The sequence below is a fragment of the Pseudomonas sp. yb_5 genome (assembly GCF_043103865.1).
GTDB lineage: Bacteria > Pseudomonadota > Gammaproteobacteria > Pseudomonadales > Pseudomonadaceae > Aquipseudomonas > Aquipseudomonas putida_Y.
Window position 1 is genome coordinate 57,672 of sequence record NZ_JBICKE010000056.1, and the last position, 57,671, is coordinate 115,342.

General features: G+C 61.0%; 46 protein-coding genes (2 of these 46 cut by a window edge). 6 read left to right on the forward strand and 40 right to left on the reverse strand.

Annotated features, from left to right (window positions below; all coding sequences use genetic code 11):
• On the reverse strand, nt 1–1,464 hold the 5' portion of the coding sequence (gene katG, locus ACF8GF_RS07935; protein WP_392487909.1) for a catalase/peroxidase HPI. It extends 792 nt beyond the left edge of the window; only the first 1,464 of its 2,256 coding nucleotides appear in the window; the start codon lies at nt 1,462–1,464; its stop codon lies beyond the left edge, outside the window.
• Nucleotides 1,465–1,850: 386 nt separating this feature from the next.
• Here katG and ACF8GF_RS07940 point away from each other — a divergent pair, with 386 nt between their 5' ends.
• The gene (locus ACF8GF_RS07940) at nt 1,851–2,756 is read left to right on the forward strand and encodes a LysR family transcriptional regulator (RefSeq protein WP_021782048.1); all 906 of its coding nucleotides are present in this window, start codon (nt 1,851–1,853) and stop codon (nt 2,754–2,756) included.
• Nucleotides 2,757–2,815: 59 nt separating this feature from the next.
• Here ACF8GF_RS07940 and ACF8GF_RS07945 read toward each other — a convergent pair whose 3' ends face one another.
• Nucleotides 2,816–3,694: a DMT family transporter gene (locus ACF8GF_RS07945; RefSeq protein WP_010954509.1), complete on the reverse strand. Its 879-nt coding sequence runs from the start codon at nt 3,692–3,694 to the stop codon at nt 2,816–2,818.
• Between the two features lie 243 nt (nt 3,695–3,937).
• On the opposite strand from ACF8GF_RS07945, the gene ACF8GF_RS07950 reads away from it, so the two are divergent.
• Complete coding sequence (locus ACF8GF_RS07950; RefSeq protein WP_339534927.1) at nt 3,938–4,762, forward strand: aldo/keto reductase; 825 nt, start codon at nt 3,938–3,940, stop codon at nt 4,760–4,762.
• Between the two features lie 14 nt (nt 4,763–4,776).
• Here the strand turns inward: ACF8GF_RS07950 and ACF8GF_RS07955 are convergent, their stop codons facing one another.
• From ACF8GF_RS07955 to ACF8GF_RS07975, 5 genes are all read right to left on the reverse strand, one after another.
• Nucleotides 4,777–6,876, reverse strand: a complete 2,100-nt coding sequence (locus ACF8GF_RS07955) for a putative bifunctional diguanylate cyclase/phosphodiesterase (RefSeq protein ID WP_392487910.1) — start codon at nt 6,874–6,876, stop codon at nt 4,777–4,779.
• A 162-nt stretch (nt 6,877–7,038) separates the two neighbouring features.
• Nucleotides 7,039–7,533 (reverse strand): GNAT family N-acetyltransferase, encoded by a 495-nt coding sequence (locus ACF8GF_RS07960; protein WP_392487911.1) that lies wholly within the window; start codon nt 7,531–7,533, stop codon nt 7,039–7,041.
• 115 nt (nt 7,534–7,648) lie between these two features.
• Nucleotides 7,649–8,584, reverse strand: a complete 936-nt coding sequence (catA, locus tag ACF8GF_RS07965) for a catechol 1,2-dioxygenase (protein ID WP_392487912.1) — start codon at nt 8,582–8,584, stop codon at nt 7,649–7,651.
• Between the two features lie 43 nt (nt 8,585–8,627).
• On the reverse strand, nt 8,628–8,918 hold the full coding sequence (gene catC, locus ACF8GF_RS07970; RefSeq protein ID WP_010954550.1) for a muconolactone Delta-isomerase: 291 nt from the start codon (nt 8,916–8,918) through the stop codon (nt 8,628–8,630).
• A 21-nt stretch (nt 8,919–8,939) separates the two neighbouring features.
• Complete coding sequence (locus tag ACF8GF_RS07975) at nt 8,940–10,061, reverse strand: muconate cycloisomerase family protein (protein WP_176682458.1); 1,122 nt, start codon at nt 10,059–10,061, stop codon at nt 8,940–8,942.
• A 135-nt stretch (nt 10,062–10,196) separates the two neighbouring features.
• On the opposite strand from ACF8GF_RS07975, the gene catR reads away from it, so the two are divergent.
• The 3 genes from catR to ACF8GF_RS07990 all read left to right on the forward strand — a co-directional run bounded on the left by catR (nt 10,197) and on the right by ACF8GF_RS07990 (nt 13,325).
• On the forward strand, nt 10,197–11,069 hold the full coding sequence (gene catR, locus ACF8GF_RS07980; RefSeq protein ID WP_274148270.1) for an HTH-type transcriptional regulator CatR: 873 nt from the start codon (nt 10,197–10,199) through the stop codon (nt 11,067–11,069).
• A 188-nt stretch (nt 11,070–11,257) separates the two neighbouring features.
• Nucleotides 11,258–12,025: an SDR family NAD(P)-dependent oxidoreductase gene (locus ACF8GF_RS07985; RefSeq protein ID WP_012051983.1), complete on the forward strand. Its 768-nt coding sequence runs from the start codon at nt 11,258–11,260 to the stop codon at nt 12,023–12,025.
• A 28-nt stretch (nt 12,026–12,053) separates the two neighbouring features.
• On the forward strand, nt 12,054–13,325 hold the full coding sequence (locus ACF8GF_RS07990) for a D-arabinono-1,4-lactone oxidase (RefSeq protein ID WP_392487913.1): 1,272 nt from the start codon (nt 12,054–12,056) through the stop codon (nt 13,323–13,325).
• A 46-nt stretch (nt 13,326–13,371) separates the two neighbouring features.
• Here ACF8GF_RS07990 and ACF8GF_RS07995 read toward each other — a convergent pair whose 3' ends face one another.
• The 18 genes from ACF8GF_RS07995 to ACF8GF_RS08080 all read right to left on the reverse strand — a co-directional run bounded on the left by ACF8GF_RS07995 (nt 13,372) and on the right by ACF8GF_RS08080 (nt 36,077).
• Nucleotides 13,372–14,169 carry a LuxR family transcriptional regulator gene (locus ACF8GF_RS07995; RefSeq protein ID WP_176682455.1) on the reverse strand — a complete coding sequence of 266 codons (798 nt, stop codon included), beginning with the start codon at nt 14,167–14,169 and terminating at the stop codon, nt 13,372–13,374.
• A 115-nt stretch (nt 14,170–14,284) separates the two neighbouring features.
• The gene (gene eutH / locus ACF8GF_RS08000) at nt 14,285–15,517 is read right to left on the reverse strand and encodes an ethanolamine utilization protein EutH (RefSeq protein ID WP_176682454.1); all 1,233 of its coding nucleotides are present in this window, start codon (nt 15,515–15,517) and stop codon (nt 14,285–14,287) included.
• A gap of 153 nt (nt 15,518–15,670) precedes the next feature.
• The gene (locus ACF8GF_RS08005) at nt 15,671–16,519 is read right to left on the reverse strand and encodes a LuxR C-terminal-related transcriptional regulator (protein ID WP_339443387.1); all 849 of its coding nucleotides are present in this window, start codon (nt 16,517–16,519) and stop codon (nt 15,671–15,673) included.
• A 53-nt stretch (nt 16,520–16,572) separates the two neighbouring features.
• On the reverse strand, nt 16,573–17,985 hold the full coding sequence (locus ACF8GF_RS08010; RefSeq protein WP_392487914.1) for an aminotransferase: 1,413 nt from the start codon (nt 17,983–17,985) through the stop codon (nt 16,573–16,575).
• A 34-nt stretch (nt 17,986–18,019) separates the two neighbouring features.
• Entirely contained in the window at nt 18,020–19,123 is a 1,104-nt protein-coding gene (locus ACF8GF_RS08015) for a polyamine ABC transporter substrate-binding protein (protein ID WP_392487915.1), read from the reverse strand.
• Between the two features lie 296 nt (nt 19,124–19,419).
• Nucleotides 19,420–20,121, reverse strand: a complete 702-nt coding sequence (locus ACF8GF_RS08020) for an NAD(P)H-dependent oxidoreductase (protein ID WP_176682450.1) — start codon at nt 20,119–20,121, stop codon at nt 19,420–19,422.
• A 43-nt stretch (nt 20,122–20,164) separates the two neighbouring features.
• A complete protein-coding gene (locus ACF8GF_RS08025; RefSeq protein WP_392461201.1) occupies nt 20,165–21,577 on the reverse strand; it encodes an aldehyde dehydrogenase family protein in 1,413 nt (470 codons plus the stop codon).
• The gene (locus tag ACF8GF_RS08030) at nt 21,570–22,760 is read right to left on the reverse strand and encodes a pyridoxal phosphate-dependent aminotransferase (RefSeq protein WP_392461200.1); all 1,191 of its coding nucleotides are present in this window, start codon (nt 22,758–22,760) and stop codon (nt 21,570–21,572) included. Before ACF8GF_RS08030 ends, ACF8GF_RS08025 begins: the two co-directional genes overlap by 8 nt.
• A 24-nt stretch (nt 22,761–22,784) precedes the next feature.
• Nucleotides 22,785–24,014: an alanine racemase gene (gene alr, locus ACF8GF_RS08035; RefSeq protein WP_176682447.1), complete on the reverse strand. Its 1,230-nt coding sequence runs from the start codon at nt 24,012–24,014 to the stop codon at nt 22,785–22,787.
• 34 nt (nt 24,015–24,048) lie between these two features.
• Nucleotides 24,049–25,656 carry a 5-guanidino-2-oxopentanoate decarboxylase gene (locus tag ACF8GF_RS08040; RefSeq protein WP_392461198.1) on the reverse strand — a complete coding sequence of 536 codons (1,608 nt, stop codon included), beginning with the start codon at nt 25,654–25,656 and terminating at the stop codon, nt 24,049–24,051.
• Nucleotides 25,649–27,766, reverse strand: coding sequence for an acetate--CoA ligase family protein (locus ACF8GF_RS08045; protein WP_392487916.1), 2,118 nt, complete (start codon nt 27,764–27,766; stop codon nt 25,649–25,651). Before ACF8GF_RS08045 ends, ACF8GF_RS08040 begins: the two co-directional genes overlap by 8 nt.
• Nucleotides 27,767–27,783: 17 nt before the next feature.
• Nucleotides 27,784–28,944 (reverse strand): acyl-CoA dehydrogenase family protein, encoded by a 1,161-nt coding sequence (locus ACF8GF_RS08050; protein ID WP_039613897.1) that lies wholly within the window; start codon nt 28,942–28,944, stop codon nt 27,784–27,786.
• A gap of 33 nt (nt 28,945–28,977) precedes the next feature.
• On the reverse strand, nt 28,978–29,772 hold the full coding sequence (locus ACF8GF_RS08055; RefSeq protein WP_176682444.1) for an enoyl-CoA hydratase/isomerase family protein: 795 nt from the start codon (nt 29,770–29,772) through the stop codon (nt 28,978–28,980).
• 239 nt (nt 29,773–30,011) lie between these two features.
• Nucleotides 30,012–31,418: an amino acid permease gene (locus ACF8GF_RS08060; RefSeq protein ID WP_176682443.1), complete on the reverse strand. Its 1,407-nt coding sequence runs from the start codon at nt 31,416–31,418 to the stop codon at nt 30,012–30,014.
• 196 nt (nt 31,419–31,614) lie between these two features.
• Nucleotides 31,615–33,867 (reverse strand): ATP-binding protein, encoded by a 2,253-nt coding sequence (locus tag ACF8GF_RS08065; protein ID WP_176682442.1) that lies wholly within the window; start codon nt 33,865–33,867, stop codon nt 31,615–31,617.
• Complete coding sequence (locus ACF8GF_RS08070) at nt 33,864–34,646, reverse strand: ABC transporter substrate-binding protein (protein ID WP_176682441.1); 783 nt, start codon at nt 34,644–34,646, stop codon at nt 33,864–33,866. Before ACF8GF_RS08070 ends, ACF8GF_RS08065 begins: the two co-directional genes overlap by 4 nt.
• Nucleotides 34,643–35,359 carry a response regulator gene (locus ACF8GF_RS08075; RefSeq protein ID WP_176682440.1) on the reverse strand — a complete coding sequence of 239 codons (717 nt, stop codon included), beginning with the start codon at nt 35,357–35,359 and terminating at the stop codon, nt 34,643–34,645. Before ACF8GF_RS08075 ends, ACF8GF_RS08070 begins: the two co-directional genes overlap by 4 nt.
• 73 nt (nt 35,360–35,432) lie before the next feature.
• A complete protein-coding gene (locus tag ACF8GF_RS08080) occupies nt 35,433–36,077 on the reverse strand; it encodes a TetR family transcriptional regulator C-terminal domain-containing protein (protein WP_392487917.1) in 645 nt (214 codons plus the stop codon).
• A 116-nt stretch (nt 36,078–36,193) separates the two neighbouring features.
• Here ACF8GF_RS08080 and ACF8GF_RS08085 point away from each other — a divergent pair, with 116 nt between their 5' ends.
• Nucleotides 36,194–36,940 carry an enoyl-CoA hydratase-related protein gene (locus ACF8GF_RS08085; protein ID WP_392487918.1) on the forward strand — a complete coding sequence of 249 codons (747 nt, stop codon included), beginning with the start codon at nt 36,194–36,196 and terminating at the stop codon, nt 36,938–36,940.
• 72 nt (nt 36,941–37,012) lie between these two features.
• On the opposite strand, the gene ACF8GF_RS08090 is transcribed toward ACF8GF_RS08085, so the two are convergent.
• The 15 genes from ACF8GF_RS08090 to ACF8GF_RS08160 form a co-directional block, all read right to left on the reverse strand.
• Nucleotides 37,013–38,179 (reverse strand): OmpA family protein, encoded by a 1,167-nt coding sequence (locus tag ACF8GF_RS08090; RefSeq protein ID WP_392487920.1) that lies wholly within the window; start codon nt 38,177–38,179, stop codon nt 37,013–37,015.
• A 21-nt stretch (nt 38,180–38,200) separates the two neighbouring features.
• Complete coding sequence (tssE, locus tag ACF8GF_RS08095) at nt 38,201–38,641, reverse strand: type VI secretion system baseplate subunit TssE (RefSeq protein ID WP_004576432.1); 441 nt, start codon at nt 38,639–38,641, stop codon at nt 38,201–38,203.
• A gap of 4 nt (nt 38,642–38,645) precedes the next feature.
• Nucleotides 38,646–39,182, reverse strand: a complete 537-nt coding sequence (gene tssJ, locus ACF8GF_RS08100) for a type VI secretion system lipoprotein TssJ (protein ID WP_004576431.1) — start codon at nt 39,180–39,182, stop codon at nt 38,646–38,648.
• Nucleotides 39,163–40,260: a type VI secretion system baseplate subunit TssG gene (gene tssG, locus ACF8GF_RS08105; protein WP_392487921.1), complete on the reverse strand. Its 1,098-nt coding sequence runs from the start codon at nt 40,258–40,260 to the stop codon at nt 39,163–39,165. The genes tssJ and tssG overlap by 20 nt, the downstream gene beginning before the upstream one ends.
• A complete protein-coding gene (tssF, locus tag ACF8GF_RS08110; RefSeq protein ID WP_392487922.1) occupies nt 40,224–41,993 on the reverse strand; it encodes a type VI secretion system baseplate subunit TssF in 1,770 nt (589 codons plus the stop codon). The genes tssG and tssF overlap by 37 nt, the downstream gene beginning before the upstream one ends.
• Before the next feature lie 23 nt (nt 41,994–42,016).
• Nucleotides 42,017–43,603 carry a type VI secretion system protein TssA gene (gene tssA / locus ACF8GF_RS08115; protein WP_392487923.1) on the reverse strand — a complete coding sequence of 529 codons (1,587 nt, stop codon included), beginning with the start codon at nt 43,601–43,603 and terminating at the stop codon, nt 42,017–42,019.
• Nucleotides 43,600–46,719, reverse strand: a complete 3,120-nt coding sequence (locus ACF8GF_RS08120; protein WP_392487933.1) for an ImcF-related family protein — start codon at nt 46,717–46,719, stop codon at nt 43,600–43,602. The genes tssA and ACF8GF_RS08120 overlap by 4 nt, the downstream gene beginning before the upstream one ends.
• A gap of 214 nt (nt 46,720–46,933) precedes the next feature.
• Nucleotides 46,934–48,067 (reverse strand): hypothetical protein, encoded by a 1,134-nt coding sequence (locus ACF8GF_RS08125; RefSeq protein ID WP_392487924.1) that lies wholly within the window; start codon nt 48,065–48,067, stop codon nt 46,934–46,936.
• Between the two features lie 73 nt (nt 48,068–48,140).
• Nucleotides 48,141–48,404, reverse strand: coding sequence for a PAAR domain-containing protein (locus ACF8GF_RS08130; RefSeq protein WP_082422857.1), 264 nt, complete (start codon nt 48,402–48,404; stop codon nt 48,141–48,143).
• Between the two features lie 81 nt (nt 48,405–48,485).
• Nucleotides 48,486–49,499 carry a formylglycine-generating enzyme family protein gene (locus ACF8GF_RS08135; protein WP_392487925.1) on the reverse strand — a complete coding sequence of 338 codons (1,014 nt, stop codon included), beginning with the start codon at nt 49,497–49,499 and terminating at the stop codon, nt 48,486–48,488.
• Nucleotides 49,500–49,523: 24 nt separating this feature from the next.
• Entirely contained in the window at nt 49,524–51,791 is a 2,268-nt protein-coding gene (locus ACF8GF_RS08140; RefSeq protein ID WP_392487926.1) for a hypothetical protein, read from the reverse strand.
• 17 nt (nt 51,792–51,808) lie between these two features.
• Complete coding sequence (locus ACF8GF_RS08145) at nt 51,809–54,316, reverse strand: type VI secretion system Vgr family protein (protein WP_392487927.1); 2,508 nt, start codon at nt 54,314–54,316, stop codon at nt 51,809–51,811.
• 2 nt (nt 54,317–54,318) lie between these two features.
• Entirely contained in the window at nt 54,319–56,973 is a 2,655-nt protein-coding gene (tssH, locus tag ACF8GF_RS08150) for a type VI secretion system ATPase TssH (RefSeq protein ID WP_392487928.1), read from the reverse strand.
• Nucleotides 56,974–57,121: 148 nt separating this feature from the next.
• Entirely contained in the window at nt 57,122–57,613 is a 492-nt protein-coding gene (locus ACF8GF_RS08155; RefSeq protein WP_265959412.1) for an Hcp family type VI secretion system effector, read from the reverse strand.
• On the reverse strand, nt 57,614–57,671 hold the end of the coding sequence (locus ACF8GF_RS08160; protein WP_392487929.1) for an OmpA family protein. The gene runs 1,688 nt beyond the window's last position; 58 of the gene's 1,746 nt are visible here — the last part of the coding sequence; the start codon falls outside the window, past its right edge; its stop codon occupies nt 57,614–57,616.

The window sequence follows — 57,671 nt, forward strand, 5'->3', positions numbered from 1 at the left end:
CAGTTCGCCCACGCTCAAACCCGAGGCCAGGATTCTGGCCTTGAGTGTCGCGATGTCTTGCTCGCTGATCGTGGATGGGTCAGCTTTGGGCAACGGGTCTTGCCACAGCAACTCTTCATTGGGCATTTCCGGGCCCAGATAGCGCGCCAGCGGGCCCATGTCGCGGTGGATCAGCTTGTACCATGCACGGGCGAACGCATCCGCCAACTGGTCAGGGTTGTCTTTGAAACGGCGGGCGATCGGCTCGTAGATGGGGTCGAAGCGCAATGCCAGGTCGGAGGTCAACATCGACGGTGCATGCCTTTTACCGGGATCGTGTGCATCTGGCACCGTGCCTGCGCCTTTGCCGTCTTTCGGCCGCCACTGGTGCGCGCCGGCCGGGCTTTTGGTCAGCTCCCACTCAAAGTCGAACAGGTTATTCAGGTACTCGTTGCTCCATTGGGTCGGGGTGGAGGTCCAGATCACTTCCAGGCCACTGGTGATGGTATCCCCGCCTTTGCCGGAGCCAAACGTGTTGTGCCAGCCCAGGCCCTGCATCTCCAGGCCTGCCGCTTCCGGCTCGGGGCCGACGTTGTCGGCGGGGCCGGCACCGTGGGTCTTGCCGAACGCGTGCCCACCGGCGATCAAGGCCACGGTTTCTTCATCGTTCATGGCCATGCGACCAAAGGTTTCACGGATGTCCTTGCCTGAGGCCACGGGGTCGGGGTTACCTTCCGGGCCTTCCGGGTTCACGTAGATCAGGCCCATCTGCACGGCGGCCAGCGGGTTTTCCAGGTTACGCTCGGCCGACAGGTTGCGATTCTGCTCTTCACCATGCTTGGCCGGCTCGGCCACCAGGTCACCCTGCCCTGGCGCCTGCGCCTTGGCCTGATCCTTGCCGTAACGGGTATCGCCGCCCAGCCACTCCTTTTCCGACCCCCAGTACACGTCTTCGTCCGGCTCCCACACGTCGGCACGCCCGCCGGAGAAGCCGAAGGTCTTGAAGCCCATGGATTCGAGGGCAACATTACCGGTGAGTACGATCAGGTCGGCCCAGGAAATCTTGTTGCCGTACTTCTGCTTGATCGGCCACAGCAGGCGCCGGGCCTTGTCCAGGCTGACGTTGTCCGGCCAGCTGTTGAGCGGGGCGAAGCGTTGCTGGCCGGAGCCCGCCCCCCCACGGCCGTCACCAATGCGGTAGGTGCCGGCGCTGTGCCAGGCCATGCGGATGAACAGCGGGCCGTAGTGGCCGAAATCGGCCGGCCACCAGTCCTGCGAGTCGGTCATCAGGGCGGTCAGGTCTTTCTTCAGGGCCTGGAAGTCGAGGCTCTTGAACGCCTTGGCATAGTCGAAGTCCGGGTCAGGGCTGGACTTGGAGGAATGCTGGTGAAGAATTCTCAGGTTGAGCTGGTCAGGCCACCAGTCACGGTTGGTGGTGCCGCCACCTGCGGTTTGATGGAACGGGCATTTCGATTCGTTCGACATCTGCGGGTACCTTTGGGTCGGTTATCCAGATTTCCGGTCTATGCCAGTGTTCTTTCAGCCGAGCGGGTGGGCTCGTACTACCCCTCATCAGGTGTACACGGGGCTTGCGAAGCTGTCACGCCGGGGGGCCACGGTCTTGCACACAGGTGCTGACGCGCTGCCCGGTCGCGGAATTCGCGGGGCCACGGGAAAGACTAGTCGAGCTTGGGCAGAGTTCTAATAGAGTGGCTGTTGGAGCCTGATAGGCTGGCTCTGTCAGGCACTGGCCTGTATCGACCGCTTCGCGATCAAGCCCGCGACGAGGCCGGCACATCCATACAAGGCACAAGGCCCGGCACCGTGCTTCAATACACAGCCATACCCTTTGCCCCGGACGCCGAGCCCTCATGAACCGCAACGACCTGCGCCGCGTCGACATGAACCTGCTGGTGCTGTTCGAAGCCCTGATGATCGAACGCAACCTGACCCGCGTCGGCGAAAAGCTGTTTATCACCCAATCCACCGTCAGCGCCGCCCTCGCCCGCCTGCGCGAACTGTTCGACGACCCGCTGCTGATACGCAACGGCCGGGCCATGGAACCCACGCCACGGGCCCTGCAGATCTTTGCCGAACTTGGCCCGGCCATGGACGTGATTTCCGCCGCCATCAGTCGCGCCCGCGAATTCGACCCGGCCAACAGCTGCAACGTGTTCCGCCTGGGGCTTTCCGATGATGCCGAGTTCGGCCTGTTTCCGGCTCTGCTGCAGGCCCTGCGTGAAGAGGCCCCGGAGATCAGCGTGGTAGTGCGGCGGGCCAACTTTCTGCTGATGCCCGGCTTGCTGGCCAGCGGCGAGATCTCGGTAGGCGTGAGCTATACCACCGACCTACCGGCCACCGCCAAACGCCGCAAGCTGCGCGACATCGGCGTACGGGTGCTGCGCGCCGACGACCGCCCGGGGCCGCTGACCCTCGACGAATACTGCGCCCGCCCGCATGTGATGGTGTCGTTCTCCGGTGACATGAGCGGCAACATCGACCTCGATCTGGCACGCATCGGTCGTTGCCGCAAGGTGGTGCTGGCGGTGCCGCAGTTCGGTAGCCTGCGCGCCCTGCTGCGCAACACCGAGCTGATCGCCACGGTGCCGGACTATGCCGCTTGCGCTCTCGCCGACGACGGCAGCCTGCGCGCCGACCCGGCGCCGTTCGACATCACCGAGGCCGAGCTGTCGATGGTCTGGAGCGGCGCCCAGGACAACGACCCCGCCGAGCGCTGGCTGCGCGACCGCATCCTGCAGTTCATGGCCACGCAGTGATGCCCTCTTCGCAGCGCAACGCTGCGCCTACCGCCCGTACAGCCTGAAGCACGCGGCTACTATTTGCCGCGCTGCATCCACGCTGCACCGAGCCCGCTGAGACAGATCACCAAAATCCCTACCAGGCTCAGGGTATCCGGCACCTGGCTGTAGACCACGAAGCCAAGCAACCCGGCAAACACGATCTGGCAATAGCTGAACGGTGCCAGCAACGCTGGCGCTGCATGGCGGAAGGCCTGGGTCAACAGCAGGTGCGCAGTCATGCCAAAGCCGCCCAGTGCCAGCATCAACAGGGCATGGTCCCAGCGCGGGACCTCCCAGAAGAACGGCACCAGCGCACTCATCGCCAAGGTGTTGCACAACCCCGCATAGAAGTTGCTGGTGGTCGGGCTGTCATGCGCCGCCAGAATGCGCGTCAGCAACTGATAGAAGCAGAAGCCCAACGCCGAACCGAACGGATACAGAATGGCCGGGGTAAACATCGCCCCGCCAGGGTGCACCACCACCAGCACGCCAATAAAGCCCATCACCACCGCCACCCACTGCCCGACTGTCACTCGCTCTTTCAGCAGCGGCGCCGACAGCGCGGTGACCAGTACCGGGGCAAGGAAGTTGACGGCCGTGGCCTCTGCCAGTGGCAGGTATTGCAAGCCGGTCGTGAACAGCAGGCTGGTGCTCAGCAGGCTCAGGGCCCGCAAGGTCTGCAATACCGGCCGGCGGGTGCGCAACACGTTGAGCCCAGACTTGGGCAGGAAGATGCCGGCCATCAGCAACGTGTGCACCACATAACGCGCCCACACCACCATGACTATCGGGTACAGGCCACCCAGAAATTTGGACAAGGCATCGTGGCTGGCGAACAGGAACGTCGCCACCACCACCAACGCGATGCCGCGCAGGGGTTGGTTGACGCCGGACAGCGGTGTGCTGGAACTCATGGCTCTCTCGATGACGGCGCGGCAGCAAGCCGCGCCCGGGGAAGGACGCGCAGGCATTGCCCGGCGGATGAAACAGCTGGGATTCTAGAAGAGATGCCGCAGAATAAGGAAGTTCATTTGCCGCTTGCCCCGGCCAAGTGCAATTTCTGTTCGCTGATCGACCACTTTCCACCTGGCATGCATGGCCCGTGCACGGTTGATCGCTGACCATCGACCGCCCCCTGCACCCTACAAGGAATTTACATGCAACGGCTCACCACCCGAACCGGCCTGGACCTGCCCGCCATCGGCCTGGGCACCTGGCCAATGACCGGCAGTGAATGCACCCAGGCCGTGCGCCAGGCACTGGACGTGGGTTACCGGCACATCGACACCGCCACCGCCTACGAAAACGAAGCGGCCGTTGGCCAGGCGCTGCGTGACAGCGCCGTGCCACGCGAGCAGATCCATCTGACCACCAAGGTCTGGTGGGACCGTCTGGCGCCCCAAGCCATGCGTCAGTCGCTGGAAGACAGCCTGCGCGCGCTGGGTACCGAACAGGTCGACCTGTTCCACATCCACTGGCCAGGCACAGACTGGGACCTGGCCCGCAGCATCGACACCCTGGTAGCCCTGCGTGACGAAGGCAAGGCGCGCCACATTGGCGTGGCCAACTTCCCATTGGGGTTACTGCGCCAGGTGGTGGAAACCCTGGGCGCGCCGTTGTCGGCGATTCAGGTGGAGTACCATGTTCTGCTCAACCAGCAGCCGCTACTCGACTTCGCCCGCAGCCATGATTTGTTGCTCACCGCCTATACCCCGCTGGCACGCGGCCAGGCAGCGGCGCAGCCGGTGATCCAGGCGATTGCCCGCAAGCATGGCGTGCTTCCCAGCCAGGTAGCGCTGAAATGGCTGCTGGACCAGGACGGCGTGGCGGCGATCCCCAAAGCCAGCAGCCGCGAAAACCAGCTGGCCAACCTGGCCGCGTTGACCGTGCAGTTGGATGACGAAGACCGCGCAGCCATCGCCGGGCTGCCGAAAGACCAGCGCGTGGTTAGCCCGCCGTTTGCCCCGGACTGGAACAGCTGAGGCCGCCGCGCAAGTCATTGTTCTTGCGTGATGACCTGCTTCAACCGCTCGCTCGCCGGTGCCGGCCGCCCGTAAAAGTAGCCCTGGAAGTGCGAACACCCTTCCGCCGCGAGCCGGCGCATCTGTTCCTCCGACTCCACGCCTTCGGCCGTGGTCTTGATCATCAGGCTGTTGGACAGCTCGGTAATGGCGCGAATGATCGACATGGCCTCGCGGCTGTCGCACATGTCATGCACAAACGACTTGTCGATCTTGATCCGGTCGAAGGGGAACGAGCGCAGGTAGCCCAGCGATGAGTAGCCCGTACCAAAGTCATCCAGTGAAATGGACACGCCCAGGTCTTTCAGGGCGCGCAAGGTGCGCACGTTTTCCTCGCTGTTGCCCAGCAGCACCGATTCGGTAATTTCCAGCTCCAGTCGCTGCGGCGGCAGGCCCGAGTCGGCCAGCGCGAGGGCGACGGTATGCACCAGATCGCCGTTCTTGAACTGCACCGCCGACAGGTTGACCGACACCGTCTGCTCACCGTCCCAACTGGCCGCCTCCTGGCAGGCCAGATTCAGCGCACGGTTGCCCAACTCGTGGATCAACCCGGTTTCTTCGGCAATGGGGATGAAATCCATCGGCATGACCATGCCCCGGGTCGGGTGTTCCCAGCGCAGCAACGCCTCATAACCGGTAACGCTGCTGGTTTGATGATCGACTACCGGCTGGTAGTGCAGCTGCAACTGCCCCAGGTGCAGCGCTGTGCGCAGGTCGGTTTCCACCAGGCGGCGCTGGCGGGCGGCAACGTCCAGTTCGACATCGAAGCATTCATAACGATTACGGCCGTTACGCTTGGCCTGGTACAGCGCCATGTCGGCGTAGCCCAACAGTTGCTCTGCCTGGTCATTGTCATCAGGCGCGATGGCGATGCCGATGCTCACCCCCACCGCGAACTGATGCCCTTCGATCTGGAACGGCGGGCTGATGGCCTTGATCAGGCGCTGCGCGGTATTACATGCGGCATCCCGCCCTTCCAGGCCCGTCAGCACCACGGCAAACTCATCGCCACCCAGGCGGGCCAAGGTGTCGTGCTCACGCAGTTCGCGGCGCAGACGCTTGCCCAACTCGCGTAGCAGCTTGTCGCCAAAGGCATGGCCAAGGGAGTCGTTGATGTTTTTGAAGTTGTCCAGGTCCAGGCACAGGGCAGCGGTCAGCTTGGCGTTTTCGCTGCCGCGCAACAAGGCCTGACGCAGCCGTTCGTGGAAAAGCGTCCGGTTGGGCAGCCCGGTGAGCGCGTCATGGTGCGCCATGTGGTGAATCTGCGCATGGGCGGCCAGCTCTTCGGTGGCGTCTTCAGCCACGAACAACACGTAATCGGCCTGCCCCTCGCGGCTCTGGCTGAGCAGGGTACGGCTGCGCAGGGTGCGGGGGCCACGGGCAGTGTCGACGCGGGTTTCGGCGGCGTGCCCCTTGGTACTGCGGGCACCACGCACGAATTGCTGCTCCAGGTAGTCACCGGCAGCCGGTGCCAGGCATTCCCGGGGCAACTGGCCGATCATGCTGCGCTGCGGCCCGCCGAACAGGCGTTCGGCCTGCTGGTTGGCCAACAGGATGCGCTGGCTTTCCAGGTCCTGGACGATGACGCTCGCGGGAATGTTGGCAATGACCGAATCGAGGAACTGCGACAGCTTGGCCATCTCCTGGCTGTACTGCTCGGCCAGCTCTTTGGCCTGCAGCAGTTCGAGTTCCTGGCGGTGGCGTTCGGAAATGTCGCGGGTGACCTTGGCGAAACCCACCAGGTGTCCGGCATCGTCGTATACCGCTTCGATGACCACATGGGCGTGGAAGGCCGTACCGTCCTTGCGCAGGCGTGCGCCCGTTTCTTCAAAGCGTCCGGTGCTGCGCGCCTGCTCCAGGTTAAATGTCGGCAACCCGGCTGCGCGCTCGGCATCGGTGTAGAACACAGAGTAGTGCTGGCCGACGATTTCTTCGGCATGGTACCCCTTGGCGCGCTGGGCGCCGGGGTTCCAGTTGGCGACGATACCTTCAGGGGTAAGCAGGTAGATGGCATAATCCACCACGCTCTGGATCAATAGCCGGTACATGATGTCGGGGTTTGCTGCGAGCGACATGAACTTTACCTGAACTTTCGAAACGCATGAAAAGGGACCCCGGCAAGCGGCGGCCGGGTCTTGGAAAGCGATAATGGCATTATGCTGCCAATGAAAATTTTGTGAAGCAACTCACAAAAATGACGCTTCCCGTTATCAGGCCGAACGAAAGCGCACGCCCCCTCAATGGCGGGTGCCAGTCACCAGAAAATTGAGCAAGCCCGGCTCATCCCCCAAAGCGATAGCCTGCGCCGGCCGCGGCAGGCTCGCCAGCACTGCATTGCAGAAAGCCACGGCGGCCAGATCCTGTGCGTAGCAGCGCAGCAGCCAGTCGCCCTTGCCCCCCAGCAACTGCAACGCAACCGCTTGGCCGATGCCCTGGCGACGGTACTTCTTCAAGATGAACAGGTCGGCAAGCTCCTGCGCATCGATGCCAGGCAGTTCGCTGCGCTCGACCAGCACGAAGCCGGCGATGAACCCGTCTGCCAGCACCAGATACGCGCCCCAGCCGTCGTCCTGCCAGTAACGTTGCAGGTGCTGCTCGTGGATGTAGAAGCGGCCATCCGCCTCGACGTCTTCCTGCTCCCAGTCGGAGGACTCGTAGCAATAGAACTGGTAGAGATTGCGGATCAGCGGAGCCTGGTCGATGGTGGTTGGCAGCAGCGCGAGGGGGAGCATGGTGTGGGGCCTGAGCAAAAGGACGATTCTAGATCACCAGGCCCTTGCAGCAAAAAGCCCGGGACCTCCCCGCACGGAAAGCCCCAGGCAAAATCACAGTGACAAAACCTCGGACTCAGCCCTCCTGCAACGCCCGCGGCCGATGGCTTCGCTCTTCGGCGTCAGGCGACTGGGCACCCTGCAAGCGGAAGTCGAACGACAGCTCGGCAAAGCGCTCGCCTTGCACGCCGCGGTCGCGCGCCGCCGCCGCATCCTCGACAAAACGCAGTTCGCCGATCAGCCCGTCACGGGTGGCATAGGCAAAGTCGTCCCACAGGTACTTGTCGCCCGCAAAGTTGATCTGCGTGGTCAGGTGGCGGTGCCCTGGTGCCGAAATGAAGAAGTGCACGTGCGCCGGGCGCTGGCCGTGGCGGCCGAGCAGGTCCAGGCATTCCTGGGTTGGGCCCTGCGGGTCGCAACCATACCCCGATGGCACGATCGAGCGCGCGCGGTAGCGGCCCTCGGCATCGGTGATGATACGCCGGCGCAGGTTGAACTCGGACTGTGTCGAATCGAAGTACGAATAGGTGCCCTGGGTGTTGGCGTGCCACAGGTCGACGGTGGCACCGGCCAACGGTTTGCCGTCGGCATCGAACACCTGGCCCTGAAGGAACATCACCACGCCTGGGTCAGTGCCGTCGTCCATGCGCACTTCGCCTTGGGCCAGCGGCGCCCCGGCAACGTACAACGGGCCTTCGATGGTGCGCGGGGTGCCGCCGCCAAGGCCGGCTTCAGCGTCCTTGGCATCCTGCAGCAGGTCGAGGAAGTGCTCGATGCCCAGGCCAGCAGCCAGCAGGCCCGCCTCATTACGGCCGCCCAGGCGGTTGAGGTAGTCGACGGCGTGCCAGAACTCGTCCTCGGTAATTTCCAGGTCTTCGATCAGCCGAGCGGTGTCCTGCAGCACGCGCAGAATGATTTGCTTGAAGCGCGGGTTTCCTTCGGCATGGTCCAGGCCAGCCACCTGGTTGAAGAAGGCTTGAATGTCGGCAGTGTGGGAAATTTTCACGGTCATCGTGCTTACCTCGTATTGTTCTTGTCAGGCATACAGGTGCGAATCAGCGATCGTCGCTGTGGATAGACGAGGGATGCCGACACAGGCCGTCGACCTCGATGTCCATGTACGGGAACAGCGGCAGCTGCATCAGCGTGTCATGCAACGCCTCGACGCTGGGCACATCGAACACGCTGTAGTTGGCGTAATGCCCGGCAATGCGCCACAGGTGACGCCAGATGCCTTCGCGCTGCAGGCGCTGAGCCAGTTCCTTTTCGTCGGCCTTGAGCTGGGCGGCCTTGGCCGGGTCCATGTCGACCGGCAGCTTCACGGTCATCTTCACGTGGAACAACATGGTTATCTCCTTGCTTGCTGATCAGCGACGGGCGAAGCGCGCCAGGCGCTGTTCGTCCAACGTCAGGCCCAGGCCTGGGGTATGGGGGATGTGCAGCTGGAAGTCGCGGTATTGCGGCGGCTCGTTGACGATCTCCTCGGTCAGCAGCAGCGGCCCGAACAGCTCCGTACCCCAGGTGAGCTGGCGCAGGGTGAGGAATGCATGGGCCGAAGCCAGGGTGCCGATCGAACCTTCGAGCATGGTGCCGCCGTACAAGGCGATGCCAGCGGCCTCGGCGATCTGTGCAGTGCGCAGCACCGCGCGCGGGCCACCATTCTTGGCGATTTTCAGGGCGAAGATGCTGGCGGCGCCGTCGGCGGCCAGGCTGAAGGCGTCCTCGACGCTTTCGATCGACTCATCGGCCATGATCGGTGCCGGGCTGCGCTGGTTCAGGCGCACCTGGCCACCGCGGTTGACGCGCGAAATCGGCTGCTCGATCAGGTCGATGCCGTTGTCGCCCAGTACCTGACAGGCGCGGATGGCCTGGGACTCGTCCCAGTACTGGTTGACGTCGACCCGCACGCTGGCGCTGTCACCCAGCTCGCGCTTGATCGCGACCACGTGCTTGAGGTCCTGGGCCACCGGGTTGGCGCCGATTTTCAGCTTGAACACCCGGTGCCGGCGAATGTCCAGCATGTGCTGGGCTTCGGCGATATCGCGAGCGGTGTCGCCGCTGGCCAGGGTCCAGGCCACTTCCAGGCTGTCACGCACGCGCCCCCCCAGCAGTTCGCTGACCGGCAGGCCCAGGCGTTTGCCCTGGGCGTCGAGCAAGGCGCTTTCGATGCCGGACTTGGCGAAGGTGTTGCCCTTGGCCAGCTTGTCCAGCTTGAGCATGGCGGCGTTGATGTTGTCTGCTGGCAGGCCGATCAGCGCCGGGGCGAGGTGCGCGTCGATATTGGCCTTGATGCCTTCGGGGCTTTCGTAGCCATAAGCCAGGCCACCGATGGTGGTGGCTTCGCCGATGCCTTCCACGCCATCGCTGCAGCGCAGGCGCAATACCACCAGGGTCTGCTGCTGCATGGTGTGCATCGCCAGCTTGTGCGGGCGAATGGTCGGGAGATCGACGATAATTGCATCTATGTGTTCAATCAGCGCGCTTGTCATTGTTGCCAGGTCCCGTCAGGTCGGGCTTTCAGTTGCAGGCCCGAGTGATGCGTTTACTTGATTGTTGAAGGATTGCGCGAGACCCTGACGACCGTCCAATATCAAATGAATCTCCCACCATACCCTGGAGGTCTGATGGAGCTGCGCCACCTGCGTTACTTCAAAGTCTTGGCCGAGACCCTGAACTTCACCCGCGCCGCCGAGCTGCTGCACATCGCCCAGCCACCACTGAGTCGGCAGATCAGCCAACTGGAGGACCAGCTCGGTACCCTGCTGGTGGTGCGCGAACGTCCGCTGCGGCTGACCGAAGCCGGCCGCTTCTTCTACGAGCAGACCTGCACTGTGCTGCAGCAGTTGCAGAACATCAGCGACAACACCCGCCGCATCGGCCAGGGCCAGCGCCAGTGGCTGGGCATCGGCTTTGCGCCCTCCACCCTGTACACCGTGCTGCCGGAGCTGATCCGCGAGCTGCGCCAGGACAGCGAGCTGGAACTGGGCTTGAACGAGATGACCACCTTGCAACAGGTGGAGGCGCTGAAAAGCGGGCGTATCGACATTGGCTTCGGGCGCATTCGCATCGACGACCCAGTGATTCACCAGCAGGTGCTGTGCGAGGACCCACTGGTGGCCGTGCTGCCCAAGGGCCACCCCCTGGCGGGCCGCCCGCTCAGCCTGGCCCAACTGGCTGGCGAAGCGTTCATCCTCTACCCGGCCAATCCCCGGCCCAGCTATGCCGACCACGTGCTGGCGCTGTTCGCCCACCACGGCATGAGCATTCGTGTCAGCCAGTGGGCCAACGAATTGCAGACCGCCATCGGCCTGGTAGCGGTTGGCGTCGGCGTGACTCTGGTGCCGGCATCGGTACAGCAGCAGCACCGTACCGATATCGAGTATGTCGACCTGCTTGATAGCGGCGCCGTCAGCCCGATCATCCTCAGCCGACGCAAGGGTGATGTAAGCCCGATCGTGCAGCGGTGCCTGGCGTTGATCGAGCAACAGGCCATATGAACACACCATGCACCTTGTGGGAGCGGGCGCGCCCCACAGGGACTGTATAGCCCTGCCCCATTGCCTATGCGTGCCCCGTATACCCATCGGTATATGGATGTTCCCGATGATCTGTTTCATGCTCCAGCACGCGAATCGCGAAACGCCCGGGCTCAAGACAGTCAATCAAAAATCATCGGGAGTCGAACATGGCTGGACGTCTTAACGGCAAGGTGGCGCTGATTACTGGCGGTGCGGGTGGCTGCGGGCTGGCCGCATCGGAGCTGTTCGCGGCAGAAGGGGCCAGGGTGGGCATTGTCGACCTGCCCGGCAGCAAGGGCGCCGAAGTTGCAAGGCGATTGCGTGATGCAGGTTACCAGGCCATCTTCGCTGCCGCCGATGTCTCGGACGCACAGCAAGTGAAGGCCGCGGTGGCGGCCGTAGAAGAGGCCTTCGGCCACATCACCGTGCTGATGAACCACGCGGGCATCCTGTCGGCCATGCCCTTCCTGGAAACCAGTGAAGAAGAATGGGACCGGATCATGGCCGTGAACGTGAAGAGCATGTTCCTGGTCACCGGCGCGGTGTTGCCGGGCATGCTTGCGGCCGGCGGCGGCAGTATCGTCTGCACCTCATCAATCTCGGCAGTGGTGGGCACGCCGATGGAGGTGCTGTATTGCACCAGCAAGGGTGCCACGCATATGTTCGCCCGGGCCATCGCTGTGGAGTTTCGCGACCGAGGCATTCGCGCCAATGCCATCTGCCCGGGCTTCATCGCCACCGCCCACGGCCTGCGCGAGATCGACATGTTGCGCAAGCATGGCGTAGACGTCAGCGAACAGGCCATCGCTGCCGCCCAGGGGCGCTTGTGCCAACCCTCGGAAGTCGCCAGCGCAGCCTTGTTCCTGGCCAGTGACGACGCCAGTTTCGTCAACGGCGCGCACCTGTTTGCCGACAATGGCTACACCGCCCTCTGATTACAAGAACAACCGGCAGGAGAACGATGTGAGTACCTCTTCCAACAACATGCATATCAACGAATTCGGCCTTGAACACGCGCACTGGCGCAACTGGGCCGGTAACCAGTCCTGCATCCGTGCAGCACGCGGGGCACCGGCCAGCGAGGACGAATTGTGCTCAATGGTCAGCCAGGCCAGCAGCAATGGCATGAACGTGCGCGTGGCCGGCTCGGGGCATTCCTTCACCCCGGTGGCACTGACCAATGGCCTGCACCTGACCCTGGCCAACATGAGCGGCGTACGCCATGTCGACCACGAGAAAAAGCGCGTCACCGCTGCCGCCGGCACCACCATCAATGCCTTGGGCAAGACATTGCGTGCCGCCGGGTTGTCAATGGTCAACCAGGGCGACATCGACAGCCAGTCTATTGCAGGCGCATTGACTACCGGTACCCACGGCACCGGTCTGACCCTCGGCAACCTGGCCTCGTCGATTGTCGGCATGAAGCTGGTGCAACCCGATGGCGAAATACTCGTGGTCGACGAAAGCACCCCCGACCTGCTACAGGCGGGCCGGGTGTCGCTGGGCGTACTGGGCATTGTTTCAGAACTGACCTTGCAGGTGACCGACAGCTTCAACCTGCACGAGCGCATCTGGCGCGAAGACTTCGAAAGCGTGATGGAAAAGCACGACGAACTGGCACGTAAACACCGCCACTTCAGCTTCTTCTGGTGCCCCTACGAGCAAAGCCGGCATTGCTATTGCCTACCCGATACCGCCGCCACCTCTACAAGCGGGCGCACCACCGATGTCTGCGAAGTGAAGGTCATGGACATCACCGACCACCCGATCTGGGAAAGCGAGTTCGAGAAAGTGGCCTACAGCTCGGATGTGTACCCGATCGAGTACCTGCCCAACTTTCACGAGCTGGAATACGCTGTGCCGTTGCGCCACAGCAAGGAAGCGTTGCGGGCCGTGCGCAAGCTGATGCTGGAGGACTTCCCCAAGGCCATCTACCCCATCGAGTACCGCTTTACTGCCGGAGACGGGGCGTGGATGAGCCCATTCTTCGAGCAGGACAGCGTGACCATTTCGGTGTCCGGCCAGCCGGGTACCGACTACTGGGACTATCTGCGGGCGGTGGATCAGATCCTGCGTTCCTATGGCGCCAGGCCGCACTGGGGCAAGCTGCATTTCCTGACGGGTGAAGATGTGAGTGCAATATACCCGCGTGCCGAGGACTTCCGTAAGCTGCGCCGCCAGCTCGATCCGCAAGGGATCTACCTCAGCGAGCACCTGAGTCCGCTGTTCAGGTGACCTGTACCTGATACAGCAAGGGGCTGCTTTGCAGCCCCTTGCTGTATCAGCCCTTGGCCAGATAATCGATAAACAGGCGAAACAGTTCGGCGTTGGATGAAATTTCCAGGCGCTGATAGATGTTGTGCTTGTGCACCTTTACCGTCCCATCGGAAATATTCAGCTGCCGCGCAATCGACGCATTGCTGTGCCCCTGTAACAACAACTTGGCGATAAGGCGCTGGGTTTCAGTCAGTTGCCCTTGCAAGATCTCTACGAAGGCGTCCTCCAGCACCACCCCCTCTGGTGCCGCGCGCAGGATATCAGCGTAACGCAATCGACAGTGCTGACCAAAAACCGAAGCCAGCAGCGGCGACATTGCCGCCAACAGCTCCATTTCCCCTGCATCGAAATCCCCACTGCCGTGGTTGCGCATCAGCGAATAGACGATCGCCAACTGGGGCCGCAGGGGAATGATGAAGCCCACCTCATCCACCGCCGTCCCATAGTCGGACGACACACAGGGGTGGATGTCCTTGGAAATGGCAAACCCTGAAGAGAAGAAGCAGTCAGGTGCCAGTTCGCTCATGCGCCATAGCCCGGATGGGTGCTCGTTGACGCAAGCAACGTAGAACGGGTCAAGCAGGTAGCCGCCGCGCACGTAGGCGTTCAACGTACGCTCCGTGACCGTACGGTTGTACCCGTTATGCACCAGCAGTGCTGGTTGATTGAACTGGAACAGGTAGGCGCAACTCATGTCGAACGTCAGCTTGCTGCGCAGCCACGCATCCAGCGCCGGTCCCAGCTGTTCGCTGCCGATCGCCTCGATCACCGCTGCCAACTCGTTTGCCTCATCTTTTGTCATTGCTCACCACACGCTCATGCACCGAAGGCCTGCATGACCTTACCGCCTTGATCGGTTAAAAACACAAAATCCGGAGCGCCCAGGACGCTCCGGATCATGTGCATGACGCTTTTGCTCAGGACGGCTCGGCCACCCCCTTGCAGACACCTGCGGCAGCGTCCTGACGTCCCAGCTCCTGCGCCTTGGGCACCGCCAGCCAACTGGCCAGCAGCATGGCGATCAGGCCGCCACTGAGTTTGCCTATCATCAACGGCAGTATCAGCGAGGGCTGGAAGTTGGCGGAGAAGGCCATGTGGTCGCCAAAGGTGAACGCGGCGCACACAGAGAAAGCGATCACCAATACCTTGTCCTTGGGCGGCATTTCGCTGACCAAGCGAAACATGGCCAGGATATTCGCCGAGGCCGCCAATACCCCGGCCGCACCGACACCAGACATGCCAAAGCGCGAGGCCACCCGTTCGATTGGCCGCGCCAGGAAGCGCTTGAGCAAGTGCACCATGGGGAACGCCCCGCACAGCATCAGGCCGATGTAGCCAGCAATTTCCAAGGCGCGAAACTGATCATCGGCATCGGCGATGATCGGCGCAAAACCCCAGCTGCCGAACAGGTGGCTGAACAGGCCGGTGAAGTACTGCACGATGGACGCTACCAGCACCAACACCACGGCGATGTACATGAACTGGCCGAGCTTGAGGAACAGGTACACCATCAGTGTGGGGAAGTAGCGCAATGCCGCTGCCAGGGCAATGCAAAACAGGATCAACGGCATCAGGTTGCGCAGCAGCATTGCCCAGGTGAAGTGCAGTGCCTGGGTAGCGGCGCCAGTGGTAGCGATGTCCGGACGCACGCTCAGGCCAAGCGCCTGCATGGTCATGGCAATGATCATGATGCTCAGCGGAATGGTCAGCAGCCCGGCCATGATCCCCAGTGCCATGTACTTATGGTCGGCCTTGTGCAGCATGGCCAGCCCGACCGGAATGACGAAGATGATGGTGGCGCCGCACTGAAAGCCGGTGATCAGGCCGAGGATCCAGCCTTCCTGGCTTTGCGCCAGCGCTTTGGCTAACTGGTAGCCGCCCATGTCCGAGGCGATGAAGATGGGACCGGCAATGCCAGGGTCGGCCCCGATGGCCTGGAACAGTGGCGCGATCACATGACTGATACCTGCTGAAATGTACGGGATCGCCGCCATGATGCCGGCTACCGGGATAAAGATGGGGCCGATGCTGTGCAGGCCGGCGATGAACTCCTGGCCCAGCTCGCCTTCAGGGTTGTAGATGGATGCCACGGCACCCAGTACCGCGCACACCATGATGACGTAGATGACATAGGTGCCGATGCTTTCCATTTGCCGCCTCATTTTTAGAGTTTTGGGTTGGCAGGACTGAAATGTAACGGGGCATCGTTGTTGTTATGGCTTGAGCATGGCGCGCCCCGTCGAGGGTTAAGCTATGCGGCAAGGTGCAGGGCTGTCCATATACCGGGAGGTATAGAAAATTGATCACCGCGTTACGCTAAGGATTTCCAGCTGATCACCGCGTAACCAGTCGATAAACCGTGCAAACAACTCCGATTGCGAGTTGATCTCAAGTTTCATGTACAGGTTCTTGCGGTGCATGCGCACGGTCTCCGGCGAGATACCCAGCTCCAGCGCGGTGGATTTCACCGAGTGCCCGCGCAAGATCATGTGCGCCACTTCCCGCTCGCGGTCGGTCAGCACCTGGCAGCCAAAGCTGTCGAACGCTGCCTGCAGGCTGCTGCGCTCGGTTGATGCAGCGCCCGGTTCCAGGTTGTGCCGGGCATAACGCCCCAGCAGTTCGCGCACCATCGGCTCCAGCGCACGCAACAGGTCGACCTGCCCGGCATTCAGGCGCGTGCCGCTGCAGCCCTGGAACAGGCTCAGCGACAGCTTGCGGCCTGGGCTGAGGTCGACGATGTAGTAGCTGTCTTCACTACAACCTGTACCCAGGTAATAGGCCTTGTAGTAGTCGCTTTCGAAGAAGTTGTCGGGGGCGATTTCCTGCAGGTGGTAGAAACCTTCGGCCAGGCCGCTTTGCACGGCAAGGCAGAAAGGGTCCAGCAGGTAGCCGGCACTGAAATAGCGCTCCAGCACGGCGGCCCGGTGCCGTTCGGGGATGCCTTGCTGGTACAGCAACTGCGGCGCCCGCCCCTGGCACTCAAGGCTGATCATCATCGACTCCACCTGCACCAACTGGCCGATGGCAGCGGCCACATACGCCAGCGCCTCGGGGGTTTCGCCATGGGCCAGGGCGCGTTGCAACGCCGCATGCCACTGCTGCAGCGCGCCCATTGTGAGGGTAAGCGGGGTGTCGGGAGAGGCCTGGGTCATGCCCGGCAGTCTAGCCTGCCAGGCACGCCCGCGCACAGCCCTTTGCGCCAGGTTCATCGGCCTTGGTACAGGCCAAGCGCAGTGAGTTCACGCGCGGTTTCGATGATGCACTGGCGCAGGGTCTCGACGATCTCGTCCACCTGTGCATGGGTGATGATCAACGGAGGCGACATCACGTTCAGGTGCATGATCGGACGCACCAGCAAGCCTTTTCCCTGCGCCTTGCTGTGGATGCGTTCGCCGATGTTCACCTCATCGGCGAACAGTGCCTTGCTGGCCTTGTTGGCGACGAACTCGACACAGGCCATCAGCTTCATGCAGCGCACATCCCCCACCAGCGGCAGCTCGCGCAGGCTCTGCAAACGTTGCTCAAGGTAACCCCCCACGTCCTTGACATGATCGAGCAGTTGCTCGCGCTCGATGATCTCGATGTTCTTAAGCGCCGCCGTGCAACACACCGGGTGGCCGCTGTAGGTGAAACCGTGGGTGAAGCAACGGCCCTTGCCCGGCTCGGCAATCACTTGCCAGATGCGCTCGGAAAAAATACACGCACCCAGCGGCAGGTACGCCGAGGTCAGGCCTTTGGCGGTGGTGATGATGTCAGGGATGACGCCAAACAGTTCCTCGCTGGCGAAGAAGGTGCCCAGGCGCCCGAACGAGGTCACCACTTCGTCGGCGACGAACAGGATGTCGTAGGTCTGGCACAGCTGCCACATGCGCTGGAAGTACCCCTCGGGCGGAATGATCACCCCGCCCGAGCCCATGATCGGCTCGGCGAAGAATGCCGCCACGTTGTCGGCACCCAGCGAGAGGATCTTGTCCTCGAACTCCGCTACCAGAAAGTCGAGGAACTCCGCCTCGTCCATGTCGTCTGGCGCGCGGTACGGGTTGGGGTTGGAGACGTGGTGGATCAGGTCGTGGTGGTAATCGAACTCCGCCACCCGGTCGGCGGCCTTGTTGCCAATCGACATGGTCAGGGTGGTGGAGCCGTGGTAGGCGTTGTCGCGGGCGATGATGTGCTTCTTGTGCGGTTTGCCTCGGCAGTTCTGGTAGTACTGGATCAGCCGGTAGGCCGTATCGACTGCGGTGGAGCCGCCCGTGGTGAGGAACACATGGTTCAAGTCACCCGGCGCCAGCTGCGCGAGCTTCTGGCACAGTTCGATGGCGACGTCGTTGGCCATGTCGGAGAACGGGTTGGAATAGGCCAGCTGGCGCACCTGGTCAGCGATGGCCACGGCCATTTCCTCACGGCCCAGGCCAATGTTGGTGCACCACATGCCGCCGACGGCATCGAGGAAACGGTTGCCATGGGTGTCGCGAATGTAGGCGCCTTCACCGGCGACGATGTTCAACGCACCTTGTTCGCGGTGCTCGTCGAACACATGGTAGCCGTGCATGTAGTGGGCCTTGTCGGCGTCCACCAGCGGGTCGTGGGCAATGGCGAATGCTTTGCTTGGGGTGGCCATGGGCAGCTCCTTGGCGGGAATCGTTGGGCGGTGTTCAGAAACCGGTCTTGACCGTGCTCCAGACCCGGGTGATGGCACGCATGTCCTTCGGGCTCTGGGTTTTCTGCGCGAACAGGCGTTCGCGGGTGGGTGCGTCGGGGTAGATGGCCGGGTCCTGGCGAATGTCATCACGCACCAGCGCGGTAGCGGCAGCGTTGCTGTTGGCGTAGTGGATGTAGTCGGTGACCTTGGCCATGGTCTGCGGCTGCAGCAGAAACTCGATGAAGCGGTGGGCGTTGGCCGCGTGCGGCGCATCCTTGGGGATGTACAGGTTGTCGAACCAGATCAGCGAGCCTTCCTGGGGGATGAAGAACGACAGTTTGATGTCCTTCTTCGCTTCCACTGCGCGGGCCTGGGCGGTGGCATAGTCACCGGACCAGGTCAGCGCCAGGCAGACATCACCATTGGGCAGGCTGGTGAGGTAATTCACCGAATCGAACTTGCGAATGTAGGGGCGGATACCCAGCAGCAGTTGCTCGGCCGCCTTGAGGTCGGCCGGCGACGCGCTGCGTGGGTCCTTGCCCAGGTACTGCAGGGCCAGTGGGATGACCTCGGTGGGCGCGTCCATCAGGGTGACGCCGCAGTCGGCGAAGCGCGAGACGATCCTGGGGTCGAACAACATGGCCAGCGAACCGATCGGCGCGTCGGGCATGCGCGCGGTGATCTTGTCGACGTTGTAGGTTACCCCCGAGCTGCCCCAGGTATAGGGCGCCGAGTACTTCAGGCCAGGGTCGTAGCCCTGCAGGTTGTTGACCACCTGCTGATCGAGGTTTTGCCAGCTAGGCAGTTGCTGCTTGTCCAGTGCCTGGAACACGCCGGCGCTGATCAGCGGGGGGACCAGCGAGGCGTTGAGCATGACCAGGTCGTAGCCGGAACGGCCGGTGAGCAGTTTGGTCTGCACGGTTTCGTAGCCATCGAAGGTGTCGTAGATGACTTTGATGCCGGTGGCCTTCTCGAAGTCGGCCAGGGTGGTTTCACCGATGTAGTCGGTCCAGTTGTACAACCGTAGCGTGTTGGGGCTGTCCACCTCTGCCGCCTGGGCCAGGCTGGCGCCAGACGCCAGCAGCAGACCGCCAATCACCTTCAGTACCTTGCGCATGGCAACTCCATCGTGTGAGTGCTCCGGATCGAGCCGATGGGTTCACTATCGGTGGATTTGCCCAGGGGTGACATACCCCGAATGTGTGGGTGGTCGCTTTTTGGCAGGTGGCGCTGGAAGGTTTGCAGAACATCGTATGCCGACAAAATGTTGGGGCTGCTTTGCAGCCCTTTCGCGACACAAGGCCGCTCCCACAAGGACGGTGCAGCCTTCGAAGCTGGCGGTAATCCTGTGGGAGCGGCCTTGTGTCGCGAAAGGGCCGCAACGCGGCCCCAGTGTTCAGTACAGGAGAAAGGTCACGTCAGCGGGTACAACGCTTCATCGAACTGCGCCAGGCGCGGGAACACCAGTGGCTGGTCGTCCGAAAGCTGCTCCAGACGCTGCCGGTATTGCTGCAGAAAGTCCTGCCGCGCATCAGCACTGATGTAAGGCACATGCCACGCCACGAACGGCGGCAACACCTCGAACCCGACATAGGCCAGCGTGCCCCGCAGGATCGGCCGCAGCATGTCTTCCAGCGGCCCGTGAATCGCGCCGTCGCCAAACATGTGCTCGCGCCCGCCCAGGGTCACGGTCACCAGCGCCCTCTTGCCGGCCAACCCGCCCTGGTCGTAGAAGCGCTTGCCGCCATAGCACACCCCCGACACCAGCACCCGGTCGATCCAGCCCTTGAGCATGGCCGGTGCCGAGAACCAGAAGATCGGGAAATTCAGCACCAGCAAGTCGGCCCACAACAACTTGTCCAGCTCCTGCTGGATGTCCGCGGCAATGGCGCCACGCTTGACCCCCTGGCGCTGCTCCAGCGCATACACGAGGTACTCGGGGTTCTCGCGCTGGGTAAAGTCATCGGCACTGGCCACCGGGTTCCAGCCCATGCCGTACAAGTCGCTGACCTGCACCTGATGGCCTTGGGCACGGAAGGTTTCCACCGCCTGGTCACGCAGGGCAGCCGTGAACGATTGCGGCTCGGGGTGAGCGTGGACGATCAGTACATTCACAAGCATTCTCCTCACACAAAACAGGTTATCTTGCCGCAGTGGCTCAGCACTGCACCGCCTTGACCTCGACGAACTCCGCCAGGCCCTCTTCGCCCCACTCGCGGCCGTTTCCCGATTGCTTGTAGCCCCCGAACGGCGCCTGGTAGTTGAACGCGGCACCGTTGATGTAGCACTGCCCGGCACGTATCTGCCGCGCCAGCGCCAGGCCCTGCTCGCGGCCGCCGGCCCACACTGCACTGGACAAGCCGAATGGCGAGTCATTGGCCAGGGCCACTGCCTGGGCTTCATCGGCATAAGGTATCAGGCACAGCACCGGGCCAAAGATTTCCTCCTGGGCGATGCGCATGCGGTTGTCGACGTCGGCGAACAACGTCGGCGCCACGTAGAACCCGCGCTCGAAGCCGCCGTGATCACCGCCGCACAACAAGCGCGCACCTTCTTCCTGGCCCAGGCGGATATAGTCGAGCACCGTGCGCCGCTGGCCTGCGGAACACATTGGCCCGAGGAAGCTGGTCGGGTCACGCGGGTCGCCCATGACCAGTGCACGGGTTTCGGCCTCGGCAATGTCCAGCGCCTCGGCATAGCGGCTGGTCGGCAGCAGCATGCGGGTCAGTGCCGTGCAGGTCTGCCCCGAGTTGATCATCACATCCTGCACGCCATGGCGCACCGCAGCGTGCAGGTCAGCGTCGGCGGTAATCAGCAGCGGCGACTTGCCGCCCAGTTCCAGGCATACCCGCTTTACCGTCGGTGCTGCTGCCTGCGACACCCTGACCCCGGCGCCGGTGGAGCCGGTAAACGACACCATGTCCACCTGCGGGTGCCGGGCCAGCGCTTCGCCGACCTTGGCCCCCGGGCCGCTGACCAGGTTGAACACCCCCGCCGGCAGGCCAATGGCCTCGATCATATCGGCCAGCAGGAACGCGTGCAGCGGTGTTTCCTGGCTGGGCTTGACCACCACCGTACAACCCGCGGCCAGGGCTGGCGCCAGCTTGCCGATCATCTGGTGCAGCGGGTAGTTCCACGGGTTGATGAATGCGCACACGCCAACGGCTTCGCGGTACACCAGCGAATTGCCGACGTCGCGCACCTCGTCCATCAGCCTGGCCAGTTCGGCGTATTGCTCCAACCCGGCAATCGGGCCTTCGACCTGCACCGCCTGGCACCACTGCACCGGCATGCCCAGCTCATCGGTGATGACCGCTGCCATTTCCGCTGCACGGTTTTTCAGCTGTGCGACCAATGCCCGGATGTACCCGGCGCGCACGCTGGACGGCGTGCGCGACCAGCCATCGAAGGCCCGCCGCGCCGCCATCACCGCCCGCTCGACATCGGCCTCGGTGCCCAAGGGTACCCGGCCAATGGCCTGTTCGGTGGCCGGGTCGATCACCTCAGCCATGCCCTGCCCGCTCGGCACCTGCCAGGCGCCATCGATGTACAGCCGCGCATACTCATGCATGGCCGTACTCCCGTTTCAGTTCGTCGGCACAGCGGGCAATGCGCTGGCAGGCATCGGCCAGCGCCTCATTGCCCAGCACCAGGCCCAGGCGGATATGCCCGGCAGCGCTAGGGCCGAATGCCTCGCCGGCGAGCACCGACACGCCCTGGCTGTCCAACAGGTAGTCGGCGAAGGCCTGGGCGCTGACGCCGGTTTCACGGATGTCGACCATCACGAACATGCCACCATCTGGCTTCAACGCCTTCAGGCCCGGGCAGCCGGCCAGTTGCTCGCACACCAGATCGCGCCGCTGGCGGTAGGCTTCGCGCATGGCGTCCAGTTCGGGCAACGGGTGCTCCAGCGCCACCACGGCGGCATCCTGGACGAAGTCCGGCAAGCCGTAGAGCATGCACAGGGCGAGGTTTTCCAGATGCGTGGCCAGTGCTGTCGAGCCGACCACCCACCCCATGCGCCAGCCGGTCATGGCATGCGATTTCGACAGGCTGTTCAGCGTTGCGGTGCGCTCGGCCATCCCCGGCAGGCTGCCGGGGCTGACATGCTCGCCTTCATACAGCAGCTCGCTGTAGACCTCGTCAGAGATCAGCCACAGGTTGTGGGCAACGCACAGTTCGGCCAGCGCTTCCCAGGTCGCGCGCGGCAGGCTCGCCCCTGAAGGGTTGTGCGGGCTGTTCAGGGCCAGCGCGCGGGTGCGCGGGGTAATGCGCTCGGCGACGTCACGCGGGCACACGCGAAAGCCATTCTCAGGCTTGACCGGTACCGGCACCACCTTGGCGCCGCAGGCACCGAACACGGCCTCGTAGGTGACATACATCGGTTCGGCAACGATCACCTCATCGCCTGGGTCGAGTATGCACTGGGCCACGCAGAACAACGCGCACTGAGCCCCCGCCAGCACTGTCACCTGGTCAGCGCTCACCGTCTGGCCGCTGCGTTGCCGGTGACGGTTGGCGATGGCCTGGCGCAGCGCCAGCTTGCCGCGTACATCGGCGTAATGAGTATGGCCAGCGCGCAGGCTGTCGATGGCCGCCTCGACGATAGGCGCGGGGGTGTCGAAGTCCGGGTCACCCACCGACAGCAACAGAATGTCCTTGCCCTCGGCCTGCAGCGCCAGGGCGCGGTAATGGATGTCCCAGGCCGCGGCCCCGTCGCCGGCGATGCGTTGGGTAAGCTTGGCGTAGCGCATGGCAATCTCCTTTCAATGGCAATTTCAGTCGACGAGCATCTTCGGGTTGGAACTGCCCCATACGGTGTACAAATCGGCGAGCAACGCGCCGTTGATTTCTTCCATCTCGGCCTGGGTGATTTCGCCCCCGGCCTGCTTGCCGAACAGCACCACTTCGTTACCCCCCTTCACATCAGGGAAGTCGGTGACATCGACCATCAGCGTGTTCATCGACACCTTTCCCACGACGGGCACGCGGTGGCCATTGATCAGCACATGGCCCTTGTTGGTGAATACCCGGCGGTAGCCGTCGGAGTACCCGACCGTAATGTTGGCCAGACGCGAATCACGGGCAAGGGTGAAGGTGCGGTCATAGCCTACGGTGTTGCCGGCCGGGTAGCTGTGCACCGCCGCCACGTGCGATTTGAACTGCATTGCACGTTTGTACTCGGTGCGCCCCGGCACGGTATCGCCGAACAGCGCGCCCCCCGTTCGTACCATGTCCAGGCGCGCTTCCGGCACTTCCAGCGTAGCGAACGAGTTGGCGGCGTGCAGGGTGAGCTTGCTGCGGTCTAGCCTGGCGTGCTTGATCAACCAGTCGGTCTGCTCGTTGAATGCCGCCAGGCCCTTGCGTACATCGTCCTTGTCTTCCACGGCGAAGTGGGTCATCAGCGCAACCAGTTCGAGGTGCTTCTGGTCGGTAATCTGCAGCGCTTCACCGCGGCCGGACCAGGTGGCCATCTCCACCCCGTTACGGCTCATGCCGCTGGAGTTGAACGCCAGATGGATGCGCAGGGTCTTGCCATGGCGCGCGGCGATGGCATCGGCCTGGCGGGCGAACTCAGCGCTGCCCACCAGCTCTTCCATGTCGTACTGCAAGGCATCTTCCAGCTCGCTCAGGCTGGCCGCACGGACCCGCACCAGTTGCCCGGTAAAACCGCTGGCGCGGACCACCCGGGCCTCCTCGTTGTTGGCCACCGCCACGCAGGGCACGCCCTGGGCGATGATCGACGGCATCACCAGACCGATACCATGGCCATAAGCATCGGCCTTGAGCACGGCGCACAGCCGGGACTTGCCGGCCAGCTCAGCCTGCAGGGTGCGGATATTGTGTTGCAGGGCACTGGCACTGACTTCGACCCAGGCGTTGCTGTTTTGCACGGTCAAGGCGTTGGTGCCGTTGTCCATCGACAACGGGGGGGCCGCATACAGGGGGGCCTGGCCGGTGATCAGTAGTGCCAGGGATGCAGCCAGAAGCGTACGGCGAAAGGGCATGATGGTTACTCGTGTTCTTGTCGTTGTGCGCGCCTTAACAGACGCAGGTGTGTTTGAGTTCGATGAACGTCACGCCGGGGGTGGCGAAGCCACTGGCCAGGTCGGCCTGCAGCGCGTCCAGGTCACGTGGCTGGTGCACGGTGCAACCGAAGGCGCGGGCCAGGCCGATGAAATCCGGGTTGCGCGGCAGCACGCCGACCGGCTCGATATCCAGGCCGAGCATATCGTCGCGGATCTGGCCGAGGGCGTCATTGTTCCAAAGCAACACCACCAGCGGCCGGTGCAGCTCCTCGACGGCAGTGGCCAGCTCCTGGGCGGTGTACAGGAAGCCGCCATCACCCACCAGTACCAGGCCGGGGCGGTGGTCGCTGGCGAACATGCCACCAATGCCGGCCGGCAGGCCGTAGCCGAGGGTGCCGTAACCGGTGGGGTGCAGCCAGCTACGTGGCGCTCGGCTGGCGAAGGCGTAGTTGCCGGTATAGGCCAGCTGGGTCATGTCGCTGCTGATGAAGGCATCGTCAGGCAGTACGGCGGCGATACGGTCCAGAATGGCCTGGTGCGTGGCCTGCAACGGGGCATGCCCATTGCGGATGGCCTGGCGCAGGGCGGCCACCGCCGCGCTGGCCTGGGCCGGGTCACGCTCAAGGGCAGGCAGGTGTTCGAGCAAACCGTCCAAGGTTTGCCGGGCATCGCCCTGCAGGGCAATGGCACAGGGGTAGAAATCGTTGAACTTGCGCGGGTCGATGTCGACGCGCAGCAGCTCGCCGCGGATCGGCAGGCGCTCACGCCAGAAGTCGGTGTCGGCCATTTCGGTGCCTACGGCAAGCACCACATCAGCCTGGCTGATCAACTGCCAGCCGGGTTCTACGCACAGGCTGGCGCCTGCATTGAGTGGCGCATCTGGCGACAACAAGCCCTTGCCGGCCACGCTGGTGAACAGAGGCGCCGCCAGCCGCGTACTGAGTTGCTGCAACTGTTCAGCCGCGTGCAACGCGCCCCCACCGGCGATGATCATCGGCCGCTTGGCGGCGGCGAGCTTCAGGGCAGCCTGCTCAAGGGTTTCGCGGCACGGCTGGCCACGCCCCGGCCGGCGTACCACCTCATCGCTCCAGTCCCGGCTGACCGATGCCGCCAGCACGTCCAGGGGCACCGAAATATGCACCGGGCGCGGTCGTTCGCTGTCGAACACTGCCCAGGCGCGCGCGATCAGCTCGGGCAAGTCGTCGCCCTGCAGGGCCACCGCAGAAAACGCGGTAATGGGCGCAGTCATGGCGCGCTGGTCCTGGGTTTCGTGCAGGCAGCCCCAGCCCTTGCCCAGGCTGGCGGTGTGGTTGACGCTGGAAATCACCAGCATCGGCACCGAGTCGGCATAGGCTTGGCCGATGGGGGTGGCGACGTTGGTCACGCCCGGGCCGGTAATGACGAAGCACACCCCCGGTTTGCCACTGACTCGCGCATAGCCGTCGGCCATGAAGCCGGCGCCCTGCTCATGGCGGGTCAGTACATGGCGAATGCCACTGCCCGGCAGGCCGCGGTAGAGCTCCAGGGTGTGCACGCCGGGAATGCCGAACACGGTCTCCACGCCGTAGTTGGCCAACAACCGCACCAGCGCCTGGCCGGCAGTCAGGGTAAGGTCATTCATGTCGTTCTCCTTGCGCCCGGCCGAGGCGGATCAGCGCGTCGACCGCGGTGGTGCCATTGGCACCGACCATCAATGGGTTCACATCCAGCTCCAGCAACTGCCCGGCGTTTTCGCAGGCGTAATCGGCCACCGCGCGGATGGCCGAGACCAAGGCATCGAGGTTGGCGGCCGGACGGCCACGGAAGCCTTGCAGCAGGCTGGCACTACGCAGGCTCAGCAGCGCCGCCCGGATGGCGCTGTCGGTGGTGGGTAGCAACAGGCTGACACTGTCCTTGAGCAGTTCGACCAGCACGCCGCCGGTACCGATCACCAGGGCCAGGGCAAAGTCGTGTTCACGCTTGATGCCCACTATGAGCTCGGCCAAGGGCGGCTCGGCCATGGGCTCGAGCAGCACCTGATCAAACGCAACCTGCGGGGCGTAGTCAGCGATGCACTGGCGCATCTGCACCAGTGCAGCTTCCAGGGCGCGGGCATCACGCAGGTTCAACGCCACGGCGCCAGCTTCGGTCTTGTGCGGCAGCTGTGCGCTGACCGCCTTCAGTACCAGCGGGTAACCCACGCGGGCAGCGTCTGCCACAGCGCGCTCGGGCGTACTCAGCACACCTGCCGGCACCGGCAGACCGAAGGCGCGCAGGGCCTGCTTGGATTGCCATTCGTCCAACAGTCGGCTTTCGCCCGTGAGGGCCTGCGGGCACAGCGGTACCCGCGCAGCCTCGCCCTGGTCCAGCAACCGCTGGCGGGTCCTTTGGTAAGCGACGATGCGCCCCCAGGCCGCCAGGCCGTCTTCCACGCCCTGCAGGGCAGCGATGCCCCGCGCATGCAGGCGCTCACGCGCACTGGCAGGCAACAGTTCCGGGAAAGCCGAGGTGACGAAGCCGATCTTGCCGTGGCGTTCAACGGCATCGCAGTACAGCCCCAACAGCAGGTCGCACTCCTTGCGCTCGCCGGTGAACGCCGCCGGGTAGTCCAGCACCAGCATCGCCGCGCCCGCGGCGCCGCTCAGGGTACTGTCGAGCATACGTTGCAGGGCGGCTGCATCGCCCCAGATGGCCGTAGTGAAGTCCAGTGGGTTGACCAGGTTGGCATAGCGCGGCAACACCTCCGCCAGCGCCGCCACCTGCCCTTGCTCGAGCTTCGGCAGTTGCAGATGGTTGCGTTCGGCATAGTCGGCAATCAGCCCGGCATCGCCGCCTGAACAGGCCAGCGCAATCAGCTCGCCATCTGCCGGCAAGCGTCCGCAGGCTGCGGCCTTGAGCGTTTCGACAAAGCTCACCGGGCCGCTGACGCGGATCACGCCCAGGCGCTGGAACAGGCTGTCGTACAACGCATCGGAGCCGGACAACGAGCTGGTGTGGCTGAGCGCCAGTTCAGCGCCGATCTGCGAAACGCCGGTCTTCAATGCAATGATCGGCGTGCCCTGCTGCAGTGCCTTGCACGCGGCGCGGGCGAAGCCCGGCACGTTCTTCAGGCCTTCCAGGTGCAGGCCAATGGCGGTTACCCGTGGGTCATCGAGCAGTACATCCATCAGCTCGGCCACACCCAGTTGCGCCTGGTTACCGACCGAGGCCATGTAGGCAACCGGCAGGGAACGGTCGCTCATGGACAGGTTGTAGGCGAAGTTGCCACTTTGCGTGAGGATCGCCACCCCCTTCTCCACCTGCTGGCCACCATGCGCCACCGGCCACAGGGCGGCACCGTGCAGGTAGTCGAGCAAGCCATAGCAGTTGGGGCCGAGCAAAGCCATGTTGCCGGCGACGTCGAGCAGGCGTTGCTGCAACTGACAGCCCTCCTCGCCGCTTTCGGCAAAGCCCGAGGCGTAGCAGATTGCGCCACCGGCCCCGCGTGCAGCCAGCTCGGCAACGCACTGCAGGGTCAGCTCACGGTTGGTGGCGATGAACACCGCGTCCGGGGCGTAGGGCAAGTCGGCCACCCGTGCCACGCAAGGGATGCCTTCGAGGCTTTCATGCTGCGGGTTGACCAGCCACAGTTCACCGGCAAAGCCACCTTCGGCGCATCGCTTGAGCGCCCGCGCCATGCTGCGCCCGCCGATAAAAGCCAGGTGCCGGGGCGCCAGCAGGCGCTTGAGGTTGTCACGAATCGATTGCGACATGGGTGTTCTCCTGGCGCTCAGCGCAGCAGCGGGCGCAGCAGTTCGCGGGCGATGATATGCCGCTGGATTTCCGAGGTGCCCTCCCAGATGCGCTCGATACGCGCGTTGCGCCAGATGCGCTCAACCGGCCCTTCATCCATCAGGCCCATGCCGCCGAAGATCTGCACCGCTTCGTCGGCGACCTTGCCCAGCACTTCGCTGGCAAACAGCTTGGCCATGCCGGCCTCACCGTCGGTCATGCTGCCCTGGTCCATCTTCCAGGCGGTGTGCAGGGTGAGCATCTCGGCCGCGCGGATCTGTGTGGCCATGTCGGCCAGCTTGAACGACACCCCTTGGTAGCTGCCGATGGCCTGGCCGAACTGTTTGCGGTCGGCGGCCCATTGCAGCGACAGGTCAAGGGCGCGCTGGGCCTGGCCTACGCAGTTGGCGGCGACCATCACCCGCCCAGCGGTAAGCCAGGCGTTGGCCACTTCCCAGCCCTTGCCGACTTCGCCCAGCACCTTGCTGGCCGGCACCCGGCAGTCGTCGAAGAACAGCTCGTAGGTGTGATAACCACGGTTGCTCACGCACTTGGGACCACGGCGGATGGTCATGCCCGGCGTACCCCGGTCGACCAGCAAGGCGGTGACCGCATTGCGCTTGCGCCCGTTGTGCTCGTAGGTGTCGGTGACAGCGAAGACAATGGCGAAATCGGCGTGGCCCGCGTGGCTGATGAAGTGCTTGCTACCGTTGATGACAAAGTCATCGCCCTGACGCACGGCGCGGGTCTTGATGGCGTTGGCATCAGAGCCAGCGCCCGGTTCGGTGAGGGCGAAGCAGTCGATCTTCTCGCCCTGCACGCACGGCAGCAGGTAGTCGTTGATCTGCTCGTCCTTGCAGGCCATGAGGATTTTTGACGGCCGCGCAACGAAGACATGCAGCGCCCAGGACACCTTGGACAGCTCACGTTCGATCAGCGCCTGGGACAGGTAGTCCAGGCCGCCTCCTCCCACTTCCTCGGGCATGTTGAAGGCATAGAACCCGGCAGCGATGGCCTTGCCACGGATCTGCGCAGCCAGCTCGGGTGACACGGCGTCGGCGCGGTCCACCGCTTCCTCATGGGGCAGCAGTTCTTTGGCAACAAAGCTGCGTACCGCTTCCACCAACATTTCTTGTTCTTGGGTCAGTTGGAAATTCATCTGCGAAGGTCCTGATGAGGGTCGGGTATCGGATTACTGGCCGGTAAAACGGGGAGCGCGACGTTCCACCGAGGCTTGCAGGGCCTCGGCACCATCCTGGCTGCGGCCGCACAACAGGCCGGCGTGGCGCTCGGCTTCCAGCTGTTCAGCCAGCGTGCGCCGGGCACCGTCGCGCATCAGCCGCTTGGTCTGCGAATAGGCGAAGGTCGGGCCGTTGGCCAGGCGCCCGGCCAGCTCGGCGACGACGGCAGGCAACTGCTCGTCGGCACAGACTTCGCTGACCAAACCGGCGGCCAGGGCGCGATCGGCGCCCCACAACTCGTCGAGGAACAGCAGGCGCTTGGCCTGCTCGCTACCGATCAGCCGTGGCAGGTGCCAGCTGGCGCCGGCATCGGGGCTGTAGCCCATGCTGGTGTAGCCGGCCTTGAAGCGCGCAGAGGCAGCGGCGATGCGCAGGTCACAGCACAGGCTAAGGTCCATGCCTCCGCCCACGGCGGTGCCGTTGATGGCGGCGATGGTGGGTTTGTCGAGGCTGTGCAGGCGCAACATCAGGGCATGGGCAGTTTCGGTCCAGCCGTAGCTTTCCAGAGTGCCCGCCGCTTCCGCGGCTGCCCATTCGGCCAGGTCGGCGCCAGCGCAGAAGCTGCGGCCGCTGCCGGTCAGCACCACCACGCGAACGGTTGGGTCGCTGGCATGGCTGTCGAGCAAGGCGTGCAGTTGCTTGAGGGTGGGAATGTCCAGCGCGTTGCGCTGCTCGGGGCGGTTGAGGGTGATCCAGGCAACGCCGGCTTCGACCTTGCTCAACAGTGACGACGACGGGGTGGTCATGGGGGGCCTCGGTGTTGTTGTGATGGTTTTGGAGGGCTTGACGAGAAAGATACTAAACGAGTGTTCAACAAGGCGGGATGGGCTGTTACAACTTCGCACAACTCGGTATTTGGCGTTACACAAGGGCGTTCGTCGTGACGGCTTTATGGCCTGTGAGATCGCGCCCCGCACGGGCGGCGCTTGACCTCACAGGTACTGAAAATGCAGCGACCAACACCTGCCGCCGACGAACTACGGCATCAAACCCTTGGTGCGCTGGGCTCGAAGGCCCCCTGCCGGCGGCGGTTGACGAAGAAGTACGCCGCATAGCACAGGGCAATGAAGCCAAAGCCCCAGTACAGTGACGGCCGCTGGGTTTCGTCCAGCGCCAGGAACACGAACAGCGAACTGCACAGGGTGATGCACAGCAGCGGCACCAGTGGGTACAGCGGCGCCTTGTACTTCAGGTCCTGCAGTTGCCCGCCGTCGCGCAGCCAGGCCTTGCGGAAGCGGTACTGCGCCAAAGCGATGACGATCCAGGTCACGGTGCCGGACATACCGCTCACCGCCATCAGCACCATGAACAGCGTGTCAGCCGCAACGAAGCTGGTCATCAGCGAAATCAGCGCAAAGCACAGTGTGATGCTCAGCGCCCGCAGCGGCACGCCACGCTTGCTCAGCGGCGACAGGCTTTTGGGTGCCATGCCAGTCTTGGACATGGCCCAGAGGATGCGCGTGGAGGCATACAACCCGGAGTTACCTACCGAGAGGATGGCCGTGAGGATGACGAAGTTCATCAAGTCGGCGGCGTAAGGGATTCCGACCATGTCGAACACCTGCACGAACGGGCTTTCCATCAGCCCGGCCTGCTCGTGCGGCACAATGGCCGACAGCACGGCAATGGCCAGCACATAGAAAATCAGCACGCGGAACACCACATTGCGCACCGCCCGCGGGATGCTCTTTTCCGGGTGCTCGGTCTCACCGGCAGCCACCCCCATGATTTCACAGCCCTGGAAGGCGTAGACCACGGTCATCATCACCGCGAACACTGCCGACAGGCCATGGGGGAACAGCGACTCGCCCACCAGGTTGTTCAGCATCGGTGCGGGTGCCCCGCTGCTCAGGGGGATGGCACCGAAAATCACCAGCAGGCCAATGACGATGAAGCCGAGGATGGTTGCCACCTTGATGCCCGAGAACCAGTACTCGGCCTCGCCAAAGGCACGCGTGGCCAGGGCGTTGAGGCCGAACAGCACCACCACGAACAGTGCCGACCAGTACCAGATCGGCACCTCCGGGAACCAGCGGGTCATCAACATGCCGGCAGCGGTGAACTCCAGGCCTACGGTGGTGGCCCAGCTCATCCAGTACACCCAGCCGATCATGAACCCGGTGGCCGGGCCAATGTATTTGGTGGCGTGGGCCTGGAACGAACCGGACACTGGCATCTGCACCGACAGCTCGCCCAGGCAGACCATCACCAGGTACATCAGCAAGCCCGCGACCAAATAAGCCAGGATCGCGCCCACCGGCCCGCCCTGATTGATGGTTACGCCAGACCCCATGAACAGGCCGGTGCCAATAACCCCACCCAGCGACAGCATGAAGATGTGCCGGCTTTTCAGGGCGCGGGTGAGCTGGATCTTCTCAACGTTGTCAGTCATGGCACACCTCGCCTTTGCGGCCGGTGCGTGGGAGGGTTCGAATGAGGGGCTGAGCGCTACGGCATGTCATTATTCTTGTCTCCAATAAGCCTCATGGACCGTGTGCAACACGGTTGCCATGGATTATTGGAAACGGATGTAAGGTGCCGTTGTACGAACGGATCGAAGATGTAAAAAGTCGTAAGCTTTTTGTACGTCAGCTCTGGATCAGCTGTTCCAGCGTGGCGTTGGCCTGACCTAGCTGGGTGGCCAGCGGCTCGCCGAGGGCTTGCATGGCCTGCAGGTCATGCTGCCGGGCCGCCTCCTCCAGGCGACGCAACAGCGTAGCCAGCCCGGTAAACCCCAGGGAATCGCAGCTGCCAGCCAGGCGGTGGGCCAGGTGCAGCACTTCGGTGAAGTCCTGGGCTGGCAGCGCCTCGGCCAGCGCCATGGCGTGCTGCTGCAGTGACTGGTGCAGGACCTTCAGCAGGCCCTGCAACTTCTGCTCCCCCAGCAGTGAACGGTGGGTGTCGAGCAATGACCAGTCCATGTCTGCGCCAGCGCTGGCCACTTCACCGGGCGCTACGTCAGCCAACGCCTTGCGCAGGTTGTCCAGCCGCAAAGGCTTGGCCAGTACGCCCTGCATACCAGCGTCCAGATAACCCGCTACCTGGCCCGGTTGCACGCCGGCCGTCAGCGCCAGGATCCGACTGTTGCGGTTCGGCCCCGGCGAGGTGCGCAGCTGTCGGCACAACGCCACCCCGCTCATGCCCGGCAAGTGCACGTCCAGCAGAACCAGGTCGAAGCGCCGCTGCGCGCATGCCTGCAGGGCTTGCCCGGCGTCTTCGGCAAAGCTTACCCGGTGACCGTCGCGCATCAGCAGGCCACCGGCAACCTCACGGTTCAGCGCAACGTCTTCGACCACCAGGATATCCAGGCTGGGCAAGGGCGAAGGGGTTGGTGAACCCGCTGAGACGGGCTGCCCGCGAGCCATGTCGAGCTCGAACCAAAAGCAGCTGCCCTGCCCTTGAGCGCTCTCGAGGCCGATGCTACCGCCCAGCTTTTCCACCAGGTGCTTGCAAATCGCCAGGCCCAGGCCAGTGCCGCCATAGCGCAGGGTCACCGCTTCGCTGGCCTGGACGAAACGGTCGAAGATCTTCGCCTGAACGGCGGGTTCGATGCCGATACCGTTGTCACGGACCGACAGCCGCAAGCGCTGCGAGCATTCGTTACTGGCAAGCACCTGCACCGTAAGCTGTACCTGGCCGTGCTCAGTGAACTTGATGGCATTGGCCAGCAGATTGCTCAGCACCTGTCGCAGGTACTGCTCTGCGCCGTGCTGGTACGCGGCCAATTGCTCATCGACCTGCAGTTGCAGGGTGTCGGCATTGTCCATGGCCATGGGTTCGAGCAACGCCAGCACTTCCTGGCACAACTGACGCAAGGAAAACACCACCCGCTCGGCGCGGCTCTCGCCTTCTTCGAGCCGGGCGAAATACAGCACTTCGTTGAGAATCGCCAACAGCCCTTCGCCGGCCTTGTACAAGGCCTCGACACGCTGGCGGTCGGCGACCTCCAGGCGCCCGCCGCGCAGCAGTTCGGCCATGCCCAGAATACCGTTGAGCGGCGTACGCAATTCATGGCTCATGGTCGCCAAAAAGCGCGACTTGGCCAGGTTGGCTGCCTCGGCCTCGTCCTTGGCCCGAGCCAGGCTGGCCGTACGCCGCTCGACCATGGCCTGCAATTCGTCGCGTTTGTCCTGCAGTGCCAGGCGGTCGCGCTCACGGCGCTCGATATCGCTGAGGATGGCGCGGCGCATATCGTCCAGGGCATTGGCCACAGTGTCGATTTCGTCGGGGCGCGATGAACGACGGCGGCCAAGGCGCAAGGGCTCCTGCCACTGGCCTGCGCCAATGCGGCGGGCGAACTCGGCCATCACTTGCAGGTGGCGGGTGACCAGGCGGTAGAACAGCCCTGACAACGCCACTGCCAGGCCGCACAGAAACACACCCATCCACAACAGGCTGGCAAGGCCCGTGGCGTAAAGCCGCCGGTGTACCGCGCCAAGGTCGATGCTGACTTCCAGCTCCCCCAGATGCCTGACTGGCCCTGAGGGCGGCTGGTAGTCGAGGGGGAAGCGCTCGATGCGCAGCGGCCCTTGGGGGTCGGCCTCACCCCGTAACAGCGGGAAATCATCACTGACCAGACGCACCCGCGCCACATCGGAAAAGTCCACCAGGCCGCGCAGCTGAACATCCAGCTGCGCCTCGTCGAGGTCCCACAGGCTGCGTTCCAGGCTGGCCAGGTAGCCGGCACGGATCAACGCCATGCGTGCCTCTATATCCCGCATTTCGCGACGGTACTCGAAGTAAAGCTGCACGCCACTGGCCAGCACCGTGAAGCACAAGCTGAACAGCAGAATGAACAGCAGCAGACGGCGCAGCAGGCCATCGGTGCGCAGGCGGATCATCGTGCATCCGCCGGCAGGTTGATCATGTCGCGGTAAGTGACTTCACTTTGCTCCAGCCAACGCGCGATCTCGCCCGCCTGGTTCATCCGCTGCAACTGCGCATCGATTTCAGCCATGCGCTGGCTCAAGGGTGACTGTCGCGATACCGCCACTCGCAGGTAGTCCACGCTCAGTGCCGTGGGCAATGCGCGAATATCCTGCGCACCGGGCAGGTGCTCGATGAACAGCAGCCCGGTGCGCCGCTCCTGAATCACATAGTCGATGCGCCCGCGGATCAGCTTGCCAAAGTTCTGCTGGCTGGACGATACCCGCTCGATGTTCTGGTGGCGGGCGACGAAGCGGTCGAACTCGGCGCCATAGCTTTCACCGTACAGCAGGCCGCCGCGGTAACCCGCCAGGTCCTCCAGCTGCTGGAACTGCACCGGCCGCTTGCGGTTGTAGAACACGGCCACTTCCTCGCGCACCACCGGCACCTTGGAGAAACGCATGCGCTGGTCACGCTGGTCGCTGTTGTAGGCCAGCACCACATCCACCCGCCCGGCGGCGGCGTCCATCAGGCAGCGCTTCCAGTTGCCCAGCACGACGGTTTGCACCTCGTAGCCCATGCGCGCGAACAGTTCGCGCACCACGGTCGGGGCCAGGCCACGCACCTGGTGGCCGTCGCTCCAGGAAATGGGCGGGTACACCGGGTAGTCACAGTAACGCACCGGCTCACTGGCACTGGCGTGCAGGGTGGGCCACGTCAAGGCCAGCGCCAACAACCAGGCGCGATGAATCATGCTGCCACGCTGGCGGTGAACAGGTAGCCGGTGCCGTGAATGGTGATGATCAACTGCGGTTCGGCCGGGTCGTCATGCAGCTTGCGCCGCAGGCGGCCGACCAGCACGTCGATGGAGCGGTCGTTGGGCACCCACTCGCGGTTGCGAATCTGGTCCATCAACTGGTCGCGGCTGAGGGTATGGCCGCTGTTGCGTAGAAATACGCTGAGCAACTGGAATTCGCCGTGGGTCAGCAGGGTTTGCCCGCCACGGGCGTCGATCAGGCGCCGGCGGTCGGTATCCAGTGCCCAGTCGGCGAACTGCTTCAGCGACTGCGCACAGGCCGGGGCGGGGTGCGCCTCGCGGGCATGGCGCACGCGGCGGATCAGGTTTTTCGCCCGGGACACCAGCTCGCGGGGGTTGAGCGGTTTGATCACGTAGTCATCTGCCCCGCATTCCAGGCCAACGATGCGGTCGATGTCGTCATTGCGCCCGGTGACGAGGATGATGCCAACCTCCGAGCGCACCCGCAGTTCGCGGGTCAGGGTAAGGCCGTCCTTGCCGGGCAGGCGGATGTCCAGCAGCACCAGGTCGACATCCTGGCTGGCAAGCAGGGCTTCGGCCCCTTCGGCTGTATCGGCGCAGTGAACGTCGTAGCCTTCCTGGGACAGGTAGGCCTGCAGCAAGTCACGAATAAGCGGATCGTCATCGACGATCAATACCCGAGGCGTCATTGCGTGTTGTCTCTTTTTATTGGTGTTGTTCTACACACTCGCAACAGCAGCGTACTCGTTACTGAACAGGTGATCAACAGCCCTCGGGCAGGCTGAAGCGCCTCCGGCCACCAGCCTGCAGGCCGTCGACCCAGGCCTCGCAGATGATCACGCCCTGCTCGGGGCTGAAGGTGCCGGGGTTCAGGCCCGACTCCAGCCACAGGCCGTCGAGCAAGGCGCTCAGGCTGATGGCCGCCAGGTCGGCATCGAAGCCCTGCCAGCCCTCCTCTTCGGCCAGTCTGGCCAGTAGCTGGCCAAGCTCGTTGCGGTACTCGCCGTAGGAGTGGTCGTGCACCTGGTTGATCGCATCGGCGGTCTTCACCGCGCCCCAGAAGGCCAGCCAGGCATCGAGCAATTGCGGGTCGAGCAGTTCGGCGCAGAACGAGGCACGGAAAAACGCCGACAATCGCTCGCGGGCATTGGGCGCGGCCTGGGCCATGGCCTCGCGCAGCAGGCCCATCACCCGACCGGTGACGGCCATGTAAGCCTCTGCCACCAATTCGTCCTTGCCGGCGTAGTGATGGCTGATAAGCCCGACCGAGACCCCGGCCTCGGCCGAAATCTTGCGGATCGAAGCCCCCTGAAAACCATGGCGTTTGAGGCACACCAGGGTCGCCTCGACCAGGTGGGCTTTGCGCAATTCCGGCAGCATGCGGTGGTAGCGGGCTTCCTGAGTCATCGGCGGGTCTCTGGTTAGGGGCTGGACTGAACGACTGTACAACAAGCCGGACTGCGTGATAAACCCTAAGCGCTACTGCCCGGCAGGGCCCCCTCACAACAACAAAAGCGGCTGCCATGAACAACCTGATCACACGCGAACTGGACCAAGGCCTGCTGACCCTGGCCTTCAACCGCCCCGACAAGCTCAATGCCCTGAACACTGCCATGTACCAGCTGCTGGGTGACCTATTGCTGGCGGCAAGTGAGGACCCCGCTGTCGATGCCATCATCATCACCGGTGGGCCGCATTGCTTCAGCGCTGGCAACGACCTTCGCGACTTCCTCGACAACCCGCCCAGCGACCTGGACAGCCCGGTGTTCCGCCTGATGCGGGTGATCATGGGCCTGGACAAGCCGCTGATCGCAGCGGTCAGTGGTGCCGCGATCGGCATCGGGGCCACCCTGTTGCTGCACTGCGACCAGGTGCTGGTCAGCCGCTCGACCAAGCTGCGCATGCCTTTCGCGCCGCTGGGTGTGTGCCCGGAGTTCGGTTCCAGCCTGCTGCTGCCGCGTGTGCTTGGCCAGGCCCGGGCGGCACGCTTGCTGCTGACCAATGCGCTGCTGGATGGTGAGCAGATGGTGGCCTGGGGACTGGCCAATGAGCTGCATGAAAACGGCGAACAGTGCCTGGACGCTGCCCGCACGCTGGCGCGGCAGATGCAAGGCTACCCGCAAGCGGCACTGCGGATCAGCAAGCGGCTGCTCAAGGACAGCCAGCGGGCAGAGCTGGAGGCCACGGTGGCGCGGGAAAGCCAGTTGTTCATCGAATGCTTGCGTACTGAAGAAGCGCGGGCAGTGCTGCGAGGGCTGATCAAGGATTGAAAGGGTGACTCGACCCTTTCGCGGCACAAGACCGCGCTGAAAGGGAGCGGCGGCATCGACGGGATATTGGGGTTAGATGCTATCGCTACGCGGCTCAACGCGAATGTCATCGCTCTCCCCCCCGCACGCACTGCTCTGCGGCAATAGCCGGATGTCCACACGACGATTCTCCGCCCGCCCATCGAATGTGTGGTTGCTGCTGACCGGCTGGCTGGCCGCGACACCTTGAACAGCAAAACAACTGTCCGGGATATCCCCCATCCGTTGCATCCAGTCGCGCACGGCTGAAGCACGGGCACGGGACAGGTCGAGATTCTTGGCCGCGTCACCCCGTGCATCCGCATGCCCGGAGATAACAATCAGCCAACCCGGTTGAGCCTTGATGCCAACCAGAGCGTTTATCAGCAGTTTGGTTGAACCGGGCTTCAGTTCGGCACTGCCCGGATCAAACAGATTCAGACTGTCGAGTTGGATCGGCTCAGGCGTGGGCGGCTCTTTGACTTGCCTGGATGCCCATACTTGCCAGCCCAGCCACCCCACAAAGACACTGGTGACCGTCAGTGTCAGCAACCACGGCAACACCGCGCGTTTCTGCGCCGCTGGCTCGACTACAAAGGTGTAAGTCGGTGGTGCTGAGACAACCGTAGCAATCGGAGGGCTTAGCGCTGGCTCGGCTGGTGATGCCCATGGTTGCAACGGAATCGGCATCGGCACGTCCCTGCTTCCCGACATCCGCTGCATCACGCTACTGATCTGCTGTCGAAACACCTTCAGCGAAGCCAAGGAAGCATGGCCAAGCCGCTCCAAACGGTGCTCAAGCCGCCCCAGCTCAACGATCAGTTCCCTCAGCGTCGCCAGACTCGATCCGCCCCATTCCAGCATTCGAACCAGGGGATGTAGCTGAGCAAACAACCAGGCGATGAGCTCAATCCGAGCTGAAGCCTGCACCGGCCACAAGCGCGGCCACTCGTCCGTGAGAGTGGCGAGCAATGCCACCCCCTCGGTCAAACCAGCGAGCCCCGTACGGTAGCTACGCGCCAGGATAAAGGACACTGCGGTCTGCAGCTCCACCCCGTTCCGTTCGAAGAGCCTCAAGCACAACGCTTCAACTTTTGCCCAGTCAACGTCAGGACACGCAGGATGATCAAGCTTGGCCAACTCGCCGCGCAACACGTTGAACTCATCAAAACTGCCTGGGTCGCCGCCCAAGCGAATCCGCATTTCAAAAAGCGCCGTCATCTGGCCTCCTTGTCCGTAGGTCTATAGCTTGGCGAGATAGCCTTCCTGTTTCAGGTGACGTACAACCACCCTCCCGTCAGGTGCAAGCGTGGTCCCAAAGGTGGCGCGGCCACCGCCCTTGATGCGTACATCGAGTGCGTATTCCAAATGGCCGGGCCGTCGCTGCGGCACCAGCTCGATGCGTACTTCTGCGAGCCGCGGCTCATACCTGCGCAACGTGCTCACGATGTCATTCATCAAACCATGGGCCGAGGCCGGCAACCCTTGAAGAACCGTGCCCATATCCGGCAAGCCATAGTCCGGCAGATGCGCGAGTGTGCCGGCCCGGCTGTTTAGAATGCGCTGAAGGTTGTCCAGAACCGAAAGCGTCAGTTGATCATCATCACTGACCCGATCCAGCTCCAACTCGCCGCTGAAATTCTGCAGCAGCGTTTCGTAAAGCGAAGGGCTTGGTTCGATCATGTGCTCAGTCCTCGCTGCGCGGCCGCAACTTCAAGCGGTTATCACCCAACTCGACAACCCTGGGCTGGTCCGGATCGAGGTCATCACGCTGCAAGGTCAAACGCCACGCGTCTTGCTCCATGTCCGGATTTCGGAACAACGCAATCACGGCAATGTACTGAGCCTCCCTATGCAAAGGCGTGCTGAGCTGAGCCGCCTCACCAGGTTTGACCACTACGGCTTTTTCGCTCAACAGGTCGCCCCCCAGCACGCGCTCGCCGTGGCTGACCAGATCGTCGTAAGTTGCCTTGTCCAGAGCCTTGTGATCCCGCAACTGGTAGACACGCACCAGCACCGAAACGGACAACCCACTCATCTCCATGCTGTCGGTATTCATCGCTGACCGGCCGGTGAAATCCAGATGCAATGTTTTTACTTGCTTGTAGAAAACCGCACGGGCCGTGGAAGCCGTACCCTCCACAACCTTCTGGGTGAGGCCGCAGCCGCCCAGCAGTGTCACCAGCGCCACGACCGTGAAGCGTTTAGAAGCGGTACGCCACATGCGATACCTCCCTGTCGCAAGGATTCAGTTGTAGGCCTTGATAGCGGCCCAGGTTGACTGTGATGGTGTCGGTGTTGGCTGTAGCCTCTTCACCGGTCGGCAACCCCAGTACTGCCGTCATTCCCAACCTGACTTGCGCACGGCCCAGTACCGGCACGGGCAGCAGACGCAGCGGAATCGACAGCTGTAGCTTGGCCGTACAGCGCCACCCCAGGTACACCTCCAGCAGCACCCGCAAGTCGAGCAGCAACTGCCCCCCAGGAAGCCACTCGCGCGCCTCTTCCGGGTCATTGGTGTGCAGCAACAGGCGCAACTGGCTGTTCGCATCCGTTCCGACAGCGCCTAGCGGCATGCCTTGGGAAAGACTTACCGGGCTTTTCGTATCCAGGCGGGCTGGTCGCTCAAGCACGACACGTTGCGGCCAATGCCCGGTGACATGTGCCTCCGTGCTCGGGGCCAGCAGCTTGACCAACGCGCCAATGCCCTCGGCGTTGCGGGTCGGCAAGCGCATCACGCTGAGCAATGCCAAAAAGCGAGACATGGGCGTGGCGATACGCTCGGCCGTACCGGGTACTCCAAGGCCGATCAAGCCCAACAGGCACTGTGAAGTCGCATCGCTACCGCCCGCCTCAAAGGTGGCGGGATACGAGTATTTGCGCCAGATCCGATAGAACTGGGTGAATACCCGATGGTTGAAGATGTCGAGAAACGCCTCTACTGCTTCGTGGCCCTCACGGCGCTGGGCGATGTCGTCCAGGTAGGCCGTTGGCAGCGGCGAATCGACACCATACAAACCAAGTAGCCGCGTTCGTATCGTTATAGGGCGTTCGGGACAGGCGTCGTCGAACTCTATGGCCTTCAGCTCACTGGCGGGAAAGCCCATGCCTGGGTCGGGCCGAAAGCGGACCCCGTCATCAACCGGGTGTGCGGTACTGCCCAGCGGAGGATGATCGGCCAGTACCTGCTCGAGCAACTGGCAGACGCGATACACGTTGGCCGAGGCAACCTGCCCCTCCAGTACCTGCAAAAACCCTTCAGCCTTCAGCCTGGAATACGCTGACTGTGATGTTCGCTCCATCGCAGGCACCTCCCCGTCGGTTGTAGGATCAACGTCAGTTGCGTGCACAAGTGAATGTCGGCATACAGTGCGAAGAACCGGCTGAGCATTTCACCAAACAGGCAGATGTCCCCCTCCCCCGAAAAACCATTGCTGTCGAGCGTCACCTGGATATCCACGCCGCGCAGCAAGAACCCTTTTTCGAACCGCTGGATAAGGTGATGCTTGACCTCAACGATGGCCTCCAAGCGACGGCGATTGGTTTCGCTACCCGTCCACTCGTACAACGCCAGCGTGCCACGCAGCACTTCAGCACTATTGAGCATGGGCAAGAAGTTCGAGCCCAGGTGGCTCAGTACCCGCCAGTGGAACCGGTCACGATTCGGCGGATAACATGGCAGCGTGGGTGAGGTCAGGTTGCGCACCTGCAGCCCCGCCTGGGTGGATTGCGCGGCCGCGTCGAGCAATGTACTGCGCAGGGCCTTGCGCGGCAGTTGGCCATTGGTCCCGGTAAGGCGCAGTGACAGGCTTTTGCGCTTGAGCAGCACATCCTTGTCAAAGCCTTCCCCGCCCAGGATCAGCCAGGTGTCATGAAGACCATTGGCGCCCTGCCTGAGGCGGGTATGAAAATACCGCTCGGGGGCTTCATCGCGGAGCATGCCACCCTTGTGGCGAAAGCTGCTGAAAGGCACGTAGTCCTGACGGACACTGTTCTTGGAACCGGACACCCTGTCCACGGAATAGATTTCCGTGTGCCCGTCCTGCAGCCGCATCGGGCGAAGCAGGTACTCGTTCTGCAGCGGGTCCAGGTTGAGCGGGTCCGCATCCAGCGGGAACAAATTGATCACGGGGACCGCGTGTAAACGGATGTGCTCCTCGCTGGGCGTGAAGGCATGCGACCATGCTTCACACAGCACGACATCAAGCTCGAACCAAGTAGCGCCCAGTGGCAATGACAACGACTCCAAACCGCACAGCGTCACGAACATGAATTTCTCGCGGAAGGTGAAGTACTCAAGCAGCAGCTGGTAGCCGCTGAACGCACTATCACCTTTGGGCCAAAGACGGTCATCATCGGCGAAGCCCTTGGGCTTGAAATGGCCTTCAAGTGTTTGGCGTTCTGCCTCGCCCGGCATACGCACATATAACGCCTGTACCTTCAAAGTCAGTGCTTGATGCAGTGCACTGGCCAATGCGGCATCGGCGTTCAGGTACAGCGGTATCTGAGCAAGATCCAGCCGGCTCCAATCTGCCATTTCCCCGCACAAGAAACGCAAACGCAGCACCGCGCGCCCATCAGGCTCGTGATCAAGACGCACGGTGTCGAGCGTGAGCGGCTGAAGCGGCAGGTCCTGTGTCGTGGAGTAGCGGCAGCGGGTACGTTGCGGACCCACTGGCTGAGACAACACCTGAAACCCCCTGGCAATGGATTCGGTGCCTTTCATCTGGCTGACATCAGGCATGAGCTCAACGATTGCCAGCGAGGGGATGGTGCGCAGGTAGTGCGGCCACAGCAGGCTGACCAGCCCTTCGGTCAGTTCGGGCAAATCGTCGTCCAGTTTTTCGCGCAGGCGCCCCATCAAGAACGCGAAGCCTTCGAACAGGCGCTCCACATAGGGGTCCTGCGCCCCAGGTTTATTCAGGTTCAGCTCCGCCGCGCGGTCCGGAAACGCCTGGGCAAATTCTTTACCAGCTTCACGCAGGTAGCGCATCTCGGCATCAAAGTACCGTAGGGTTGGGTTGTCCTTGCTCAAAACAGGATCCTGATCAATGTGAGTTAGCTGCACAGCACCGCAGCGCGTACCGGGTCAATGGCTACCAGCGCCGCCAGCTGTTGTTCCATCTGCCGCGCCAGGACTGGCCGGTCGGCATCGTTGCGCTGGGCTTTCAAACGCAGCAGCTTGAGCAAACGCGCCTTGACCTCGAAGATCAGCTCGGGCTCCCAGTCGGTCAGCGCGTGGTGGTGCGCGGTGGTATCCAGTTCAGTGAACAAATGAATGGCCAGTTCGGCCTTGCCGTACTGCTCGGCCACCCGGGCCATCAGCAGGCGCAGCAACCAGCGTTGCCGCCCGGCCTGCGTATCGGGCCGGTTTGCAAGCCACGCCAGCGCTTGCTCGACACCCTCAGCATCGGCTTGCGCCAGTGCCTCAGGTTCCAGCGCAAGGATTTCGCAGGTTGCCGTGGTGGTTGCCGAGGCTGCAGCAGGCAGCCATTGCGCGGAGCGGCTGTCGCTGACGTGCTGGTTGATCCACTCGCGTGTGGTTTCATCCGCGAAAGCCGAGCCATCGTTCCAATACAGCATGTCCAGCCCAGGCAAGCGCTGCAGCAGCATGTTCAGGTCATGTTTGACGATGGCTGCCCAGCTACTGTGCGGATGGGGTGATTTGCTCAAGGCCTGATGCAGATGCCATTGCAGGTCCAACCAGAAATGGTTGACGCCCTCGGCATACATCCGCTCGGCCTGGTCGATCAACTCACTCCAGCGTTGCTGCACGTGCAGGCGTTTTAACTGGGCACGGTATTCACCGCGCGGGGGCGCCAGCCGGGTAATGCCCTGTGCGTCTTGGGGCGGTACCTGATGCACGGTGTCCCAGCGCAGGCTCTTCATCAGCCTATGCGCTGCCAGCCAACCTTCTGGTTGTTCACGCAGGTAGCTGGCCAAGCCCCGGCCACTGTCCAGCAAATCGCGACCGGACTTGATGGGTGATGCGCTCGGGCCAGGGGCGCTACTTCTCGGCGGTGAGTCATTGCTGGTCTGCGGGACGATTGCATCAACACCTCCCGACATAGCGAGTCTATTGCTGAGGGCGCCGTACAAGGCGTCCAGCCGCGGTCGCTGGTCTGCGGGCCAGTTGCTGCAGCCGTGCTCCAACCACACCAGCGCAGCCACCGTTCGCTCAGTTTCAGCCTTGACCACCTGAGGGTACAGCGACAGGCTTGCCAGGACCCTGCTGCCGGCAAGCCACTCCAGGGCCATTTTGCGGCTATGGGGACGCGCCGGCAGGATGTCGCAGGCATAGCGCTCCATCAGCGCCGCCAGCAAACTCAGGCCATCTGCCAAGCCGGACTCACCGTCCCTATGCAAGCGTGCCCACAGGTAGTAGGTGGCAACACGAAGGTCTTTGCAGGACTGCTGGAGCAGCTTCTGCGCCAGTTGGGCCACAAGGTCGACATCCGCCCCGGAGAGTTTGTTGACCTCTTCGCGCATGCGCTGGAAATCGTCGTCGTAGCCCGGGTCCTCTCCCACCGGTGCATCACCGCTGATGGGCGTTAGCCAAGGCTCCCAGGATTCGCTGTGTTTGCGGGCAATGACCAGTGGCTCGCTGGTGGACAAACAGCTTTCGATCAGGCTTTTCAGGCTCATTCGAAGCCCCCATTGTGCGTGTACTGCGGGGTATCACGGCCCTCTACCAGAAAGATCTCTCGCGGCAGGCTGAACCCGCGTAACTTGAGCAGCGCCAGCGGCCCTTCGCCCAACTCCGTGCGCAAATGCCAAGTCAGGCCCAGGCCATCTGGCGCATCCAGCACGACCCGAAAGCGACTGTCGCCATCATCCAACGCCGTGACGTTGGCCTGCTCCAACAAACGAATCAGCCCCCAGGTGCCCTGGTAGTCCGCAAACAGACGTTCGCCGGTATGAACACTGCTCCACGTCAGGCTGATACCCGGATGATCACCCTGCCCGGGCCAGCGAAAGCGTTGCCAGCTTTCTCGCTGGTTGAAGTAGTGGTGCTTTTCACCGTTGAGTACGAAGGTGGTCTGCACCACATCACGCACAGGCTTGCCTTGCAGCTCGAAGCTCAAGCCCATACCGCCATCGGTGTACAGCACATCGGCCAACTGGCTCAGCTGGTTGATCGCGGTGAGAAAGTCCGGGTTGAAACGCAGCCCCTGGCTCTGCCCCGCGTCGGCCACCCAGCGGCTGCCTTCCTTGCGCAGAAGCCCCGTGAGTTGCTGTGCCAGAAACTGTTCGATCCGCCCGGAGTCGGCGCGGATCATCTGCCCCAGCATGGGCAATGAGGCGTCACTGCTGGTGACGGCGAAGGGATAGCGGCCGCTGAAAGCGCCCTGCCACTCATCGACGATCGCGCGCTGCCAGGTCCGGTTGAGGCCGGCCGACGACGGCTGCAGAATCTGTTGCCACGCCTGATCCAGCGGCTGCACGAACAGCGTATTGGCCGCTGGCCCCCAGTCAGCGCCGAGACTGGCGGCGATCAGGTTGCCATAGGCCTGGGTGTCGGTCAGGTCCGCGCCTTTGCCTTGGAATACCGTCTGTGCCACGGCCTGCATCATCGCCTCGGGATCGGGCGCATTGACCACCTGCTGCAGCTTCAAGCGCACACCGGTGACCCGCGTGAGGAAGGCTTGCAGGCTCAGGCGGCCATCGACTGATCGCCCTTCAGTGTCCTTGCCCAGCAACGCCATCAAAGGGCCAAAGGTACTATCGAGCGGGCCGCTGGGTGTTTGGGGAAGTTGATCGATGATCGGTGCTGCTTTTTGCCCTACCAGCTTCTGCGCTGATTCGATCAGGGAATCGGCCAGGGCCTGGCCACGAACGCCGGCCTGGCCCTGGTAGCTCAACGTGTTCATCAAGGCGATCAATGGTGACTGGCGCACGTCACTCACCAGCGTCAACTGTGCAATCACATCGCGCAGGCCATGGCCCTGCTGCCAGCGCAGGCTGTTGAGGAAGGTCAGCCAGGCACTGCTGTAATCCTGGAAGTAGCGGGTAGTCAACCGCTCCCTGAGCTGGTCGGGGCTCAGCGCCTTGGCGATGTCGTTGGGGTGGTCGCTGAGTACCCAGTCGATCTCTTCGCGCCGGGCTTGCGCCGAGTCTTCAATGGCTGCACGAACCTGCCCTTCCCAGGCTTGGCGGGTGAATACACCAGGGACCTGTTCAGCACTGGCGAACAGAGCGCTTGCATCGGTGTCGCCGACCAGCTGTTGCAAACCCAACGCCGGGTAGTGGTTCGCCGCGGTGTCGAGGACCTGCTGGTACAGGCTGCTTTCAGCGTTTCGCTGACCCAGTTCACGCAGCAGCACCTGGCGTGTTTGGGCGATCAACCTGAGATTGGCCTTGATCGCCCAGTCAGGGTGCTCGGGCAGATGCTGGCCGTAGAATGTCCACAATGCCGGTTCGGCAGCGCCCAAGGTCTCGGCCAGGAAAGCAGCATCGGCTTTTTCTGGGCGTGCCAGCATCAGATAGGCTTTGAGGTAGATGTAAGCCTGCTTTGTCCGCTGAGAGCTCGCCGGAGGCAAGTTGACCAACGCCTTGAGCCGTTTTTCCAGCTCAGCGACGGCTGGGTCACGGAGCAGCTGGTTATTGGCCTGCGTATAGAAGGGCCACACCGCTTCACGCAGCTCGTGCGACCGGCTCAGGCCAAAGCGCTGATACCACGGTGCGCCGTGTTCTGATCGGTAGTCCAGGCGGGAGAGTTCACGTACCAACTCGCCCAGTGCCTGTTTAGTGTCTGTACCTGCTACGGGCTGCTGCAAAGCGCTGTACGCCGCCGCTATCTGACCGACCTCGGCACGGTTGCTCGCAAACGACAACAGCAAGCCGATGCCCCAAATGAAAGCGAGGCCGAGCGCAGAAACGTAGGCGACTCTGGCGGGGTGCCAGCCCAGTCGCCGGGCTCGGGCGGAGCGATCGCTGAGGATCCCTGACCATGCTGGGTCTTCAGGCCAGTGGTGATCCACGCGAAGGTTGTTCTGGAGTCGCAGCGGTAAGCTGAACCACACTCCACGCAACCAGACGTCGCGTCTCCGGAACAGCGCGGACAATGCAGCGCACCATCCGGAGACACCCTCGGTCGCAACATCGCGTGACAATCGAAGCAAGAAATCATGATCAGAGTCTTTTTGAAGCTGCGATAGACCCTGCTCACGTAAGGGTTGTACGAGCATGCCTAAGTGGTCGGCGAGCCGCACTGGCGATAATGGTACCGGGAGCATGCAGCCTACCGCTCCGATTTCGCGCGAGTGCTGCGGCCACATACTGTCGCAGACCTGCCACACATGCAGCAGCAATTGGCAGCGTAGGGTTTTGGCCAGATTCTGCAAACGACGAACGCTATCGTTCATCGCGCTCACGTTATTGCTTTGGTCTTTGTTCAACACCCAGACCACCCCATTGAGCGCACGGTTGCGGCATAGGCCGCGCCACTGCAAAAGCAACGCGTCTTGCGGTTCACCTTGGATGCTGCCGGCCCACAGCAGCACGGTGTTTTGCCCTTCCAGCCAACGCTGCTCGCTCAACCCAGGGGCAATCGCCTCGATCTGCTCAGACTCACCGACCACCCACAACAGTCGAATTTTGCGCTGCCAGAAGAAGCCGTAGCGTCCCTTCAAATGCGCCCTCAACTCGGGTACGCCGAATGGATCCTCAGCATTAGAAACCACGTTACTGCCAGTCGAACGAGTCCAGTTGACTCCGAGCTTTTGTCCCATCAGAGCACTAAAATCTCTCGCGCCCAACATTCGGATAGCCAATTCGCCGACGCCATCGAGAAAGAGAAATATCAAACAGCCGATCAACAACACTGCTGACCATTGCAAGCGTGCAGTCTCACTCCTCACCTGCACTACGGGATTATCGACCCAGATCAATACCCCACCCGCAACGAGCAAACACAGGATCACTATCCAGACGCTGATTCTCTTCTTTTTCACGATCAATCCCTATTTCAAGATCTCATGCAGGCCGGACAATAAAAATTTGAGCAGAGGCATCGTGTAGCAGGACCACCTGCGGGCCGTCCTCCGCCTTGGCACACTCACTAGCAACGATTAATGCGACATTACCTACTGCACATCCAGGCAAACCAAACGAATCATCCAATCGATGACACCTGGCCACGTTAAAAGGGAAACGTGCTGCATTCATAGCGATACTTGTCTCACGTAAAACGTCACCAGGCACCTGAGCCTGCCAACTGAAGTACGTTTCTTCTCCGGCACGCAGCTGCCCCCAAAGAAATGCATCCGTAACTGCATCCTTGATAGAGCGACCAGCGCACTCAAGTTGGACAGGGCGATGCACCAGGGCGATCGAATCAATTTTTTGCGTGTTACACCACTGCGAAGAGCCCAACAACACAGCTGTCACGGTCTCGGCCTGCTCAGCAACGGGGTTTAGAAAAAGATTAATTTCGACGGACACTAACAACTGATGTCGTTCCGGCGCATCCAACCAAGTGTCCAGCCACATTACGCCATCATCGTCCTTTGCAAAGACCACGCTATCAGTTAAACGGGGGTTGGTGGTAACTGCAGACCAAATAGACAGAAGCTCTTCATTGCAAAGCACTTGGTTATGCCTGATACGAACATCCACAGCAAGACTGCGCGCCCCGATCTCTAAATCAGACTCCAACCCACGTACAACTTGTTGTAAAAATCCACGTAAACGCTTAGCGTATTCGGACTTTGAGTGATTTTGTACCGACGGTTTTAATTGGCTCAACCGCATTGTCAAGGCTTGTCCTTCCAGATAAATAGGCTGGAGAGGCTTACTACCCAAACGTAGGGCCTGAGCAAGTTTATTATTACCCGCCCCGGAACAATAGGATACGGCCAATACGGCAACCGTACGCTGGCCGCGCCGAATGAGTGACCGCTCCAACTCGTCGCGACTCTCATTCCAACTCTCTATATAATCTCGATGCTTCTCGTACGCCAACAAACGCAGTGCGTAGAACAATAACCCGGCAATCAAAACCCCTAATAATGCGCAGATCCAAAACCACAATGATGTATGCCAACTGTCCACCCGCCAAAGCAGGACCATCAACCCGCCAACGACGATCGAACAAAACAAGATGACCACACCCCATCGCCAGTGCCGAGGTTGCTGGGGTAGCAATCGCCTCTCGGGTAATGAGTTCAGGTCAACTGCCATCTCACAGCCTACCTGCTTGAGGAAGCGACGTGATTAACTCACAACCACAGGAACAGCAATGACCGTCTAAAGCAATGGGCCGACCTTTAACTTTCGAACCTGTATCCCCCTCTGCTATTTCATTCACGCCGTGCCCAGGTATTGGACAAAAAACAGCATCACCTACGCAAGCGACATCAAGCTGCATAAATTTCAACCCACGGGTGCCGGCAAGTACCTTGCCTCCCGAAGACAGTTTGTCGCCAACACGAATAACTCCGCGCATATCATTAAGCACCTAATAATAAAATCATTACCACCTTTCAGGCAGCCTATATTTAATGCCCCTGAAATAGAGAGCTCGCCGCTACTCAATCCGATTGTGACTATTAACAACACACCGAGCCGTTTTATCGCCCAACACAATCATTTTATCTTCGGATGCATAACCATGCGGATTCTCAGGGGTTCTGTGCACATTCACTCCTCCTCCCCAGCTTGGATTGGCATATGCCTGACCACGTGTAACTTTTGTATCCCGGCCATAGTAGTCCTTGGTCACTGGTGTTTCCGGCCCCTGAGGGTCAATTTCAGGGGAGTACTGATAATAATTTTCGTCATACCAATCCTTAACCCACTCCAGCCCATTATCCGACATGGCATAAAGGCCCAACGGATTGGGGGGAAACCTGTCCACCGGCAAGGGCGTAAGCCCCTCCGTGCTCCACCCCATTTGTCTAGCAAAATCCCGACGATCTCGAGAAGTAGAAATGTTAATTCCTTTTGGTCCTCCCCCATATTTAGTAAAACCATCATTGGTCTGCTTATAAGTACCGTCATCAGTGGCCACCATCAAAAACTGCCCGCGGCTGCGTGCCGCGTACTCCCACTGAGCCTCCGTGGGTAATGAGAAGGGAAGATTGGACACTTTAGCCAGCCAGTTGCAATAGCGGTCGGCTTCATACCAGTCCATATGCGCCGGCAAATCAGGTAAAGAATGAATGTTCTTCCACTTTTTCTGTATTCCCCCCACCTCAAAAGAACGTAACTTAAGACCATTGCTTTTAAGATACATCTCAAACTCTTTATTTGAGACCTTGAATCTTGCAATAGAAAAGGTGCTCAACTTGACTTTATGTACCGGCCGACTGTCTCCATCACTATCATAAGACATTTGCTCCGACCCGTACTCTAAGCCATAATCCCCCATCAAATATTCACCACCCTCAACAAACACCAAGTCCCTTTTTACTTCTTCGATAAAATGCTTCATCTCTATCGGCGTTATCTCGAGCTCCTTATAATCAACTCCACTCGCCAACTGGTCACAGCCTGACAAACTCAAAAAAACCAACAAAAATACAGACACCTTAAAAATCATCACGACCACTCCAATTGGACTTACTCAGACAATATCCGCACCACACGGACCAAACTTGCAGCGTCGCGGGTAATTCGGATTACGACCAACGCTTAGCTTATAATAGACCGTATCATTCATAGCGAGCGCATAACCAGAAGAACTAAACTCCTTCAACCGATCATAAATTATGGCCAATTCGCTTCGCTCATATTTTATTTTATAGAATTCTCTATCTCGATCCTTCCCTAACTTAAGAAAGTCTGCCAAGCTTCGCTCATGCCCCTCGACGGCGTCCAACTCAGCGTATCCTTCTGATGGGCCATTCCCTTCCGCATTGACACGAGACAATACTTTACGCCACTCCGGCTTGCTCTGAATACTTCTAAGCACACAAAGCACCGCCTCTTTTCGTTCGCCGTAGCGATCGAGAAACTCTATGTTTCCTGGATCTATATTATCCCACTTACCATGTCGCGTTAGAAGATAAAGCAATATACCCTTAGCTTCAGGTGTGTAGCGCAACAGATCCAACTGTCGGATGATAACATTTTTAGCTAACTGATTCCGTCGTCTCGAAGCATCAACCCTCCTCTTCGTCTCATCAGCCAATTCACCAACCTGTTTTGTGAAATCATTTACAATGTTTTCAATCGATTTTTTTGCGAATGAGTAATGCTCATACACATCGACTTCATGGAGCTCCATTTGCATAACACAATACTTCGTATACACACTAAATGCATCAACATCCATGACTCTAAAAAAACCATAATTCCTTTGATTCAGTTGATAAATCAACCAAGCACCAAACTCTAGAAAGGTATTGCCATTCACTTCACAAACAAAGCCACCTTTAGCACCCGCCCCTTTGCATAGAGAGGCTGCAAAATGAAAACAAAACTTCCCATTAATAAAAGTACAATGAAAACTTAAGCCGGCACCCACCCCCGCCAACCCTGCAATACTGGGTCCTATTTTACAAAAATCGACGTACTCTCCAGTAGTCTCCAATATACCGCCATTTGTTTCCCCTGCCGCTGTCGGCTTTAACCATTGCAGTGATCCCGTCAGTGTTCCTTCCGCCCTCGCACCCGCAAAAGCTTCTGCCGAAAGTTTTATCCCTTCATCTTCACTGCTCATCTGCTTATGAAAATCATAAGCTTTGCTTTTTCTTTCACTGAAAGGTCTCAAACGACCAGGTTGGCCCATGACGGTTTGCTGGTCACCACTCCTGACCACCTGGAATAGAGCCTCCACCTGAAGCGTCGCTCCAATAAATGCGGCCAAGCGAACGCTCAAACTTAAGCGCATCATCCCTAAATCAAACGGGACCTCGTTCTCATCAGAGGGATTAACTGTAAGCGCCCATCCGATGCGATCCGGAGCGTAAATTGAAAAGGACGCTATGCCGGCAGCCGCAGTCAAGCTGCCGCCACCCTCTCCTTTGATGGAGAATTGTTGCTTACGTGGATCAATTTCAACATTTGCGCCGAAATTGGAAACAAAGCGCATAAACTGTGCTCCGCCCTCAAAGTCAATATGATCCCCCCACGTTGCCTCACCTTGTGCGGCAGCATTCCAGCTATCTGCCCAGTCAAAGAGTGAACAATCCATACTCAGCGCCTCCGGATCAAAACCAAGGCCTGCCCATTTGACAACATCCTTCAGATCAATTTTTATTTTTGGCCAATTCAATCCGGCAAGTTGCCGCTTAAGCTTCTTGTCGTCTATGCGTCGAATTTTTCCATCACTGCGTCGCTCAAAGATACTTTCAGCGCCGCCTTTTTTGTCACTACTTTTCAACGAAACAGTATGGAGTTTTCTGCCATCCTTGCCTTTACTGTAGTAACCTTTCTTTACATAAACTACAGGCGCTCGTTTTTCACCAGCTTTTCTTTTAGCAGACTGACCACTAACAGGAATAAGCTCCACAACATCATTATATTTCATGTCTTGGGTAGAAAACTCACCAATTTTTTCTTTTAACTTTTCTCGCTTCAACTCCAAATTTTTCTCAGCTCGCACTACAGCGTCATGAAATGATGCCTCAGGCGCTGCCGTGGTTTCTGCAGCAATTCCATATTTTTCAATTGCAACAGAGTAATTAATTTTTTCCTGATGAAAATCATTTACGCACTGTTGCATTTCCTTCCAATGCGCCTCAAACTCTGCAGCCTCACTGTCAGCAATAAAAACCAACTCTTCGGTTTCCGGACAAAAATAACACTGCACCGATTGATGATGAGCCACTACAACGGGTTTACTTTTGCAAACCGTGCACTCTGCTACTGAAATATCCGCACCGCTCATTTCCTATCACTCCGAAGTTACTCAAAGAATAACTTTATGCTTTGAAGATCAACTCCATAGTGGGATTGTGTATAACCATTCCCATCTGTCATGCCTCTCAGCACGCTGCCATCGGCAGCTTCAATTCGATACCGTACGTAAGGTTTTGGCTTATCACTGACTTTATCTCTAACTTGAAAGCCACCTTGCATGGGATTGCTGTAAACAGGATCTTCCAGAATCATCGGTGCCAGGGCCTTCTCCAATGAGGCAGTGCCTCCCCAAGCGATATTGTCATTCTTGATATGCAGTTCACCCGGGGCACCGATCTCAACAGATCCGTCTTTTATTTTGATATAGGCACCTCTGCTAACCAGAGTGATGCCGTGTTGGGCATTGAGAACGATCTCGCCATTACTGCTATTTAAAGAAAGTTCCTTGTCTGCTTGTAACGTCATCGCATCGCTTTGTGCCTGAATATCCACAGGGCCACGAGCCGCAATTAATCTGAGCCCTAACTTTTGGGCGAACAGACTGATTGCCTCACCTGCGGCCACGCTGAAACGTTTGAATAGGCTGAAGTCAGCACTATCACCAGCCGTAGCTGTAATAGAGTTTTCTGCCGATAGTTGGATGTTTGCAGGTGTAACCATAGCTATCCCGGCAGGTGCCGAGGCAAGGAGTCCCGCATCTTTGAGCCGCGCCAATGCCTCCCGCAGGCTCTGTTGGGCCTGATTATCAGCTGGTAATGCTCCCGACACAGCTGCGCTTTGCGCCAGTGCGTTCACCAATGCCAGAGCGTTATTGAGCTGAGCCAACGCTGCTCCCATCTCCAGCATTGTCCCTTGGGCTTGAGGCTGAGCATCAGCACTGATGAAGATGCCACTGCCGCCACGGATCGCGGCATGCCCATCGGTGCGCAGTTCCGCGCCCTCCCCGCGAGGCCGGCGATCGGCATCGACCAGATGCCCCAGATTGAGCTGGCTCTTCCCACTGTGCTCGGTACTGAGCTTGACGTGCTCCTGCCCACGCGTATCGTCCATGCGCAACTTGTTGTTCGCAGGCGTGCGCAGCACATTGCGTTTGTAGTTGCGCAGCGTTACATGGTCGGGGTGCTGACTATCGTGCAGAGCATGCGCAATATAGGGCCGGTCCGGGTCGCCTTGCTCAAACGCCACCGCCACTTCGGTGCCGCAGATCAGCGGCAGGTGCAGGCCATGGGTGTCGCCCGCGTAGGGTCGCGCCAGTCGTAGCCAGACACTCTCCTCGCCCGCTTTCCAACTGTCCCGATCGAACAGGAAGTTCACTCTGTAGCGACCTTCCAGGTCGATATGGCCATAAGGATCGTTCTGCTGGGTACTGGTGACCCGCGCCGGCACCGTGCCCGCGATCTGTGGCTTGTTCGGCAGTGCCGGCCGAAAGCATATCGACTCTGAGTAGGGAATAGCCTCGAAGGTGACTTCCAGACTACGGTCCCGTGCAGCCTCGACGGTCAGATGCGTCATGACGACCCCAGGCTCAAAGACCTGCGGTGCCCCTTCAGTTACTGTAACCACTTGCCCTGGGGCGAGTGTCACGCTGCTGCTAATGCCACTGCAGCGAGTTTGGCCGTTGAGGAAGCGTTCATGGTTCAGGCGCGCGTAGAAGTAGCCACTTTCACTCTCCAGTTCCTCATCCTGGGCAATTGCGTCACCCAGCGCGGTGTAGGGTTCGCCGTAGTGGTAACCCTCACCATAGGTTGTCGTCGCATGCCGGCTGTGATCTACGTCCCCCTCCAGGAAAGCCGTAGCATCGCGGTGGTGATAGGCGCGAACGTTGATGTGCTGCTCCACCACCGCATGGCTGACCTGCAGCGCCCAGACGCCATCCTGGCCGTTGCTGGTCAGGCCAGACAGGGGGCGGAGCGGCAGACTGACATCGAACTGATAATGTTGCTGGTGATCGTGAAACTCGACAACGTCGATAAACAGCTTGTCGTTGTGCGTGAAGCGGTACCAAATGCCCACCTCTGCCAACATGCGACTGATGAAGGCAAGGTCACTTTCACCGTACTGCATGACCTGTTCACGCTTGGGGTATTCGCGTAGCAGGTCGAACAGAAAGTGCTGCCCCTCAAACTGGTGGCGGCTGCGCAAGATGCTTTCGACGATCTCCGGAACCGACTGATGTTGGTAAATCCGGTACTGTTTGCCACGGCTGAGCAGCGCCAAGCGAGCCTGCAGGGTCACCTCATAACGGGCTTCATCTTTGGAGCTGGAGAGGCGCTTGAAACCCGTAATCACGCCATGCAACGTGCGTGACGCCGCCCCAGAGATCGCATTGGCCGGTGTCTGCTCTGACGACCCCATCTGAAAACTGGCGTCCTTCCCGAGGACTTTGGCGACATCAATGTCCTGCGTGGAAGAGGTAAACGCCACCGTGTACTTGAACGGTTGACTCAGCCATTCCTCACCTATGAACGACAGTACATCGAGCTCAACCGCATCCAGTTCATCGATTTCGAGCGTGTAATGGTTATGGGTGGAACCTAGTAAAGGCTTCGCCATGATCAAGCCCTCTCGCCAGCCAGCAGCGCTGCGTCGTGTTCATCGGAAAAGCTCAAACTGATGCCGGTGTCTTCGCAGAACCCAAGCGTTACCGTTTGAGCTGGCTGGCCATGGGCTTGGCGCTGCAGTAGCTGTTGGCTAAGTACCGGCAAAATCTGCTGGTTCAGCAGGCTGTCAATGTTGCGGGCGCCGGTATCGGGCAGCAGGCAGGCGGCGACCAAGGCTTCGCAAAGTGAGCCGTCCACTTCGCACTGCAAGCCGTAATGACGCTGCAAACGCCTGGCAACCTGGTCGAGCTTGATCGCGACAATGCGCCTGAGCGCATCAGCCCCCAGCGGGCGGAAAATCAATGTCTGGAAACGTGCCAGCAGTGCAGGCTGGAAGTGCTCGCGTAGCACGGGGCGCAACAGCTCTTGGAGGGCGGCGTCTTCCGTGGCAGGCTGCAATTCGATGCAGCTTTGCAGCAGGTCGCTGCCCAGGTTGGAGGTCATCAGGATGACGGTATTGCGGAAATCGATCTCTCGGCCTTCACCATCGCGCATGAAGCCACGATCGAAAACCTGGTAGAACAGGTTGAGTACATCTCGGTGGGCTTTCTCGACCTCGTCCAGCAAAACGACGCTGTAGGGGCGCTGGCGAACGGCCTCGGTAAGTACGCCGCCCTGGCCGTAGCCAACATAGCCAGGCGGAGACCCTTTCAATTGGCTGACGGTGTGCGCCTCTTGGTACTCGGACATGTTGAGCGTGATGAGCGACTTCTCACCGCCGAACAGGCTACTGGCCAGGGCATGTGCTGTTTCCGTCTTGCCGATGCCACTGGTGCCGACCAGCAGGAAAACGCCCATCGGCGCGTTGTCGTTCGTCAACCCTGTTCGCGCGGCACGTAGCCGTTGAGCGAGTGCAAGCAGGGCCGAGTCCTGCCCAACAATGCGTTCGGCCAACTGATCTTCCAGGTTCAACAAGCTGGCATGTTCGTCCTTGAGCAAGCTACCAAGGGGCACCCCCGTCCAGTCGGCGATCACTTCAGCCACACTGCGGGCACACACGTCCAGCGATAGGAGCGGCCGACTCCCCTGTACGTAGCTCAGTTCCTGTTGCAGCTTCGCGCAGGCCGCTGTATCGACCTGCTCGGCCTGACGAACATTGAGCAACTGACGGGTAAGCTCAAGCTCTTGTTGATACTGCAGCTCCAGCGCAGCCTGCTGGCTCTCGAGATGAACCAGCTGGGCGTTGATCTTCGCCAAACGAGGCTCCATCAGCCTGCCAGTAAGCTGTGCATCCTCTTCCAACGCAGTTCGCTCTGCAGTCAGGGCCGTCTTTTGCGACTTCAGCTGGACCAGCGCCTGCGGCTCGCAATCGAGGCTCATGCGAACGCGTGCGCACGCGGTGTCTATCAGGTCAACCGCTTTGTCCGGCAGGCGGCGCCCCGTCAGAAAACGCCGGGACAAACTAACCGCCGCCTGCACTGCAGCGTCTTGAACGTGCACGCCGTGATAGGTGGCGTAACGCGCTTTGAGCCCGCGCAGCATCAAGCAAGCATTGGCATCATCCGGCTCATCCACCTTGATCATCTGAAAGCGCCGCTCCAGCGCAGCATCGCGCTCGAAGTACTGCTTATATTCGCTCCAGGTCGTGGCAGCGATGGTTCGCAACTCGCCACGCGCCAAGGCAGGTTTCAGCAGGTTTGCGGCATCAGCGCCCCCCGGCTGGTTGCCAGCACCGATCAGGGTGTGCGCTTCATCGATAAATAACAGGATGGGTGTTTCCGATTGCTGGACGGCATCGATCACGTTCTTGAGCCGCTGCTCGAACTCACCTTTGACCCCGGCTCCAGCCTGAAGCAGCCCCAGGTCCAGCGTACGGATACTCACCGGTTTCAGGCTATCCGGGACTTCGCCGCTGGCAATGCGCAAAGCAAGTCCTTCGACCAGGGCGGTTTTCCCGACACCGGGATCTCCTACCAGGATGGGGTTGTTCTTGCGGCGACGGCTCAGTACGTCAATCACCTGACGAATTTCATCGTCACGTCCGAAGACTGGATCGATCTGCCCCGCTGCGGCCTTGGCGGTTACATCATGGCTGAACTGATCGAGGATCGCTGGCTGCGCCACATCGCTATCCGCAGCGCTTGTAAGCTTGGCCTTCCGTCCCGTCGCGGGGTTGAACGACACAGTCTGCACCAGCTGCCTTTCTTCCGAATCCGATTCAAGCAGGGCTACCACCTGTTGCAGTTGTGTTGAACCTATACCCAATAGAGGCCAAGCGGCTGAGCACTTGAGTAAGTCCGGTGTCTCAATCAGGGCCGCCAACACATGCACGGAGCGCAATTGCTCACAGTCGCGATCCATCGATGCCAGTAGCCAGGCGCTGCTGATCAGTTGCTGCACTTCGAGACTTAGTTGGGGCTTGCTGAGCACGCTGCGCGGCAAGGTATTGAAGTACTCAAGCAGTCCTTGCCACAGGGCATCCACATCCACCCCATAACGGCGGGCGATGACCACAAGATCACCTTCTCCTTGCTCAAACAACTTCAACAACCAGTGTTCAATGCTGATATGACTGTGCCCACGTGCCTGACACAACGACGCTGCCGCCGTCAGTGCCTGGGTGCAATAAGCGTTGAGACGGCGGAGCAAGCGGGTAGGATCATGTGCCATACAGGGCATCCTTGTCGTCAATGGTCAACGTAACGTCATCAGTGGACGTATCTGAAACCATGGTGTACTTGGCTGAGCGCCCGCACGCGGACGCTCAACCCAATACACTGGGGACCATCAGCAATTACAGACCGACGGCCAAGTTCCATCAGGCGGTAGTACGTTCATTCCATGAATCCGAGTGGATGATATTTCCATCCTTGTAGGTCCAGATAATTTTCTCGTAGCGAAGCTCGACCAACTCCAGATGGTTATGCTTCTCTTTTGCCGGGTCTTTTACGTCGTGCATCTTGGGTGCAACTTTCACGACCTTGACGTTCTCCAGCTTGGTGTTAAAGTATTCAACTTCCTGGCCAGCATCATTGATTTTGTACCATTTGAACTCGGCTTCTTTGAGCGTCTGGCCAGTTGTCACGGCCTTATAGAGATAAGGGGAGGAAGCATCGATTTCTTTTGAGAAAACAAACGGTGTATGAATGCGCGTACCGGTCAATTTTCCAGTATTATTATCGGTGGGAATATAAAGATCATGATCTTGGCCGACCACTTCAATACTGCCCTCCCGGTCTTTGACATCGACCGAACCTTTGATATCGGCACCGCCATCGTCTTTCAGCCACAGGTAAACAGGAATAGCCATTTAGAAAATCCTCTTTAAAATGTTGGAGGTCGCGGAATGCGACAGGGGTTGCAGCCCA

Bases quoted from the DNA above. Each gene is read 5' to 3' on its own strand.
- ACF8GF_RS07940 (WP_021782048.1), top strand. From the start codon at position 1,851: ATGAACCGCAACGACCTGCGCCGCGTCGACATGAACCTGCTGGTGCTG.
- ACF8GF_RS07945 (WP_010954509.1), bottom strand. From the start codon at position 3,694: ATGAGTTCCAGCACACCGCTGTCCGGCGTCAACCAACCCCTGCGCGGC.
- ACF8GF_RS07950 (WP_339534927.1), top strand. From the start codon at position 3,938: ATGCAACGGCTCACCACCCGAACCGGCCTGGACCTGCCCGCCATCGGC.
- ACF8GF_RS07955 (WP_392487910.1), bottom strand. From the start codon at position 6,876: ATGTCGCTCGCAGCAAACCCCGACATCATGTACCGGCTATTGATCCAG.
- ACF8GF_RS07960 (WP_392487911.1), bottom strand. From the start codon at position 7,533: ATGCTCCCCCTCGCGCTGCTGCCAACCACCATCGACCAGGCTCCGCTG.
- catA (WP_392487912.1), bottom strand. From the start codon at position 8,584: ATGACCGTGAAAATTTCCCACACTGCCGACATTCAAGCCTTCTTCAAC.
- catC (WP_010954550.1), bottom strand. From the start codon at position 8,918: ATGTTGTTCCACGTGAAGATGACCGTGAAGCTGCCGGTCGACATGGAC.
- ACF8GF_RS07975 (WP_176682458.1), bottom strand. From the start codon at position 10,061: ATGACAAGCGCGCTGATTGAACACATAGATGCAATTATCGTCGATCTC.
- catR (WP_274148270.1), top strand. From the start codon at position 10,197: ATGGAGCTGCGCCACCTGCGTTACTTCAAAGTCTTGGCCGAGACCCTG.
- ACF8GF_RS07985 (WP_012051983.1), top strand. From the start codon at position 11,258: ATGGCTGGACGTCTTAACGGCAAGGTGGCGCTGATTACTGGCGGTGCG.
- ACF8GF_RS07995 (WP_176682455.1), bottom strand. From the start codon at position 14,169: ATGACAAAAGATGAGGCAAACGAGTTGGCAGCGGTGATCGAGGCGATC.
- eutH (WP_176682454.1), bottom strand. From the start codon at position 15,517: ATGGAAAGCATCGGCACCTATGTCATCTACGTCATCATGGTGTGCGCG.
- ACF8GF_RS08005 (WP_339443387.1), bottom strand. From the start codon at position 16,519: ATGACCCAGGCCTCTCCCGACACCCCGCTTACCCTCACAATGGGCGCG.
- ACF8GF_RS08010 (WP_392487914.1), bottom strand. From the start codon at position 17,985: ATGGCCACCCCAAGCAAAGCATTCGCCATTGCCCACGACCCGCTGGTG.
- ACF8GF_RS08015 (WP_392487915.1), bottom strand. From the start codon at position 19,123: ATGCGCAAGGTACTGAAGGTGATTGGCGGTCTGCTGCTGGCGTCTGGC.
- ACF8GF_RS08025 (WP_392461201.1), bottom strand. From the start codon at position 21,577: ATGCATGAGTATGCGCGGCTGTACATCGATGGCGCCTGGCAGGTGCCG.
- ACF8GF_RS08030 (WP_392461200.1), bottom strand. From the start codon at position 22,760: ATGCGCTACGCCAAGCTTACCCAACGCATCGCCGGCGACGGGGCCGCG.
- alr (WP_176682447.1), bottom strand. From the start codon at position 24,014: ATGCCCTTTCGCCGTACGCTTCTGGCTGCATCCCTGGCACTACTGATC.
- ACF8GF_RS08040 (WP_392461198.1), bottom strand. From the start codon at position 25,656: ATGAATGACCTTACCCTGACTGCCGGCCAGGCGCTGGTGCGGTTGTTG.
- ACF8GF_RS08045 (WP_392487916.1), bottom strand. From the start codon at position 27,766: ATGTCGCAATCGATTCGTGACAACCTCAAGCGCCTGCTGGCGCCCCGG.
- ACF8GF_RS08050 (WP_039613897.1), bottom strand. From the start codon at position 28,944: ATGAATTTCCAACTGACCCAAGAACAAGAAATGTTGGTGGAAGCGGTA.
- ACF8GF_RS08055 (WP_176682444.1), bottom strand. From the start codon at position 29,772: ATGACCACCCCGTCGTCGTCACTGTTGAGCAAGGTCGAAGCCGGCGTT.
- ACF8GF_RS08060 (WP_176682443.1), bottom strand. From the start codon at position 31,418: ATGACTGACAACGTTGAGAAGATCCAGCTCACCCGCGCCCTGAAAAGC.
- ACF8GF_RS08065 (WP_176682442.1), bottom strand. From the start codon at position 33,867: ATGATCCGCCTGCGCACCGATGGCCTGCTGCGCCGTCTGCTGCTGTTC.
- ACF8GF_RS08070 (WP_176682441.1), bottom strand. From the start codon at position 34,646: ATGATTCATCGCGCCTGGTTGTTGGCGCTGGCCTTGACGTGGCCCACC.
- ACF8GF_RS08075 (WP_176682440.1), bottom strand. From the start codon at position 35,359: ATGACGCCTCGGGTATTGATCGTCGATGACGATCCGCTTATTCGTGAC.
- ACF8GF_RS08080 (WP_392487917.1), bottom strand. From the start codon at position 36,077: ATGACTCAGGAAGCCCGCTACCACCGCATGCTGCCGGAATTGCGCAAA.
- ACF8GF_RS08085 (WP_392487918.1), top strand. From the start codon at position 36,194: ATGAACAACCTGATCACACGCGAACTGGACCAAGGCCTGCTGACCCTG.
- ACF8GF_RS08090 (WP_392487920.1), bottom strand. From the start codon at position 38,179: ATGACGGCGCTTTTTGAAATGCGGATTCGCTTGGGCGGCGACCCAGGC.
- tssE (WP_004576432.1), bottom strand. From the start codon at position 38,641: ATGATCGAACCAAGCCCTTCGCTTTACGAAACGCTGCTGCAGAATTTC.
- tssJ (WP_004576431.1), bottom strand. From the start codon at position 39,182: ATGTGGCGTACCGCTTCTAAACGCTTCACGGTCGTGGCGCTGGTGACA.
- tssG (WP_392487921.1), bottom strand. From the start codon at position 40,260: ATGGAGCGAACATCACAGTCAGCGTATTCCAGGCTGAAGGCTGAAGGG.
- tssA (WP_392487923.1), bottom strand. From the start codon at position 43,603: ATGAGCCTGAAAAGCCTGATCGAAAGCTGTTTGTCCACCAGCGAGCCA.
- ACF8GF_RS08120 (WP_392487933.1), bottom strand. From the start codon at position 46,719: ATGTTGGGCGCGAGAGATTTTAGTGCTCTGATGGGACAAAAGCTCGGA.
- ACF8GF_RS08130 (WP_082422857.1), bottom strand. From the start codon at position 48,404: ATGCGCGGAGTTATTCGTGTTGGCGACAAACTGTCTTCGGGAGGCAAG.
- ACF8GF_RS08135 (WP_392487925.1), bottom strand. From the start codon at position 49,499: ATGATTTTTAAGGTGTCTGTATTTTTGTTGGTTTTTTTGAGTTTGTCA.
- ACF8GF_RS08140 (WP_392487926.1), bottom strand. From the start codon at position 51,791: ATGAGCGGTGCGGATATTTCAGTAGCAGAGTGCACGGTTTGCAAAAGT.
- ACF8GF_RS08145 (WP_392487927.1), bottom strand. From the start codon at position 54,316: ATGGCGAAGCCTTTACTAGGTTCCACCCATAACCATTACACGCTCGAA.
- tssH (WP_392487928.1), bottom strand. From the start codon at position 56,973: ATGGCACATGATCCTACCCGCTTGCTCCGCCGTCTCAACGCTTATTGC.
- ACF8GF_RS08155 (WP_265959412.1), bottom strand. From the start codon at position 57,613: ATGGCTATTCCTGTTTACCTGTGGCTGAAAGACGATGGCGGTGCCGAT.